Source organism: Pseudomonas gingeri, from assembly GCF_013385425.1.
In the GTDB taxonomy this organism is placed as follows: domain Bacteria; phylum Pseudomonadota; class Gammaproteobacteria; order Pseudomonadales; family Pseudomonadaceae; genus Aquipseudomonas; species Aquipseudomonas gingeri_D.
This window is the reverse complement of record NZ_JACAQA010000032.1, coordinates 63,867-118,899: the sequence shown is the minus strand read 5'-3', so window position 1 is coordinate 118,899 and position 55,033 is coordinate 63,867. Positions and strand designations below refer to the sequence as shown.

The 55,033-nt window shown below is 62.3% G+C and carries 55 protein-coding genes (1 of these 55 running past the window's edge); 31 read left to right on the top strand and 24 right to left on the bottom strand.

The window, feature by feature from the left end:
• From hflC to HX830_RS28240, 4 genes are all read left to right on the top strand, one after another.
• Positions 1-393, top strand: the end of a protein-coding gene (gene hflC, locus HX830_RS28255; protein ID WP_103497181.1) for a protease modulator HflC. Its footprint begins 489 nt before the window's first position; only the last 393 of its 882 coding nucleotides appear in the window; its start codon lies off the left edge, out of view; the stop codon is at positions 391-393.
• A gap of 71 nt (positions 394-464) precedes the next feature.
• A complete protein-coding gene (locus HX830_RS28250; protein WP_218171416.1) occupies positions 465-1,703 on the top strand; it encodes an NRAMP family divalent metal transporter in 1,239 nt (412 codons plus the stop codon).
• 25 nt (positions 1,704-1,728) lie between these two features.
• Positions 1,729-2,997, top strand: a complete 1,269-nt coding sequence (locus tag HX830_RS28245; RefSeq protein WP_152736570.1) for a TerC family protein — start codon at positions 1,729-1,731, stop codon at positions 2,995-2,997.
• A gap of 67 nt (positions 2,998-3,064) precedes the next feature.
• Positions 3,065-3,937, top strand: a complete 873-nt coding sequence (locus HX830_RS28240; protein ID WP_152736869.1) for a DUF3800 domain-containing protein — start codon at positions 3,065-3,067, stop codon at positions 3,935-3,937.
• A 111-nt stretch (positions 3,938-4,048) separates the two neighbouring features.
• Here HX830_RS28240 and HX830_RS28235 read toward each other — a convergent pair whose 3' ends face one another.
• The gene (locus tag HX830_RS28235; protein ID WP_177103971.1) at positions 4,049-4,936 is read right to left on the bottom strand and encodes a LysR family transcriptional regulator; all 888 of its coding nucleotides are present in this window, start codon (positions 4,934-4,936) and stop codon (positions 4,049-4,051) included.
• Between the two features lie 137 nt (positions 4,937-5,073).
• Between HX830_RS28235 and HX830_RS28230 the strand changes: the two genes are divergently transcribed.
• Both HX830_RS28230 and HX830_RS28225 read left to right on the top strand, forming a co-directional pair.
• Positions 5,074-6,723: a GMC family oxidoreductase gene (locus HX830_RS28230; RefSeq protein ID WP_177103969.1), complete on the top strand. Its 1,650-nt coding sequence runs from the start codon at positions 5,074-5,076 to the stop codon at positions 6,721-6,723.
• Between the two features lie 101 nt (positions 6,724-6,824).
• On the top strand, positions 6,825-8,447 hold the full coding sequence (locus HX830_RS28225) for an MFS transporter (RefSeq protein WP_152736567.1): 1,623 nt from the start codon (positions 6,825-6,827) through the stop codon (positions 8,445-8,447).
• A 334-nt stretch (positions 8,448-8,781) separates the two neighbouring features.
• Here the strand turns inward: HX830_RS28225 and HX830_RS28220 are convergent, their stop codons facing one another.
• The 4 genes from HX830_RS28220 to glyQ are packed head-to-tail and all read right to left on the bottom strand — an operon-like array spanning position 8,782 to position 13,181.
• A complete protein-coding gene (locus HX830_RS28220; protein WP_177103967.1) occupies positions 8,782-9,576 on the bottom strand; it encodes a lysophospholipid acyltransferase family protein in 795 nt (264 codons plus the stop codon).
• Between the two features lie 57 nt (positions 9,577-9,633).
• Positions 9,634-10,167: a D-glycero-beta-D-manno-heptose 1,7-bisphosphate 7-phosphatase gene (gene gmhB / locus HX830_RS28215; protein ID WP_177103965.1), complete on the bottom strand. Its 534-nt coding sequence runs from the start codon at positions 10,165-10,167 to the stop codon at positions 9,634-9,636.
• 9 nt (positions 10,168-10,176) lie between these two features.
• The gene (gene glyS / locus HX830_RS28210) at positions 10,177-12,231 is read right to left on the bottom strand and encodes a glycine--tRNA ligase subunit beta (RefSeq protein ID WP_177103964.1); all 2,055 of its coding nucleotides are present in this window, start codon (positions 12,229-12,231) and stop codon (positions 10,177-10,179) included.
• Entirely contained in the window at positions 12,228-13,181 is a 954-nt protein-coding gene (glyQ, locus tag HX830_RS28205; protein ID WP_053253611.1) for a glycine--tRNA ligase subunit alpha, read from the bottom strand. Before glyQ ends, glyS begins: the two co-directional genes overlap by 4 nt.
• Positions 13,182-13,262: 81 nt before the next feature.
• Here glyQ and HX830_RS28200 point away from each other — a divergent pair, with 81 nt between their 5' ends.
• The 3 genes from HX830_RS28200 (at position 13,263) to HX830_RS28190 (ending at position 15,072) form a co-directional block, all read left to right on the top strand.
• On the top strand, positions 13,263-13,826 hold the full coding sequence (locus HX830_RS28200) for a DNA-3-methyladenine glycosylase I (protein WP_177103962.1): 564 nt from the start codon (positions 13,263-13,265) through the stop codon (positions 13,824-13,826).
• Between the two features lie 38 nt (positions 13,827-13,864).
• Positions 13,865-14,752 carry a lysophospholipid acyltransferase gene (locus HX830_RS28195; RefSeq protein WP_177103960.1) on the top strand — a complete coding sequence of 296 codons (888 nt, stop codon included), beginning with the start codon at positions 13,865-13,867 and terminating at the stop codon, positions 14,750-14,752.
• Positions 14,753-14,826: 74 nt separating this feature from the next.
• Positions 14,827-15,072 (top strand): PilZ domain-containing protein, encoded by a 246-nt coding sequence (locus tag HX830_RS28190; RefSeq protein ID WP_100939945.1) that lies wholly within the window; start codon positions 14,827-14,829, stop codon positions 15,070-15,072.
• Here the strand turns inward: HX830_RS28190 and HX830_RS28185 are convergent.
• From HX830_RS28185 to def, 5 genes are all read right to left on the bottom strand, one after another.
• Positions 15,059-15,382: a tetratricopeptide repeat protein gene (locus tag HX830_RS28185; RefSeq protein WP_103497192.1), complete on the bottom strand. Its 324-nt coding sequence runs from the start codon at positions 15,380-15,382 to the stop codon at positions 15,059-15,061. The two genes, HX830_RS28190 and HX830_RS28185, sit on opposite strands and share 14 nt — an antisense overlap.
• An 18-nt stretch (positions 15,383-15,400) precedes the next feature.
• Positions 15,401-16,774, bottom strand: a complete 1,374-nt coding sequence (gene trkA, locus HX830_RS28180; RefSeq protein ID WP_103497193.1) for a Trk system potassium transporter TrkA — start codon at positions 16,772-16,774, stop codon at positions 15,401-15,403.
• Between the two features lie 22 nt (positions 16,775-16,796).
• The gene (gene rsmB / locus HX830_RS28175) at positions 16,797-18,107 is read right to left on the bottom strand and encodes a 16S rRNA (cytosine(967)-C(5))-methyltransferase RsmB (protein WP_177103958.1); all 1,311 of its coding nucleotides are present in this window, start codon (positions 18,105-18,107) and stop codon (positions 16,797-16,799) included.
• Positions 18,104-19,048 carry a methionyl-tRNA formyltransferase gene (gene fmt / locus HX830_RS28170; protein WP_177103957.1) on the bottom strand — a complete coding sequence of 315 codons (945 nt, stop codon included), beginning with the start codon at positions 19,046-19,048 and terminating at the stop codon, positions 18,104-18,106. Before fmt ends, rsmB begins: the two co-directional genes overlap by 4 nt.
• Positions 19,049-19,190: 142 nt before the next feature.
• The gene (gene def, locus HX830_RS28165; protein WP_103497196.1) at positions 19,191-19,697 is read right to left on the bottom strand and encodes a peptide deformylase; all 507 of its coding nucleotides are present in this window, start codon (positions 19,695-19,697) and stop codon (positions 19,191-19,193) included.
• Positions 19,698-19,849: 152 nt separating this feature from the next.
• On the opposite strand from def, the gene HX830_RS28160 reads away from it, so the two are divergent.
• The 3 genes from HX830_RS28160 (at position 19,850) to HX830_RS28150 (ending at position 22,691) form a co-directional block, all read left to right on the top strand.
• Positions 19,850-20,872, top strand: coding sequence for a LysM peptidoglycan-binding domain-containing protein (locus tag HX830_RS28160; RefSeq protein WP_103497197.1), 1,023 nt, complete (start codon positions 19,850-19,852; stop codon positions 20,870-20,872).
• Between the two features lie 113 nt (positions 20,873-20,985).
• The gene (gene dprA, locus HX830_RS28155) at positions 20,986-22,086 is read left to right on the top strand and encodes a DNA-processing protein DprA (protein ID WP_177103955.1); all 1,101 of its coding nucleotides are present in this window, start codon (positions 20,986-20,988) and stop codon (positions 22,084-22,086) included.
• 47 nt (positions 22,087-22,133) lie between these two features.
• On the top strand, positions 22,134-22,691 hold the full coding sequence (locus HX830_RS28150) for an L-threonylcarbamoyladenylate synthase (protein WP_103497199.1): 558 nt from the start codon (positions 22,134-22,136) through the stop codon (positions 22,689-22,691).
• Between the two features lie 173 nt (positions 22,692-22,864).
• Here HX830_RS28150 and HX830_RS28145 read toward each other — a convergent pair whose 3' ends face one another.
• Positions 22,865-23,842: a quinone oxidoreductase family protein gene (locus tag HX830_RS28145; RefSeq protein ID WP_177103948.1), complete on the bottom strand. Its 978-nt coding sequence runs from the start codon at positions 23,840-23,842 to the stop codon at positions 22,865-22,867.
• Between the two features lie 179 nt (positions 23,843-24,021).
• Here HX830_RS28145 and hemF point away from each other — a divergent pair, with 179 nt between their 5' ends.
• A complete protein-coding gene (gene hemF / locus HX830_RS28140) occupies positions 24,022-24,942 on the top strand; it encodes an oxygen-dependent coproporphyrinogen oxidase (protein ID WP_103497201.1) in 921 nt (306 codons plus the stop codon).
• On the top strand, positions 24,942-25,763 hold the full coding sequence (aroE, locus tag HX830_RS28135; RefSeq protein ID WP_177103946.1) for a shikimate dehydrogenase: 822 nt from the start codon (positions 24,942-24,944) through the stop codon (positions 25,761-25,763). Before hemF ends, aroE begins: the two co-directional genes overlap by 1 nt.
• Positions 25,764-25,961: 198 nt before the next feature.
• Here the strand turns inward: aroE and HX830_RS28130 are convergent, their stop codons facing one another.
• The 3 genes from HX830_RS28130 to betC form a co-directional block, all read right to left on the bottom strand.
• The gene (locus tag HX830_RS28130) at positions 25,962-27,530 is read right to left on the bottom strand and encodes a SulP family inorganic anion transporter (protein ID WP_103496227.1); all 1,569 of its coding nucleotides are present in this window, start codon (positions 27,528-27,530) and stop codon (positions 25,962-25,964) included.
• 301 nt (positions 27,531-27,831) lie between these two features.
• Positions 27,832-28,752 (bottom strand): choline ABC transporter substrate-binding protein, encoded by a 921-nt coding sequence (gene choX / locus HX830_RS28125; protein WP_103496228.1) that lies wholly within the window; start codon positions 28,750-28,752, stop codon positions 27,832-27,834.
• Positions 28,753-28,771: 19 nt separating this feature from the next.
• Positions 28,772-30,286, bottom strand: a complete 1,515-nt coding sequence (gene betC, locus HX830_RS28120; RefSeq protein WP_177103944.1) for a choline-sulfatase — start codon at positions 30,284-30,286, stop codon at positions 28,772-28,774.
• Between the two features lie 114 nt (positions 30,287-30,400).
• Here betC and HX830_RS28115 point away from each other — a divergent pair, with 114 nt between their 5' ends.
• Positions 30,401-31,351, top strand: a complete 951-nt coding sequence (locus tag HX830_RS28115; RefSeq protein WP_103496230.1) for a choline sulfate utilization transcriptional regulator — start codon at positions 30,401-30,403, stop codon at positions 31,349-31,351.
• Positions 31,352-31,386: 35 nt separating this feature from the next.
• Positions 31,387-31,713 carry a DOPA 4,5-dioxygenase family protein gene (locus HX830_RS28110; RefSeq protein ID WP_152736554.1) on the top strand — a complete coding sequence of 109 codons (327 nt, stop codon included), beginning with the start codon at positions 31,387-31,389 and terminating at the stop codon, positions 31,711-31,713.
• Between the two features lie 4 nt (positions 31,714-31,717).
• On the opposite strand, the gene HX830_RS28105 is transcribed toward HX830_RS28110, so the two are convergent.
• The 4 genes from HX830_RS28105 to trpB all read right to left on the bottom strand — a co-directional run bounded on the left by HX830_RS28105 (position 31,718) and on the right by trpB (position 34,790).
• Complete coding sequence (locus tag HX830_RS28105) at positions 31,718-32,146, bottom strand: anti-virulence regulator CigR family protein (protein WP_177103942.1); 429 nt, start codon at positions 32,144-32,146, stop codon at positions 31,718-31,720.
• 143 nt (positions 32,147-32,289) lie between these two features.
• A complete protein-coding gene (locus HX830_RS28100; protein WP_177103939.1) occupies positions 32,290-32,571 on the bottom strand; it encodes a hypothetical protein in 282 nt (93 codons plus the stop codon).
• A 192-nt stretch (positions 32,572-32,763) separates the two neighbouring features.
• Positions 32,764-33,570 carry a tryptophan synthase subunit alpha gene (gene trpA / locus HX830_RS28095; protein WP_152736551.1) on the bottom strand — a complete coding sequence of 269 codons (807 nt, stop codon included), beginning with the start codon at positions 33,568-33,570 and terminating at the stop codon, positions 32,764-32,766.
• Entirely contained in the window at positions 33,570-34,790 is a 1,221-nt protein-coding gene (trpB, locus tag HX830_RS28090) for a tryptophan synthase subunit beta (protein ID WP_100939965.1), read from the bottom strand. The genes trpA and trpB overlap by 1 nt, the downstream gene beginning before the upstream one ends.
• A gap of 112 nt (positions 34,791-34,902) precedes the next feature.
• On the opposite strand from trpB, the gene HX830_RS28085 reads away from it, so the two are divergent.
• Positions 34,903-35,796, top strand: a complete 894-nt coding sequence (locus tag HX830_RS28085; RefSeq protein WP_152736550.1) for a LysR family transcriptional regulator — start codon at positions 34,903-34,905, stop codon at positions 35,794-35,796.
• Here the strand turns inward: HX830_RS28085 and HX830_RS28080 are convergent.
• Positions 35,793-36,119 (bottom strand): DUF883 family protein, encoded by a 327-nt coding sequence (locus HX830_RS28080; RefSeq protein WP_103496236.1) that lies wholly within the window; start codon positions 36,117-36,119, stop codon positions 35,793-35,795. The genes HX830_RS28085 and HX830_RS28080 overlap by 4 nt on opposite strands.
• 162 nt (positions 36,120-36,281) lie before the next feature.
• Here HX830_RS28080 and HX830_RS28075 point away from each other — a divergent pair, with 162 nt between their 5' ends.
• Together HX830_RS28075 and HX830_RS28070 are read left to right on the top strand one after the other, a co-directional pair.
• Positions 36,282-36,497, top strand: coding sequence for a dodecin (locus tag HX830_RS28075; RefSeq protein WP_100939968.1), 216 nt, complete (start codon positions 36,282-36,284; stop codon positions 36,495-36,497).
• 134 nt (positions 36,498-36,631) lie between these two features.
• The gene (locus HX830_RS28070) at positions 36,632-36,862 is read left to right on the top strand and encodes a DUF1161 domain-containing protein (RefSeq protein ID WP_177103937.1); all 231 of its coding nucleotides are present in this window, start codon (positions 36,632-36,634) and stop codon (positions 36,860-36,862) included.
• A gap of 54 nt (positions 36,863-36,916) precedes the next feature.
• Here the strand turns inward: HX830_RS28070 and HX830_RS28065 are convergent, their stop codons facing one another.
• Complete coding sequence (locus HX830_RS28065; RefSeq protein ID WP_103496238.1) at positions 36,917-37,918, bottom strand: LLM class flavin-dependent oxidoreductase; 1,002 nt, start codon at positions 37,916-37,918, stop codon at positions 36,917-36,919.
• A 220-nt stretch (positions 37,919-38,138) separates the two neighbouring features.
• Between HX830_RS28065 and HX830_RS28060 the strand changes: the two genes are divergently transcribed.
• Both HX830_RS28060 and HX830_RS28055 read left to right on the top strand, forming a co-directional pair.
• Positions 38,139-38,570: an OsmC family protein gene (locus tag HX830_RS28060; RefSeq protein ID WP_103496239.1), complete on the top strand. Its 432-nt coding sequence runs from the start codon at positions 38,139-38,141 to the stop codon at positions 38,568-38,570.
• Between the two features lie 128 nt (positions 38,571-38,698).
• Positions 38,699-38,932, top strand: coding sequence for a DUF1161 domain-containing protein (locus HX830_RS28055; protein ID WP_103496240.1), 234 nt, complete (start codon positions 38,699-38,701; stop codon positions 38,930-38,932).
• 2 nt (positions 38,933-38,934) lie between these two features.
• On the opposite strand, the gene HX830_RS28050 is transcribed toward HX830_RS28055, so the two are convergent.
• Positions 38,935-39,351 carry a PA0061/PA0062 family lipoprotein gene (locus tag HX830_RS28050; protein WP_103496241.1) on the bottom strand — a complete coding sequence of 139 codons (417 nt, stop codon included), beginning with the start codon at positions 39,349-39,351 and terminating at the stop codon, positions 38,935-38,937.
• Between the two features lie 176 nt (positions 39,352-39,527).
• On the opposite strand from HX830_RS28050, the gene HX830_RS28045 reads away from it, so the two are divergent.
• The gene (locus HX830_RS28045; protein WP_177103935.1) at positions 39,528-40,577 is read left to right on the top strand and encodes an aminopeptidase; all 1,050 of its coding nucleotides are present in this window, start codon (positions 39,528-39,530) and stop codon (positions 40,575-40,577) included.
• 124 nt (positions 40,578-40,701) lie between these two features.
• On the opposite strand, the gene HX830_RS28040 is transcribed toward HX830_RS28045, so the two are convergent.
• Both HX830_RS28040 and HX830_RS28035 read right to left on the bottom strand, forming a co-directional pair.
• A complete protein-coding gene (locus HX830_RS28040) occupies positions 40,702-41,346 on the bottom strand; it encodes an HAD family hydrolase (RefSeq protein WP_103496243.1) in 645 nt (214 codons plus the stop codon).
• Positions 41,347-41,373: 27 nt separating this feature from the next.
• Entirely contained in the window at positions 41,374-41,922 is a 549-nt protein-coding gene (locus tag HX830_RS28035) for a gamma carbonic anhydrase family protein (protein ID WP_177103933.1), read from the bottom strand.
• Positions 41,923-42,011: 89 nt separating this feature from the next.
• Between HX830_RS28035 and prlC the strand changes: the two genes are divergently transcribed.
• From prlC to HX830_RS28020, 3 genes are all read left to right on the top strand, one after another.
• The gene (prlC, locus tag HX830_RS28030) at positions 42,012-44,063 is read left to right on the top strand and encodes an oligopeptidase A (protein ID WP_371317551.1); all 2,052 of its coding nucleotides are present in this window, start codon (positions 42,012-42,014) and stop codon (positions 44,061-44,063) included.
• A complete protein-coding gene (locus tag HX830_RS28025) occupies positions 44,060-44,347 on the top strand; it encodes a YheV family putative zinc ribbon protein (RefSeq protein WP_152736545.1) in 288 nt (95 codons plus the stop codon). Before prlC ends, HX830_RS28025 begins: the two co-directional genes overlap by 4 nt.
• 137 nt (positions 44,348-44,484) lie before the next feature.
• A complete protein-coding gene (locus HX830_RS28020) occupies positions 44,485-46,509 on the top strand; it encodes a M3 family metallopeptidase (protein WP_177103929.1) in 2,025 nt (674 codons plus the stop codon).
• Here the strand turns inward: HX830_RS28020 and HX830_RS28015 are convergent.
• Complete coding sequence (locus HX830_RS28015) at positions 46,487-47,131, bottom strand: phosphatase domain-containing protein (protein WP_177103927.1); 645 nt, start codon at positions 47,129-47,131, stop codon at positions 46,487-46,489. The genes HX830_RS28020 and HX830_RS28015 overlap by 23 nt on opposite strands.
• Positions 47,132-47,432: 301 nt before the next feature.
• On the opposite strand from HX830_RS28015, the gene HX830_RS28010 reads away from it, so the two are divergent.
• The 6 genes from HX830_RS28010 to HX830_RS27985 all read left to right on the top strand — a co-directional run bounded on the left by HX830_RS28010 (position 47,433) and on the right by HX830_RS27985 (position 55,001).
• Positions 47,433-48,173, top strand: coding sequence for a gluconate 2-dehydrogenase subunit 3 family protein (locus HX830_RS28010; RefSeq protein WP_152736542.1), 741 nt, complete (start codon positions 47,433-47,435; stop codon positions 48,171-48,173).
• Positions 48,174-48,175: 2 nt separating this feature from the next.
• Positions 48,176-49,960 carry a GMC family oxidoreductase gene (locus tag HX830_RS28005; protein WP_177103925.1) on the top strand — a complete coding sequence of 595 codons (1,785 nt, stop codon included), beginning with the start codon at positions 48,176-48,178 and terminating at the stop codon, positions 49,958-49,960.
• Positions 49,961-49,972: 12 nt separating this feature from the next.
• A complete protein-coding gene (locus HX830_RS28000; protein WP_177103923.1) occupies positions 49,973-51,247 on the top strand; it encodes a cytochrome c in 1,275 nt (424 codons plus the stop codon).
• 79 nt (positions 51,248-51,326) lie between these two features.
• Positions 51,327-52,385 carry a PA0069 family radical SAM protein gene (locus HX830_RS27995; RefSeq protein WP_152736539.1) on the top strand — a complete coding sequence of 353 codons (1,059 nt, stop codon included), beginning with the start codon at positions 51,327-51,329 and terminating at the stop codon, positions 52,383-52,385.
• Between the two features lie 253 nt (positions 52,386-52,638).
• Positions 52,639-53,370, top strand: a complete 732-nt coding sequence (locus HX830_RS27990; protein WP_177103921.1) for a carbonic anhydrase — start codon at positions 52,639-52,641, stop codon at positions 53,368-53,370.
• A 95-nt stretch (positions 53,371-53,465) separates the two neighbouring features.
• Positions 53,466-55,001: a SulP family inorganic anion transporter gene (locus tag HX830_RS27985; protein ID WP_177103919.1), complete on the top strand. Its 1,536-nt coding sequence runs from the start codon at positions 53,466-53,468 to the stop codon at positions 54,999-55,001.
• Positions 55,002-55,033 lie beyond the last annotated feature (32 nt).

The following is a 55,033-nucleotide window of genomic DNA, read 5'->3' as shown; positions in this document are numbered from 1 at the left end:
GAAGTGCGTTTTCATCGCGCCGACCTGCCGTTCGAAACCAGCCAGGCGATCTATGACCGGATGAAGTCCGAGCGTCAGCGCGAGGCCAAGGAGCTTCGCGCCCAGGGCTTCGAGTGGGCGCAACAGATCCAGGCCAATGCCGAGCGGGAACGGGCGGTGCTGATCTCCGAGGCGCAACGGCAAAGCCGCATCACCCATGGTGAAGCCGATGCCCTGGCGAACCAGATCTCGTCCCAGGCGTTCAACAAGGACCCCGAGTTCTACAAGCTCTACCGCAGCCTGCAGACCTATCGGCAGTCCTTGTCCGAGTCCGCGCCGACGCTGGTGCTGTCACCGGATACGGCGTTCCTCAAGGATTTCAAAAGTGGCCCGCAGGTGAATAGCCGACCCTGACGCCCGCCGAGGGTCGATGAACGGAATTTTCGCCATCTACGGACGCACGCCATGAGCCGGGAACAGACATGATGCCAAGCATTTCAATCCGCTCGAGCCGGCTGCGCCTGATGGCCGCCGCCGTCGGTCCGGGGCTGGTGGTGATGCTGGCGGACACCGAGGCCGGCAGCGTGATCACCGCCGCGCAGAGCGGTGCGCAATGGGGCTATCGGCTGCTGTTGCTGCAGTTCCTCATTATTCCGTTGCTGTATACCGCCCAGGAACTCTCGATCCGCCTGGGGCTGGGAACGGGCAAGGGCTTCGGTGAACTGGTGCGCCTGCGGTTTGGTCGTGGCATTGCGTTGTTGTCCCTGGCAACGCTGGTGCTCAGTTGTTTCGGTGCCCTGGTCACCGAATTGAGCGGACTGGCCGGGGTCGGCGAGCTGTTCGGCGTACCGCTATGGGAAACCATCGGCGCGTTGGTGGTGCTGATTTTCGCGATGGTCTGTACCGGCTCCTACCAGGGTGTCGAACGTATTGCGATTTGCCTGGGCCTGTTCGGCGTGGCCTTTATCGCCGTGGCCTGGAACGCTCACCCTGACCCTCGGCAAATCGCGGCGCAGTGGTACCAGATGCCATTTCACGACAGTTCCTACCTTTACCTGGTGGCCGCCAACCTGGGTACCAGCGTCATGCCGTGGACGGTGTTCTACCAACAGTCGGCGCTGATCGACAAAGGCCTGGGCGCCCGGCACCTGAAAGCGGCGCGCATCGAAACCTTTCTCGGCGCGACCCTCTGCCAGATTCTCACGGCTGCCGTGGTGATTGCCGCGGCGGCGTGTTTCAACCGCTCCGACGCGTCCTTCACCTTGACCAGCGTGCCGCAACTGGCCGATGCCTTTACCGCTTCCCTGGGCCAGACTGTCGGGCGCGGGGTTTTTGCAATGGGGCTGGCCGGGGGCGCGCTGGTGGCCACCATCGTGGTTTGCCTGACCGTGGCCTGGGGCGTCGGCGAGGCCACTGGCCGACGGCATTCCCTGGAGCAGCGTCCCGCCGACGCCCCCTGGTTCTACGCGGCATTCGGTGCCATGTTGCTGGGGGCCGGGGTGCTGGTGGGTTCCGGGGTCAATCTGGTCGAACTGTCGATCTTCACCGGGGTGGTCAACGCATTGTTGCTGCCGGCGGTACTCGGCCTGCTCTATTGGCTGGCCCGTACGCAGTTGGCCGGCGCGTTCAGGTTACAGGGCTGGTATGCGCGGGTGGTGGGCCTGGTATTCGGATTTGCCTCCCTGGCAGGTCTGTTCTGTGGTGTAGGAGGTTTGTTGAATTGATGACGATGGTTGCGGGAGCGGCAAGATGATCGGCTTGGATACCGGTATGCAGGGGATCAACCTGACGTTGCAGGTGTTCCTGCTCGACCTGCTGCTGAGCGGCGATAATGCCGTGGTCATCGCCCTGGCCTGCCGCCACCTGCCGGCCCGGCAGATGCGCCAGGCGCTGTTCGCCGGGATGGGCGTGGCGGTCGGGTTGCGGATCCTGTTCACCTCGGTGATCAGCCTGTTGCTCAAGGTGCCTTGCCTGAAACTGGCAGGCATGGTCGCGCTGGTAGTCATTGCCATCAAGTTGTTGGTGGGGGAAGAAGACGCCGAACACTTGCCGCAGCGTTCGGGGTCGACGCTCTGGTCGGTGGTCGGGCTTATCGTCTTTGCCGACCTGACCATGAGCCTGGACAATGTGGTGGCCCTGGCCGCCGTCGCCCAGGACAACATCGGGATTCTGGTGCTGGGGTTGCTGCTGAGCATCCCGATGTTGATGTACGGCAGTTTGTTTGTGACCGGGTTGTTCAAGCGTTATCCCTGGTTGATCCCGGCGGGCGGTGCCTTGTTGGGCTGGGTCGCCGGGGATATCGGCATGTCCGACCCGCTGATCGCCGATTGGGTGGCGACCCAGGCACCGGGCCTGGTGTTGGCGATGCCGCTGGCCTGTGCGATTTTTGTGTTGGTGGAGAGCCGGATCATCCAGCGCAACCTGCGTTTGCTGCCCAGGCCCGAGCCGGTTTTGCGCCATGCCCGCATGGATGAGCCTGTGCTCGCCGAACCGATGGTGGCCAGCGTGGTTCGGGTGGTTGAAGCGCAGGAGGATATTTCCGGGGGGCGTGAGCCCCTGTCCGCCGAGTTGCTCCCTCCCGAGACGGTCCTGCCTGTGGATAACTCGCCTGTCGAGCCTGTGCCGGACGAACTGAGCCGCAAGCGCCGATGGTACTGGGTCGGGGCGTTGGCGGCGGTTCCGTTGCTGGGGTATATCGGTTATTCGGTGATCTATGTCGGCATCATCAAGAGCGGCTACATGCCGACGCCCAGGCTGTTGAGCAGCTACGAGTGTCCTGGTTTGAACGGGCCGTTCGTCTTCTTCTACCAGCATGGCAAGGACACCGTGCGTATCCACAGCAGCGCCGGTTCGCTTGATGGCGCCCTGATCAAGGGCCGGCTGGAGTGGATCAATTCAACCCGGGCCTCGTCGATGCTCGGCTTTACGCCGCCCCAGGAAATTACCAATGACGATGCCACCTCCATTCGTATCAATGGGGGGAGCTTTTCGCAAATGGTTTGTTTCAAAAAAGACTAGGTGATCGAGGTGGGCAGGAACTGAGAGTGTGTTCCACTTGAAGAAAAATCAGGGGAGCGATCACTCGATGTCAAATACTACCTTGCCCTCCAAAAAACTCCCTCTCTTTGAACGAGAAAGTAAGTCAGAGTTTGGTCTTGGGAAATTACCTACAGTGTCTGGGAAATATAGTGACTTTATCGTTTACGTTGACGAAAGCGGTGATCATGGAATGCAGAGGCTAGACGCAAATTATCCAATGTTGGTACTGGCTTTTTGCATATTTCATAAGCGATACTACTGCGAGACGGTAATTCCTGCCTTGCAAAAATTCAAATTCAACCACATGGGGCATGATTTAATTGGGCTTCATGAGTTGGAAATACGAAAAGAAAAAGGCGCTTTTTCCAGTTTGTTTGTCTCGCGACAACATAAAAACGAATTCCTCGACGAACTGACCAGCATCATTGATACGAGTAACTTCATATTGATCAGTTGCGTGGTTGATAAGATGAGGTTGCGCGAAAAGCAGGGTACTAGCCAGAACCCCTACCATCTGGCGCTGGGCTTCTGTCTGGAGACCCTTTACGAGCTTTTAGAGGAAAAGCGACAGACTGGCGTTTTAACGCACGTCATTTTTGAGCGTAGAGGGAAAAAGGAAGATAACGAATTAGAGTTGGAGTTTCGCCGTATGTGCGACGCCGCCAATAAGTTGAATATACAACTTCCCTTTGAAATAATTTTTGCAACCAAACAAGTTAATTCCACCGGCTTGCAATTGGCTGATCTTGTTGCCAGGCCGATTGGAATGAGCGTATTACGCGCAGGGCAAGAGAACCGAGCGTTCGATGTGCTCAAGCGAAAGTTCTACTGCAGTGGTGGCCGGGAGAACGCGGGAGCAGGGTTTGAAAATTGGGGGCTGAAGATTTTTCCTACTCTAGAAAGCGAAAAGCCCCGATGAAACTCACCGAGGCTACGACGCCGACCAGGATCCCCCAGTCCACTTGGCGCAAAGTCTAGGTTGGCAGCTCCTGACTGTCAATGATGCACAGTAGTTGGCCGAATACGCTTCTTATTGCGATAGCAACACACCCTGCTCACTCGCACACAATGCCAGCAGAAAATCCCACACCACCCGCAAGCGCACGGACTTGTGCAATTCCCGTCGGGTGCTGATCCAGTAGCTGCGCTGGATGGTCTCCTCCGGGAGCACGCGCACCAGCTGCGGGTCGCCCTTGGCCATATAGTTGGGTAATACCGCAATGCCCAGCCCGGCCCGCGCCGCCTGTTGCTGGGCTATGACGCTGGTGCTGCGAAAAATCACATTCGGTGTGCGGCAGAAGTTGTTGAGGAACAGCAGCTCCTCGCTGAACAGCAGGTCGTCGACATAGCCGATCCAGTTGTGCTGCGACAGATCATCCCGGTGCTGCAAGGTCGGCGCCCGGGCGAGGTAGTCCGGGCTGGCATACAGCGCCAGGCGATAGTCGGTCAGTTTGCGAGTGATCAACAGGTCGGCATTCGGTCGGTCAAGGTGGATGCTGATTTCCGCCTCGCGGTTGAGGATGCTGACGAAACGCGGCACTGCCACCAGTTCCACTTCCAGTCCCGGATAACGTTCGTACAGGCTGCCCATGCGCGGGGTGAGAAACATGATGCCGATCCCTTCGGTCACTCCCAGGCGAATCTTGCCCAGGGGCGCGATGGCCTGGGTGATTTCCTCCTGGGCCAGCAAGGCAACGTTTTCCATGGCCTCGGCATGCTTGAGCAAGGCCTGGCCCGAGGGCGTCAGTTCGTAGCCCTGGGCATGCTGGACAAACAGCGCGGTGCCCAGGCTCTGCTCGATGGTCTCGATATGCCGGGCCACGGTGCTGTGGGTGGTGTTCAGGCGCTTGGCCGCGGTCAGCAGACGTCCGCTGCGCTGCAGCTCGAGAAAAAAACGCAGGTCGTTCCAGTCGAACATGGGGCTTCCTTGTGAATCACGGGGTTCACGGCCTTGCTTGAAAACGCACAGTACTTGCGCAAAAACGAAGGTTTTCATCTCGAAACTAATCAATAACATGAAGGGAGACAAGAACAATAAAAAAGGCGAGGTTGCCTATGTCATCCGCCCACCTGCCCTATGACTACGTGATAGTCGGTGCCGGGCCCGCTGGCTGTGTGCTGGCCAATCGGCTGTCCGCCGACCCGCAGAAAAATGTCCTGCTGCTCGAAGCCGGCGGCCAGGATAACTACCCCTGGATTCATGTGCCGGTGGGGTATCTCTACTGCATCGGCAATCCCCGTACCGACTGGTGCTTCAAGACCGAAGCGCAACCCGGCCTGCAAGGTCGCAGCCTCGGCTACCCGCGCGGCAAGGTGCTGGGCGGCAGCTCGTCGATCAATGGCATGATCTATATGCGTGGCCAGGCCGGCGACTATGATCGCTGGGCCGCGCAAGGTAATCCGGGCTGGGCCTGGAACGATGTCCTGCCGTTGTTCAAGCGCAGCGAAAACCATTTTGGCGGTGCCAGCGAATTCCACAGCGACCAGGGCGAGTGGCGGGTCGAACAGCAGCGCTATTCCTGGCCTATCCTCGATGCCTTCCGCGATGCCGCCGCAGAAAACGGTATTGCCAGCGTCAGCGATTTCAACGCGGGCGATAATCAGGGCTGTGGATACTTTCAGGTCAACCAGCGTTCCGGTGTGCGCTGGAATTCGTCGAAAGCTTTTTTGCGGCCAATCCTCAAGCGTCCCAACCTGACGATCCTGACCGGTGTCCAGGTTGACCGGGTGAACCTGGAAAACGGCCGCGCCTGTGCCGTCGTCGCGCGCTGGCAGGGTGAGGAACATGTGTTCAATGTTCGGCGCGAGATTGTCCTGTGCGCCGGTTCGGTCGGTTCTCCCGGCATTCTCCAGCGTTCGGGCATCGGCCCGCGACCCTTGCTGGAAAACCTCGGCATCGCGGTGCGTCACGAACTGCCGGGTGTCGGCGGCAATCTGCAGGACCATCTGCAATTGCGCCTGATCTACAAACTCAGCAATGCCCGCACCCTCAACCAGGTCGCCAATAGCCTGTGGGGCAAAGTCGGCATGGGCCTGCGTTATCTCTACGACCGCAGTGGTCCGTTGGCCATGGCTCCCAGCCAGTTGGGGGCGTTCGTGAAGTCCTCGCCGGAGCGGGCCTCGGCCAATTTGCAGTACCACGTGCAGCCCTTGTCGCTGGAGCGCTTCGGCGAACCGCTGCATCGGTTCCCGGCCTTCACCGCTTCGGTATGCAACCTGCGCCCCTTGAGCCGGGGGCGGATCGATATTCGTTCGGTTGATCCCGATGTGGCGCCCTTGATCGATCCGAATTACCTGAGCGATCCCGAGGATCTGAAAGTCGCGGCCGAGGCGATCCGGCTGACCCGGCGCATTGTCGACTCCCCTGCCCTGCGACGCTTCAAACCCGAGGAATACCTGCCCGGGGCGGCGCTGCAAACCGAAGAACAGTTGCATGAGGCGGCCGCGCGGATCGGTACGACGATCTTTCACCCGGTGGGCACCTGCCGGATGGGCAATGGCGCGCTGGATGTGGTGGATGCCCGGCTGCGGGTGCACGGCGTGCCGGGGTTGCGGGTTGCCGATGCGTCGATCATGCCGAACATCGTCTCCGGCAATACCTGTTCGCCGACGGTGATGATTGCCGAGAAGGCGGCGCAGATGATTCTGGCGGATGTCTCGGCCATTTCTGATATTCAAGCAGCGCAGATCCCGGCGGGCACCTAGCATCCATACAGCAAAAAGCGGATTCCGGTGGCGGTCAGCCGGAATCCACAGTGGAACAACAACAATAATCACTGTGGCCCCCAGGGCCGAGGACATGGCAAATGTCGGACTACATCGAGCAACAGCCCGTGCGCGTTATTGCGAACACCGGCCGGGAAGAACGAAAGATCATTTTTGCGTCATCCCTCGGGACGGTTTTCGAGTGGTATGACTTTTTTCTCTATGGCGCCCTGGCGGCCGTGATCAGCAAGCAGTTCTTTGCAGGGGTCAACGACACCACGGCGTTTATCTTCGCCCTCATGGCCTTTGCCGCGGGCTTCCTGGTCCGGCCTTTCGGCGCCCTGGTATTCGGGCGCCTGGGGGATATGATCGGGCGCAAATACACCTTCCTCATGACCATCATCCTGATGGGCCTTTCCACCTTTGCCGTCGGCCTGTTGCCGACCTACACCAGCATCGGCATCGCCGCGCCGATCATCCTGGTCCTGCTGCGCATGCTCCAGGGCCTGGCGCTCGGCGGTGAATACGGCGGCGCCGCGACTTACGTGGCCGAGCACGCGCCGACCGGCAAACGCGGTTCGTATACCGGCTGGATTCAATCCACCGCGACCCTGGGCCTGCTGCTGTCCCTGCTGGTGGTACTCGCCAGCCGTTATATCAGTGGCGATCAGTTCGAAGTCTGGGGCTGGCGCCTGCCGTTCCTGCTGTCGATCTTCCTGCTGGCGATTTCCACCTGGATCCGCCTGAGCATGCACGAGTCGCCGGCCTTCGTGAAAATGAAGGCCCAGGGCAAGGTCAGCCGCTCGCCGATCCGTGAATCCTTCGGCTCCTGGCAGAATCTGAAGATCGTCCTGACCGCCCTCTTCAGCATCAACGCCGGGCAGGCGGTGACCTTCTACACCGCGCAGTTCTACGTGCTGTTCTTCATGACCCAGATGCTCAAGATGGACCCGACCCAGGCCAATACCCTGCTGATCATCAGCGTGGTGATCGGTGCGCCGTTCTTTGTGCTGTTCGGCTGGCTGTCGGACAAGATCGGTCGCAAGCCGATCCTGATGTTCGGCCTGTTGCTGGCGACCGTGTGTTATTTCCCGCTGTTCAAAGCCTTGAGCCATTACGCCAATCCGCAGATCGACGCGGCCAGCCGCCAGGCACCGATCGTGGTGCTGGCCGATCCGGCGAGCTGCACCTTCCAGTTCGACCCGGTGGGCAAGGCGCGTTTCGACAGCCCGTGCGACAAGGTCAAGACCTTCCTGGTCAAGCAGGGCTTGCCCTACAGCTCGCAAGCCGCGGCACCGGGGACGAATGTGACGGTCTCGGTGGGAGAACAGAAGATCAGCGGGTACGACGAAGCGGCGATGCGTTCGGCAATCACCACGGCGGGTTATCCGGCCAAGGCCGATAGCGCGTCAGTGAATGAGCCGATGGTGGTGCTGCTGATCGTCTTGCTGATTCTGATTGCCACCATGACCTATGGCCCGCTGGCGGCGGTGATGGTCGAGCTGTTCCCGACGCGCATCCGCTACACCTCCATGTCGCTGCCCTACCATATCGGCAACGGCTGGTTCGGCGGGTTCCTGCCCACGGTGTCCTTTGCGCTGGTGGTCTACACCGGGGATATCTTCTATGGGCTGTGGTACCCGGTGCTGGTCACCGGAGTCAGCCTGGTGGTGGGGTTGTTCTGCCTGAAGGAAACCAAGGGCGTGGATCTGGACAAGGTCTGAGGTTGCCGACGACTTTGCAGACACCACGAAACCTGTAGGCGCAGGGCTTGCCCGCGAAGCTTTTAGCGTCCTTGCGGGCCCCTTCGCTGGCAAGCCAGGCTCCTACAGGGTTGTGGCGATCTCAAAGGCCTCTTCGTCGCTAATCGAGCGTCGAGCGGTGGACCCTATTTCAGTTTGAAAAACCGGCATCAAAGCCGGTTTTTTTATCGCCCGAAAAAACTTATGCACGATTTACAACAGAAAGTCATACAGAGAAATAAGCAATAAAATCATATGCTTACATCGTATTTCTGAAAGAAATCAAAATCTTGTGCACAAGTTATCCACAGTCCCATCAAATGGCGACAGGCGTCTCTACCGCCGGCGCCGGCGGCAATGAGCCCATGTCCCGCTGGGTCTGCTCGTTCCAGGCCTGGACCCGGTCATTGAGCTCGGCAATCGCCCGTGGCCCGCTGCCCTCGGCCATCATCGGCTTGCCGATCACCACCGTGATGGTGCCGGGTTTCTTCAGCCAGCCGGTCTTCGGCCAGAACTTGCCGGCGTTGTGGGCAATCGGCAGCACCGGCAGATCGGCGTTTACCGCCAGTGCCGTACCGCCCCGGGAGAACTTGCCGACCGTTCCGAACGGCACACGGGTGCCTTCCGGGAAGATCAGCACCCAGACATTGTCCTTGAGCAACTCGTCGCCCTTTTTCGCCACATGCTTGAGCGCTGCCTTCGGGTTGTCCCGGTCAATGGCGATCGGCCGCAGCATGGCCATGGCCCAGCCGAAGAACGGCACATACAGCAACTCACGCTTGAGCACCTGGCTCAATGGCGAGAAATAGGCCGAGAGGAAGAAGGTTTCCCAGGTGCTCTGGTGATTCGACAGAATCACGCAAGGGCGCTCGGGCACATTCTCCGCGCCCTGGATATCGACCGTGATGCCGAGGAAGACCTTGGTCAGCCACAGGGCACAACGGCACCAGTACACATTGATAAAGCGATAACGTGCCTTGAACGGCAGGAACGGCGCGATAAAAAAGCTCAGGGAGCACCACAACAGCGAACTGGTGCCCAGCAGCAGGTAAAAGAAAAAGGTTCTGATGGCCTGCAGGATCGACATAGCGGCATTTACCGTTGCGGGCATTGCCCGCCTATAAAAAGCGCTTCCCGAACAGTCCTTGGTCAGGAGGTCAGAAGAGCTTCAGTTGTGGATAAGTTCTGCGGCAACCGCCGCCAGATCGTCAAAAACCAGGGTGCCCACCGGCAGGGTTTTACCCAGTGTCTTTTCGCCTTTACCGGTTTTTACCAAAACAGGCTGACAGTCGACGGCCCGCGCCGCCTCCAAGTCACCGAGGGTGTCGCCGACAAACCATAGACTAGCCAACGACACCCCGTAATGCTCGGCGATGGTACGCAACATGCCGGGCTTGGGTTTGCGACAGGCGCAACCCTCATCCGGCCCGTGCGGGCAATACACCACCAGCCCCAGCGTACCGCCCTGTTGCGCCACCAGCGAACGCAGGCGCTCGTGCATGGCTTCCAGGGTGGCGATGTCGTAGTAGCCGCGAGCAATGCCGGACTGGTTGGTGGCCACCGCCACCGTCCAACCGGCCCTGCTCAACTGCGCGATGGCTTCGATCGCGCCGGGGAGCGGAATCCATTCCTCCACCGACTTGATGTAGGCGTCGGAGTCCTGGTTGATCACCCCGTCCCGATCGAGAATCAGCAGCTTCAAGACGCGCCCTCAGCCCAGCAGCGAAATATCGGCGACACCCAGGAACAGGCCTCGCAGACGCGCCAGCAGCGCATAACGGTTGGCGCGGACCTTGGCGTCCTCGGCATTGACCATCACCGCTTCGAAGAACGCATCCACCGGCTCGCGCAGGGCGGCCAGGCGTGCCAGGGATTCGTTGTACTGACGCGCCGCGGCCATCGGCTGGACCGCCTGGTCCGCCTGTTGGATCGCCGCGTACAGCGAGAACTCGTTGGCGTTGTCGAAGTACTTGGCTTCCACGGTGCTCGGGATGCTGCCTTCGGCCTTGCTCAGCAGGTTCGATACACGCTTGTTCACCGCTGCCAGGGCAGCCGCTTCCGGCAACTGGCGGAATTTCTGCACAGCTTGGACGCGTTGGTCGAAGTCCAGCGCCGAACCCGGCTTGAGGGCACGGACCGACAGGTAGGTCGCCACGTCCACGCCTTCGTCTTCATAACGGGCACGCAGACGGTCGAAGATGAACTCCAGCACTTGGTCGGCCAGGCCGGCGGCCTTGACCCGGGCACCGAAGGCCTTGACCGCGAATTCCACGGTCTCGATCAGGTCGAGGTCCAGCTTCTTGTCGATCAGGATGCGCAGCACGCCGAGGGCGGCGCGACGCAGGGCATACGGGTCCTTGCTACCGGTGGGCAGCATGCCGATGCCGAAGATCCCGACCAGGGTGTCGAGCTTGTCGGCAATCGCCACTGCCGCACCGGTCAGGGTGCCCGGCAGTTCGGCGCCGGCACCGCGGGGCATGTACTGTTCGTTCAGGGCCAGGGCCACGTCTTGCGGCTCGCCGTCATTGAGGGCGTAGTAGTAACCGGCGACACCTTGCATCTCCGGGAACTCGCCGACCATCTCGGTGGCCAGGTCGCATTTCGACAGCAGGCCGGCACGGGCCGCGCGCTGGGCGTCGCCGCCGATACGTGGGGCGATGAAAGCGGCCAGCTTGGAGACACGTTCGGCCTTGTCGTAGACGCTGCCCAGTTTTTCCTGGAACACCACGTTCTGCAGACGCAGGTTGAACTGCTCGAGCTTCTGCTTCTTGTCCTGCTTGAAGAAGAACTCGGCGTCGGTCAGGCGCGGGCGAACGACTTTCTCGTTACCGGCGATGATCTGTTGCGGGTCCTTGCTCTCGATGTTGGCGACGGTGATGAAACGCGGCAGCAGCTTGCCGTCGACGTCCAGCAGGCAGAAGTACTTCTGGTTGTCCTGCATGGTGGTGATCAGGGCTTCTTGCGGCACGTCGAGGAAACGTTCCTCGAAGGAGCACACCAGCGGCACCGGCCATTCGACCAGGGCGCTGACTTCGTCGAGCAGGTCCGCCGGCATGATCGCCGTGCCTTCCTGCTGGGTCGCCAGCTCGGTGGTGCGTTGGCTGATCAGCTCGCGACGTTCTGTAGCGTCAGCCAGCACATAGGCGGCGCGCAGGTCGCTCAGGTAGTTGGCCGGCGAGGTGATGCGCACGCTTTGCGGGTGATGGAAGCGGTGACCACGGGAGTCGCGACCGGCTTTCTGGGCGAGGATGGTGCAGTCGATGACCTGGTCACCGAGCAGCATCACCAGCCATTGGGTCGGACGCACGAACTCTTCCTTGCGCGCGGCCCAGCGCATGCGCTTGGGAATCGGCAGGTCATTCAGCGAATCCTCGACGATGGTCGGCAGCAGGCTGGCGGTCGGCTTGCCCTGGATGCTCTGGGTGTAGCGCAGCTTCGGCCCGCTCTGGTCGATTTCGCTCAGTTCCACGCCGCATTTCTTGGCAAAACCCAGGGCGGCCTGGGTCGGGTTGCCTTCGGCGTCGAAGGCGGCCTGGCGTGGCGGCCCGTCGAGGTTGATGCTGCGGTCCGGCTGCTGGGTTTGCAGCTGGGTCAGCAGTACGGCCAGGCGGCGTGGCGCGGCATAGACCTGCTTGCTTTCGAAGCTCAGGCCGGCGCTTTGCAGGCCCTTTTCGATACCGGCGAGAAAGGCCTCGGCCAGGGTATTGAGGGCCTTGGGTGGCAGCTCTTCCGTGCCCAGTTCAACCAGAAAATCTTGAGCACTCATTGTGCTGCCTCCAACTTAGCCAACACTTCGTCACGCAAATCCGGGGTCGCCATCGGGAAGCCCAGTTTGGCCCGGGCCATCAGGTAGGCCTGTGCCACGGAACGGGCCAGGGTACGGACCCGCAGGATGTACTGCTGACGCGCGGTGACCGAGATCGCCCGGCGTGCATCCAGCAGATTGAAGGTGTGCGAGGCCTTGAGGACCATTTCATAGCTTGGCAACGGCAGCGGCTGGTCCAGCTCGATCAGGCGCTTGGCTTCGCTTTCATAGAAATCGAACAGTTCGAACAGCTTCTCGACGTTGGCGTGTTCGAAGTTGTAGGTCGACTGCTCCACTTCGTTCTGGTGGAACACATCGCCATAGGTCACCTTGCCGAACGGACCGTCGGCCCAGACCAGGTCATAGACCGAATCGACGCCCTGCAGGTACATCGCCAGGCGTTCCAGACCATAGGTGATCTCGCCGGTGACCGGGTAGCACTCGATGCCGCCGGCCTGCTGGAAGTAGGTGAACTGGGTGACTTCCATGCCGTTGAGCCAGACTTCCCAGCCCAGGCCCCAGGCGCCGAGGGTCGGCGATTCCCAGTTGTCCTCGACGAAACGGATGTCGTGCACCAGCGGGTCGAGGCCGACATGCTTGAGCGAGCCCAGGTACAGCTCCTGGAAGTTGTCCGGGTTCGGCTTGAGGACCACCTGGAACTGGTAGTAGTGCTGCAAGCGGTTCGGGTTTTCGCCGTAGCGGCCGTCAGTCGGGCGGCGGCTGGGCTGTACGTAGGCGGCGTTCCAGGTTTCCGGGCCGATGGCGCGCAGGAACGTGGCGGTATGAAAGGTGCCGGCGCCTACTTCCATATCGTAGGGCTGAAGTACCACACAACCTTGCTCGGCCCAGTATTGCTGGAGGGCGAGGATCAAGTCTTGGAAGGTACGCACGGCTGGCGTAGGCTGGCTCACGAAATTCACCTGTTACTTGGGCTGCGATTCAAAAGGCGGGAGTATACCCGATTCGGCCACGCGCACGCCCCCTGGAGCCTTATGCCACGCTGCTTTTGGTGCAACGACGATCCTTTGTACATGGCCTATCACGATCAGGAGTGGGGCGTGCCGCTGCACGATGGGCAGCGTCTGTTCGAGTTGCTTTTGCTCGAAGGGTTCCAGGCCGGTTTGTCGTGGATCACCATCCTGAAGAAACGCGAGCACTATCGGAAGGTGCTGTTCGGTTTCGATGTGCACAAAGTCGCGGCCATGGGCGACGCCGATATCGAGCAACTGATGCTCGATCCCGGAATTATCCGTAATCGCTTGAAACTCAATGCCGCGCGGCGCAATGCGCAGGTCTGGCTGACGCTGGAGGACCCGGTGGCGCTGCTCTGGTCCTTTGTCGGCGGGGTGCAGAAGATCAATCATTTCCAGGTGCGCGGCGAGGTCCCGGCCGCCACGCCCGAGGCCGAGGCCATGAGCAAGGCGCTGAAGAAACTCGGCTTCAAATTTGTCGGCCCGACCATCTGCTACGCCTTCATGCAGGCCTCGGGCATGGTCATGGACCACACCACCGATTGTGATCGCTACGCCACATTGGCCGCACCACGGTTACAATAGTCGGCTGATAACAAGCTCGATCACGACAGGAGTGGCCTGTGGACAAGTTTAAAGGCGCCATGCTGGTGGGGGCGTTGCGGTTGTTTGCCCTGCTGCCCTGGTGCGCTGTGCAACGGGTGGGTGCGGCCATCGGCTGGCTGATGTGGAAGCTGCCCAATCGTTCCCGCGACGTGGTGCGGATCAACCTGGCGAAATGTTTTCCGGAGCTCGACCCGGTGGCCCGCGAGCAGTTGGTCGGTCGCAGCCTGATGGGCATCGGCAAGTCCTTTACCGAAAGCGCCTGTGCCTGGATCTGGCCGGCCCATCGCTCGATGGAGCGGGTCCGTGAAGTCGAAGGCCTGGACATCCTCAAGGAGGCCCTGGCCTCGGGCAAGGGCGTGGTCGGCATCACCAGCCACCTGGGCAACTGGGAAGTGCTCAATCACTTCTATTGCAGCCAGTGCAAGCCGATCATTTTCTACCGTCCGCCCAAGCTCAAGGCGGTGGACGAACTGTTGCGCAAGCAGCGGGTGCAGTTGGGCAACCGGGTGGCCGCCTCCACCAAGGAAGGCATCCTCAGCGTGATCAAGGAAGTGCGCAAAGGTGGTGCGGTGGGCATTCCCGCTGACCCGGAACCGGCCGAATCCGCCGGGGTATTCGTGCCTTTCCTTGGCACCACGGCGCTGACCAGCAAGTTCGTGCCCAATATGCTTGCCGGCGGCAAGGCGGTGGGGGTGTTCCTCCACGCGCTGCGCTTGCCTGACGGTTCGGGTTTCAAGGTGATCCTCGAAGCTGCGCCCGAAGCCATGTACAGCACCGATACAGAGACCTCCGTGGCCGCCATGAGCCAGGTGGTGGCGCGTTATGTGCGGGCTTATCCGGACCAGTACATGTGGAGCATGAAGCGCTTTCGCCGACGTCCGGCGGGTGAGAAGCGCTGGTATTGAAACAGGATTGGCATGATCTGTGGATAAGTCAGCGACGGGGATTTATCCACAGATGTATTTTCAGGACGCAGTAGATGTCCAATAACAAGAATTCTCTACGCATCAAGATCCAACACCCCAGCATCGGCGAGTGCCTGGGGCACACGCGCAATCTATCCAGTAAAGGTGTGTATGTGACGCACCCGAGCTTGTCGCGCCTGACCACCGGCGCGGTGGTCTATGGCCAGGTGCAGGGTCTGCCCGCAGTGGCGCCGCGGATTCGGATGGAAGTGGTCCGGGTCGACGCCGACGGCATCGGCCTGCGCTTTATTGATCTTTGAGCGCGGCTTTTTCGAGCTTTTTCAGAAACACCGTCATTTCCTTTTCCGCCTGCTTGTCGCCATGGGCGCGGGCAGCTTCCAGTCCCTGTTCCCACGCTTCTCTGGCGGCGGCATTGTCGCCCGCGGCCTGATGCGCCTTGCCCAGCAGTTTCCAGGCGGCGGAGTATTTCGGGTCGAAACCGACGCAGCGTTGCAGGTGTTCGGCGGCCTTGGTGTTTTCCCCGAGGTCCAGGTAACCCTTGCCGAGGCCGAAGCGCAGCAGCGAGTTATCCACACCCTTGGCGAGCATTTTTTCCAGTGATTCGAGCATGGTGATCCTCGGTATGGGTCAGAAAAAGCTCAGGCCGACATGAAACAGCTTTTCCACATCGCGGATCTGTTTTTTATCCACAAGGAACAGGATGACATGGTCGCCCGCCTGGATCACCGTGGCATCGTGGGCGATCAGCACCTCTTCGTCGCGAATGATCGCGCCAATGGTCGCCCCCGGCGGCAAGGCGATATCGGCGATGGCCCGGCCCACCACCTTGCTCGACTTCGCATCGCCATGGGCAATCGCCTCGATGGCTTCCGCCGCCCCGCGCCTGAGTGAGTGCACGCTGACGATATCGCCCCGGCGCACATGGGCCAGTAACGTGCCGATGGTCGCCAGTTGCGGGCTGATGGCGATATCGATCTCGCCGCCCTGGACCAGGTCGACATAGGCCGGGTTGTTGATCAGGGTCATGACCTTCTTCGCCCCCAGACGCTTGGCCAGCAGCGACGACATGATGTTGGCTTCATCGTCGTTGGTCAGGGCCAGGAACACATCGGTGTCGGCAATGTTCTCTTCCAGCAGCAGGTCGCGGTCCGAGGCGCTGCCTTGCAGCACCACGGTGCTGTCCAGGCTGTCCGAGAGGTGGCGGCAACGGGCCGGGTTTTTCTCGATGATCTTGACCTGGTAACGGCTTTCGATGGCTTCGGCCAGCCGTTCGCCGATCTGCCCGCCGCCAGCGATAACAATGCGCTTGTAGCGCTCGTCGAGACGGCGCATTTCGCCCATCACGGCGCGGATATGGGCCTTGGCGGCGATGAAAAACACTTCGTCGTCGGCTTCGATCACCGTGTCGCCACGGGGCATGATCGGCCGGTCGCGGCGGAAGATCGCCGCCACCCGGGTGTCGACGTTGGGCATGCGTTCGCGCAACTGGCGAAGTTGTTGCCCCACCAGCGGCCCGCCGTAGTAGGCCTTGACCGCAACCAACTGGGCCTTGCCTTCGGCGAAGTCGATCACCTGCAAGGCCCCCGGGTGTTCGATCAGGCGCTTGATGTAGTGGGTGACCACCTGCTCCGGGCTGATCAGCACATCCACCGGAATCGCGTCGTTGTCGAACAGCCCGGCGCGGGTCAGGTAGGCCGCCTCGCGGACCCGGGCGATCTTGGTCGGGGTGTGGAACAGGGTGTGGGCGACCTGGCAGGCGACCATATTGGTTTCGTCGCTGTTGGTCACCGCCACCAGCATGTCGGCGTCATCCGCGCCGGCCTGGCGCAGGATGGTCGGAAACGAGGCGCGGCCCTGCACGGTGCGGATGTCCAGGCGGTCGCCGAGGTCGCGCAGGCGCTCGCCGTCGGTGTCGACCACGGTGATGTCGTTGGCTTCGCTGGCCAGGTGTTCGGCCAGGGTGCCGCCGACCTGGCCGGCACCGAGGATGATGATTTTCATCGGGTCGCTCCGTTGTCCCGGCTCAGCCGCGCGCGGCGGCGATCTTGATCAGCTTGGCGTAGTAGAAACCGTCGTGTCCGCCTTGCTGGGCCAGCAACTGGCGACCGTGGGGCTGCTTGAGGCCGAAGTCCCCGGCGATATCCAGTTCACGGGCACCGGAGGTGCGGGCGAGAAACGCCTCGATCACTTCGGTGTTCTCGGTCGGCAGGGTCGAGCAGGTGGCGTAGAGCAGGATGCCGCCGACTTCCAGGGTCGTCCACATCGCGTCCAGCAGCTCGCCTTGCAAGGCGGCCAGGGCGGCGATGTCGTCGGGTTGGCGGGTCAGCTTGATGTCCGGATGGCGGCGGATCACGCCGGTGGCCGAGCACGGGGCATCCAGCAGGATGCGCTGGAACGGCTTGCCGTCCCACCAGGTGGCGACATCACGGCCGTCGGCGGCGATCAGTTCGGCGTCCAGGCCGAGGCGCGCGAGGTTCTCGCGTACCCGCACCAGGCGCTTGGCCTCCAGGTCCACGGCGAGCACGCCGGCCAGTTGTGGCTGGACTTCGAGGATATGGCAGGTCTTGCCGCCGGGGGCGCAGCAGGCGTCGAGCACCCGTTGGCCGGGGGCCAGGTCCAGCAGGTCGGCGGCCAGTTGCGCGGCTTCGTCCTGGACGCTGATCCAGCCTTCATTGAAGCCGGGCAGGTTGCGTACGTCACAGGCCTCTTCCAGCACGATGCCGTCCGGGCTGTAGACGCACGCGTGGGCGATGACCCCGGCGTCGCCCAGCAGCTTGAGGTAGGCATCGCGCGAGTGATGGCGGCGATTGACCCGCAGGATCATCGGCGGATGGGCGTTGTTCGCCGCGCAGATGGCTTCCCAGTGTTCGGGCCAGAAGGCCTTGAGGGATTTTTGCAGCCAGCGCGGGTGGGCGGTACGGACCACCGGGTCATGTTCCAGCTCGGCGAGCAGCGCCTCGCCTTCCCGCTGGGCGCGGCGCAGCACGGCATTGATCAAGGCCTTGGCCCAGGGCTTTTTCAGCTTTTCGGCGCAACCGACGGTTTCGCCGATGGCGGCGTGGGCCGGAACGCGGGTGTAGAGCAGTTGATAGAGGCCGACCAGCAGCAGGGCTTCGACGTCGGCGTCGGCGGCCTTGAAGGGTTTTTGCAGCAGCTTGGCCGCCAGCGCCGAGAGGCGTGGCTGCCAGCGCGCGGTGCCGAACGCCAGGTCCTGGGTCAGGCCGCGATCACGGGCCTCGACCTTGTCCAGTTGCAGCGGCAACGAGCTGTTGAGCGAGGCCTTGCCGTTGAGGACGGCGGTGAGTGCCTTGGCGGCGGCCAGACGCGGGTTCATTGGCCGAGCACCGTACCGAGGGCGAACTTCTCGCGGCGGCTGTTGAACAGGTCGCTGAAGTTCAGCGCCTTGCCGCCGGGCAGTTGCAGGCGGGTCAGGCACAGGGCACCGGTGCCGGTGGCGACGATCAGGCCGTCCTTGCTGGCGGCGAGGATTTCACCCGGCGCGCCCTGGCCTTCGGCGACGCTGGCGGCGAGGACTTTCAGGGCTTCGCCACTGAGGGTGCTGTGGCTGATCGGCCAGGGGTTGAAGGCGCGGATCAGTCGCTCCAGCTCCACCGCCGGACGATTCCAGTCGATGCGCGCCTCGTCCTTGTTCAGCTTGTGGGCGTAGGTGGCAAGGCTGTCGTCCTGGACTTCACCTTCGAGGGTCCCGGCGGCGAGACCGGCGATGGCCTGGAGCACGGCGGGCGGGCCGAGTTCGGCCAGGCGGTCGTGCAAGGTGCCGCCGGTGTCTTCGGCGCTGATCGGGGTGACGCTCTTGAGCAGCATCGGCCCGGTGTCGAGCCCGGCTTCCATGCGCATCACGGTTACGCCGCTTTCGCTATCGCCGGCTTCCACGGCGCGCTGGATCGGCGCGGCACCGCGCCAGCGCGGCAACAGCGAGGCGTGGCTGTTGATGCAGCCCAGGCGCGGGATATCCAGCACCACCTGCGGCAGGATCAGGCCGTAGGCGACCACCACCAGCAGGTCCGGCTTGAGCGCTGCCAGTTCGGCCTGGGCTTCGGCATTGCGCAGGGTCGGCGGTTGCAGGACGACAATGCCGTGCTCCAGGGCGAGTTGCTTGACCGGGCTTGGCATCAGCTTTTGCCCACGGCCCGCCGGACGATCCGGCTGGGTGTAGACCGCAACGATCTCGTAAGGGCTGTCGAGCAGGGCCTTGAGGTGTTCGGCGGCGAATTCGGGGGTGCCGGCGAAGACGATGCGCAGTGGCTCAGACATAAAAAGGACTCGCTTGGATACTGTAGGAGCGAGCTTGCTCGCGAGGGTGGCCGGGGCAGCGCGGGGTATCAGGTACCCCGCGTTATCGTTGACGTCCATCGCGAGCGAGCTCGCTCCTACAGGAGATACAGGAAGGGGCGGATCAGGCGTTCTGGCGATGGAGCTTTTCCAGTTTCTTCTTGATCCGGTCGCGCTTGAGCGTAGACAGGTAATCGACGAACAGCTTGCCGTTCAGGTGATCGCACTCATGCTGGATGCACACCGCCAGCAGGCCCTCGGCTTCCAGCTCGAACGGCTTGCCGTCGCGGTCCAGGGCCTTGACCCGCAGTTGGGTCGGGCGATCGACGTTCTCATAGAAACCCGGCACCGACAGGCAGCCTTCCTGGTACTGGTCGACGTCGGTGGTCAGGGTTTCGAACTCGGGGTTGATGAACACCCGGGGTTCGCTACGATCTTCACTCAGGTCCATGACCACGATGCGCTGGTGCACATTGACCTGGGTCGCCGCCAGGCCGATGCCCGGGGCTTCATACATTGTTTCAAACATGTCATCGATCAGCTGCCGCACCTGGTCGTCCACCACGGCCACGGGTTTGGCGATGGTGCGCAGGCGCGGGTCTGGAAATTCGAGGATGTTTAAAATGGCCATAGGCGTATTTGCTGCACTTGTGAGGTAAAGTCAGAGACGGTTGCCGAAATGTCCCGGTGGGATCGGCTACCGTTGTAAAACGTTCTCCTTGGGAGCGAGCCGCGGGGGCTCTGGCGTTTCACGCGAAGGCACATAATAAAGGGATTCACTGCATGAGGAAAACACTACTCGCCCTGTTGCTGGCTGTTACCGGCGTCGTGCAGGCGCAAGTGCAACTCAAGGACGGTTATCCACAGCGCTATACGGTGGTGCGCGGTGACACACTTTGGGACATTTCCGGCAAGTTTCTCAGTGAGCCGTGGAAGTGGCCGGAAATCTGGCACGCGAATCCCCAGGTGGCGAATCCGGACCTGATCTACCCCGGCGATACGCTGACGCTGCAATTCGTCGACGGTCAGCCACGATTGGTCGTGGATCGCGGTGTGTCGCGGGGGACCGTGAAACTGTCGCCGCAGGTGCGCCGCTCGCCGGTGGCCGAGGCGATTCCGAGCATTCCGCTGGAAAAGATCAATGCGTTCCTGTTGAGCAACCGCATTGTCGACAGCCCCAATGACTTCCAGAAAGCCCCGTATATCCTGGCCGGCAACAATGAGCGGGTGCTCAGCGGCATGGGCGACCGGATCTACGCCCGTGGCGTGTTCGACCCGGCGCACTCGGTGTATGGCCTGTTCCGCCAGGGCAAGGTCTATACCGACGCGCAGACCAAGGAGTTCCTGGGGATCAACGCCGACGACGTCGGCACCGGCGAGCTGGTGGCGACCGAAGGCGATATCGGCACCCTGAACCTGCGCCGCACCACCCAGGAAGTTCGCCTGGGGGACCGCCTGTTCGTCAGCGAAGAGCGCCCGGTCAATTCGACGTTCATGCCCAGCGCGCCGCAAGCGCAGATCCGCGGCACGATCATAGATGTGCCACGGGGTGTTACACAGATCGGCGTCATGGACGTGGTCACGATCGATAAAGGTCGACGCGATGGCCTGGTCGAAGGCAACGTTCTAGCGGTGATGAAGACCGGCGAGACCGTGCACGACCAGGTCACCGGGCAGCGGGTGAAGGTCCCCGACGAGCGTTCGGGCCTGCTGATGGTGTTCCGCACCTACGAAAAGCTCAGCTATGGTTTAGTACTCACTGCCACGCGGTCCCTGACAGTCATGGACAAGGTGCGCAACCCGTAGCGCCGGACGATAACGCAGGGCCGATTCCGTTAGCAGGCTAAACAGGTTACCCACAGAGTTATCCACAGCTTGTTCCAGCTGTTCCAGGACCGCCACAGATCAAGGATGATCCGATGTCGTTGTCCAACTGTACCTCCCTGTCCCCGGCGGAGCTGGAAGCCCGCCTGCGTCTGCATCGTCTGCCGGAACTCGGTCCGCGGCGCTTTCGAACCCTGATTCAAGCCTTCGGTTCGGCCTCGGCGGCCCTCGGTGCACCCGCCGCTGCCTGGCGTGCGCTGGGCTTGCCGGCGGCCTGTGCCGAGGCGCGCCGCAGTCCTGAAGTGCGGGACGCTGCCAGCGCTGGATTGCGCTGGCTAGAGCGCCCGGCTTGTCATCTGGTGATGTGGGACCAGGCCGATTACCCCGCCCTTCTCGCCGAACTGGACGACGCCCCGCCGCTGCTGTTCGTGGCCGGCGATCCTGTCATTCTGGAACAACCGCAGTTGGCGTTGGTTGGCAGTCGGCGTGCTTCCAAGCCGGGCATGGATACGGCGGCGGCCTTTTCCCGGAGCCTGGCCGGTGCCGGTTTTGTCATCACCAGCGGGCTGGCGCTGGGGATCGACGGGGCGGCCCATCAGGCGGCCCTGGACGTCGGCGGGCGAACGATCGGCGTACTCGGCACCGGTCTGGAAAATCTTTATCCACAGCGTCATCGGCGGTTGGCGGAAGCGATGATTGCCCATGGCAGCGCCGTGGTTTCCGAGTTGCCACTGGAGGCGCCGCCCCATCCGAGCAACTTCCCCCGGCGCAATCGGATTATCAGCGGCTTGTCCCTGGGGGTGCTGGTGGTGGAGGCCAGTGTCGCCAGCGGCTCGCTGATCACCGCCCGGCTGGCGGCGGAACAGGGGCGCGAGGTGTATGCGATTCCCGGCTCGATCCATCACCCCGGTGCCAAGGGCTGTCATCAGTTGATCCGCGACGGTGCGGTACTGGTGGAAACCGTCGAACATATCCTCGAACCCCTGCGCGGTTGGCAACGAGTGACCGCCAGCGCGATTCCCGCCGTGCCCGAGCATCCGCTGCTAGGCTTGCTGCATGCCGCACCGCAAAGCAGTGAGGCCCTGGCCAACGCCTGTGGCTGGGCATTACCGCGAGTCTTGGCGGCGCTGACCGAACTGGAGCTTGAAGGCCGGGTTGCCAATGAAAACGGACGCTGGTTAGCTCGCGCGAGGTAGGTTTACCTGAGTAAACTGCGAGCAGCTTTGAATCCGGAGAACGAGTAATGGTCAAGAGTTGGCGTGTGCAAGAAGCCGCACGAGAAATTCGCGCAGGAGCGGTGATTGCCTATCCAACCGAGGCGGTCTGGGGTTTGGGTTGCGATCCCTGGAACGAAGAGGCGGTGGACCGCTTGCTGGCGATCAAGAATCGTTCGGTGGACAAGGGTTTGATCCTGATCGCCGACAATATCCGCCAGTTCGATTTTCTCTTCGAGGATTTCCCGGAAGACTGGATCGACCGCATGGCCAGTACCTGGCCGGGGCCCAATACCTGGCTGGTGCCGCATCAGGACTTGCTGCCGGAGTGGGTCACCGGTGTGCATGACACCGTGGCCCTGCGGGTCAGCGATCATCCGTTGGTACGGGATCTGTGTTCGTTGGTGGGGCCGCTGATTTCCACTTCGGCCAATCCCCAGGGTCGGCCGGCGGCGCGCACGCGGATTCGCGTGGAGCAGTATTTCCGGGGGCAGATCGACCTGGTGCTGGGCGGTAACCTGGGCGGGCGCAAGAACCCGAGCCTGATCCGCGACCTGGCGACCGGCAAGGTGGTGCGTCCGGCGTAAGTTCGGCCCGACAAGCACAGCTCCCACAAGGGGACCGCGTTATCGTTCATCGCCAGCAAGCTGGCTCCTACAGGGACGGTGTCGATCACAAAAAGGTGCCACGACACAAATACTGTAGGAGCTGAGCTAGCTTGCTGGCGAACCGCTGCGTCAGCAGCGGCCATCCACCCCGATCAAGGCAAAAGCACCGTCGACCCGGTAGTCCGCCGTGCCGCCAGTTCGGTGTGGGCCTTGGCCGCTTCCGCCAGGCTGTACCGCGCGCCGATCTCGATCTTCAGCTTGCCGCTGGTGATCATCCCGAACAGATCCTTCGCCATGATCTGCAGGTTTTCCGCGTTGTTGGCGTAGGTCGCCAGTGTCGGCCGGGTCACATACAGCGAGCCCTTGGCCGCCAGAATCCCCAGATTGACCCCATCCACCGCGCCCGAGGCATTGCCGAAGCTGACCATCAGCCCACGGGGCGCCAGGCTGTCCAGCGAAGTCAGCCAGGTGTCCTTGCCCACGCCGTCATACACCACCGGCACTTTCTTGCCATCGGTCAGTTCCAGCACCCGCTTGGCCACATCTTCATGGCTGTAGTCGATGGTTTCCCAGGCGCCGAGGGACTTGGCCAACGCCGCCTTTTCCGGCGAACTGACGGTACCGATCAGCTTCACGCCCAGGGCCTTGGCCCACTGGCAGGCAAGCAAGCCGACACCGCCGGCCGCCGCATGGAACAGCACGGTTTCACCGCCCTTCAACTCATAGGTCTGGCGCAACAGGTACTGCACCGTCAGGCCCTTGAGCATCACCGCGGCGGCCTGTTCGAAGCTGATGCTGTCCGGCAGATGGACCAGGTTGGCTTCCGGCAGCACATGCACTTCGCTGTAGGCGCCCAGTGGACCGCTGCCATAGGCCACGCGATCACCGACCTTGAACTGGCTGACCTCGCTGCCGACCGCCTCGACCACGCCCGCCCCCTCCGCCCCCAGGCCCGACGGCATGGCTGGTGGTGCATACAGCCCGCTACGCAGATAGGTGTCGATAAAGTTCAGGCCGATGGCGTGGTTGCGTACCCGCACCTGCTGCGGGCCCGGCTCGGCGGGGGTGTAGTCGACATACTCAAGGACTTCCGGGCCGCCATGGGCGCGAAACAGGATACGTTTGGCCATCTTTCTCTCCTTGGACATTTCACAAAGGGGCGCCGTGCAGCGCGATGCAAGGGCCCTATCGGACTCCTTCGCTTGACCTTCGTCAACTGCGATGAGTACAAACGCGGTGCTATGCTACGCGCCTCTTTGCTACCGGCCGTCCGATGTGCCGAGTAGCTTTGCCCGATCAAGGTGAAGCCATGACTACCCGCACCGAGGCCGTGAAAGCCTATCTGCTCGACCTGCAAGACCGTATCTGTGCCGCCCTGGAGGCCGAAGACGGTGGCGCGCGTTTCGTCGAAGACGCCTGGACCCGCCCCGCCGGTGGTGGCGGTCGGACCCGGGTGATCGGCAACGGCCAGGTCATCGAGAAAGGCGGCGTGAACTTCTCCCACGTTTTCGGCAACGGCCTGCCGCCGTCGGCCAGTGCCCATCGGCCGGAACTGGCCGGGCGTGGCTTCGAGGCCCTGGGCGTGTCCCTGGTGATTCACCCGCATAACCCCCACGTGCCGACGTCCCACGCCAATGTGCGGTTTTTCATCGCCGAAAAAGAAGGTGAAGAGCCGGTCTGGTGGTTCGGAGGTGGTTTCGACCTGACGCCCTACTACGGCAATGAAGAAGACTGCGTGCACTGGCACCGGGTGGCCGAGCGCGCCTGTGCGCCGTTTGGCGCCGATGTCTACCCACGTTACAAGGCCTGGTGCGACAGCTATTTCCACATCAAGCACCGCAACGAGCCGCGCGGTATCGGCGGCCTGTTCTTCGATGACCTGAACGAGTGGGACTTCGACACCAGCTTTGCCTTCATGCGGGCGATCGGCGACGCCTATATCGAGGCTTACCTGCCGATTGTGCAGCGGCGCAAGGCCCAGGCCTGGACCGAACAGCAGCGCGAGTTCCAGGAGTTCCGTCGTGGTCGTTACGTGGAGTTCAACCTGGTGTACGACCGCGGTACGTTGTTCGGCCTGCAATCGGGTGGTCGCACCGAATCGATCCTGATGTCGTTGCCGCCGCAAGTGCGCTGGGGCTACGACTGGAAGGCCGAGCCGGGCAGTGAAGAGGCGCGGTTGACCGAATACTTCCTGCAGGACCGCGACTGGCTGGCGGAGGGTGCTGTCTGATGGATCGTTATGTCGTCTTCGGCAACCCCATCGGCCACAGCAAGTCGCCGTTGATTCACCGTCTGTTCGCCGAGCAGACCGCCCAGCAGTTGGTCTACAGCAGCCTGCTGGCGCCCCTTGACGATTTTTCCGGCTGTGCCCGAGCGTTTTTCCAGGCAGGACGCGGGGCCAATGTGACGGTGCCGTTCAAGGAAGAGGCCTATCGCCTGGCCAACAGCCTGACGGCCCGGGCGCAGCGGGCCGGGGCGGTGAATACCCTGAGCAAGCTGGCTGATGGCAGTTTGTTGGGCGATAACACCGACGGCGCCGGGCTGGTGCGCGATCTGACGGTGAATGCCGGATTCAGCCTGAAGGGCAAGCGTATCCTGCTGCTGGGTGCCGGTGGTGCGGTACGTGGGGCGCTGGAACCGTTGCTGGCGGAGCAGCCGGCTTCGGTGATCATCGCCAATCGGACCGTCGAGAAGGCCGAGTTGCTGGCCGAGCTGTTCGCCGACCTGGGGCCGGTGTCCGCCAGTGGGTTTGACTGGCTGCGGGAGCCGGTGGACCTGATCATCAACGCCACTTCAGCGAGCCTGTCGGGGGATGTGCCGCCGATTGCGCCGAGCCTGATCGAGCCGGGCAAGACCTTCTGCTACGACATGATGTACAGCAAGGAGCCGACGGCGTTCTGTCGCTGGGCGAGCGAGCATGGCGCGGCGGTGTCGATGGATGGCCTGGGCATGTTGGCGGAGCAGGCGGCGGAAGCTTTCCTGCTGTGGCGCGGCGTGCGCCCTGATACCGCGCCGGTGCTGGCGGAATTGCGGCGGTTGCTGGCTTTGTAGGAGGCCCTTGAGTCTTGTGTCGTTTGTCAGGGCCTCTTCGCGGGCAAGCCCTGCTCCTACAGGTTGATGGCGTGCGCAGAATTTCTGAACAACGACGTACTGTAGGAGCAGGGCTTGCCCGCGAAGAGGCCCGAAAGTCTTGCACCGCCCCTGAGGACGCCATCGCGGCGATGGCTCCTACAAGATCGTGTCGTGTGCTCAATCCTCAAACAGGATCGGGCACTTATCCACACCCTCCAGCTTGACCAACTCCTCCACCACCGGCGCCCGCGCCCGTCTCAGGGTCAGGCTACGGCCTTCGCGTATCAACCGCCGGGCTTCCTGATGCAGCATCTCAACCCCCGAGTAGTCGATAAAGTTGATCTGCTGCGCCTCGATCACCACCTTCACCCCGTGCAACCGTTGCAACTGCACTTGCAGGTAATGGCTGGCACCGAAAAAGATCGACCCCCCCACCCGCAACACATCCTCGTCGCCATCGCGCCAATGCTGCACCCGTGGCTGCGAGGTGCGCTTGAGGTAGAAAAACAGCGAGGCCAGCACCCCGGCGTAAATCGCCGTCTGCAACTCCAGCAGCAAGGTCGCCACGCAGGTCAGGGCCATCACCGCGAACTCGGCGTGACTGACCCGGAACAGTGCCCGAATCCCCCGCCGGTCCACCAATCCCCAACTGATCAGCAGGATACTGCCGGCCATCGCCGGGATCGGGATATGCGCAATCAGCGCCGAGCCGGTCACGGCGAACAGCGCCACCCAGAGCGCGGAAAACACCCCGGCCAGCGGTGAGCAGGCCCCGGCCTCATAACTCAGCGCGGCGCGGGTGAACGAGCCAGCGGACAGGTAGCCGGAAAACAGGCTGCCGATCATGTTCGACAGGCCCTGGGCGCGGACCTCCTGATTGGCATCGAGCAATTGCTGCGAACGGGCGGACAACGAGCGGGCAATCGACAGGCTGGTCACCAGCCCGAGCATGCCCACCGCGACGGCACTGGGCAGCAGGCGCAGGATGGTCTCCAGGTCCAGCGGCAAGGCGCTGAACGGCGGCAACCGGCCGATAAAACCCTTGACCAGTTGCACATGCCCGAACAGGCCCGGGCACAGCCAGACCAGCGTGCTGGCCAGGACCAGGGTGATCAGCAGGGTCGGCCAGCGTGGCAGCAGGGATTTGAGGGTAAAGCCGAGGATCAGGGTGCCCAGCCCCAGCAGCAGCGAGGGTTTGTCCAGTTCGCCGAGGTGCTGGCTCAGTTGCAGCAGGCTGTTCAGGGCGGTGGCCTGGTTGGGGATATCGAGCCCCAGCAGGTTCGGCAGTTGCCCGAGGGCGATGACCACGGCGGCGCCCAGGGTGAAACCCAGCACCACCGAATGCGAGACGAAGTTCACCAGGGCGCCGAAGCGCAGCATGCCCAGCAGCCACTGGAAGATCCCGGCGATGCAGGTCAGCAACAGGATCAGTGTCACGTAGTCCTGGCTGCCGGGTACCGCGAGGGGGCTGACACTGGCGAACAGGACAATCGAAATGGCGGCCGTGGGCCCGCAGATCAGGTGCCAGGACGAGCCCCAGAGACAGGCGATCAGTACCGGGACGATGGCCGCGTAGAGGCCGTATTCGGGTGGCAGGCCGGCGATCAGCGCATAGGCGACCGATTGCGGCAGGGCCAGGATGGCGCCGCTCAGGCCGACGATCAGGTCACGGCTGACGCTGGCGCGGGTTTGCCGGGGCAACCAGCTGAGAAATGGCAGGAGTTTGTGGCGGTTGGTCCAGCCCATGGGTCTCTCGGTCGGATGAGGCGGTGTCAGGGTGAGGGGTATATCTGAGATTTTCGCGGTGAAACACCGACCTGCAGGAGCCGGCTTGCTGGCGATGGACCAGACAGTCGATGCAAGGCTTACGGGCCTCTTCGCTGGCAAGCCAGGCTCCTACAGATTTTGTGCCGTGCACAATGCCTGTGCTCGCCGCCTAACTGTAGGAGCAGAGCTTGCTCGCGAAGAGGCCCTTGAACGTTGCACAGCCCTCAAGGCCGCCATCGCCAGCAAGCCGGCTCCTACACGTCGGATTGTGTGTTGGCCGTTAGAGCTTGGCCTTCACCGCCGACAACCCATCCTGGCCATCCACGGTCTTGACCCCGTCCAGCCACTTGTCCAGCACCGCCGGATTGGCCTTGATCCAGGCCTTGGCCGCGTCGGCATTGGTCAGCTTCTTGTTTACCACTTCGGCCATGATGCTGTTTTCCATGTCCTGGGTGAAGCTCAGGTTGCTCAGCAATTTGCCGACGTTCGGGCAGGCCTGTGCATAACCCTTGCGGGTCACGGTATAGACGCTACCGGTATCACCGAAGTATTTCTCGCCACCCTTGAGATAGTGCATCTTCATCTGCACGTTCATCGGGTGCGGGGTCCAGCCGAGGAACACCACGAACTTCTGCTTCTTCACCGAACGGGCCACTTCAGCCAGCATCGCCTGCTCGCTGGACTCCACCAGTTTCCACTGGCCGAGGTCGAACTCGTTCTTCTTGATGATCTCCCCCAGCGAGATATTGGCCGGCGCGCCGGAGCCGATGCCATAGAGCTTCTTGTCGAACTTGTCGGCGAACTTGTTCAGGTCGGCAAAGTTATGCACACCCGCGTCCCAGACATAATCCGGGACCGCCAGGGTGAATTCGGTGCCGTCGAGGTTCTTCGCCAGTTGCGTGACATCGCCGTTGGCCACGAACTTGTCGTAGAAACCCTGCTGCGCCGGCATCCAGTTGCCGAGGAACGCATCCACCTGGCCGTCCTTGAGACCGCCATAGGTGATCGGCACCGCCAGGGTGTCGACCTTGGCCTTGTAGCCCAGGCCATCCAGCAGCAGGCTGGTGATGGCGTTGGTCGCGGCAATATCGCTCCAGCCCGGATCGGCCATTTTCACCGTGTCGCAGCTCTGCTCGGCATAGGCACTCAGGCTGCTCATGGCCAGGAGGCCTACCGTCAGTGCTGTGGATAACTTCTTCATCGCCTTCCCCTTACGTTCGTTATTGATTTTGGCAGGGTTGTGGATAACGCGCTTTGCGTTCCAGATCGTCGAGGTCGATATGGTTGCGCATGTATTGCTGACTGGCGTCCACCAGTGGCTGGTGATCCCAGCTCTTCAGCTTTCCTTGGGTCAGCGCGCTGGCGACGAAACGCCGCCGGCGCTGACTGGCGAGCACCTGTTGGTGGATCGCCGGGATGTTCCATTTCGCCCGGGCTTCGGCCAGGAAGTCGTTGAAGAGTGCTTGGTGCGGCGCTGACTGGCTGAGTTCTTCCTCCTCGCGTGGGTCATGGTGGATATCGAAGAGCAGACAGGGGTCGTCTTCGCTGTAGATGAATTTGTAGGCGCCGCGACGAATCATCATCAGCGGGCTGATGGTGCCTTCGGCCATGTATTCGCCGAACACTTCGTCGTGGCCGCCCTCGCCTTTCAGGTGTGGGACCAGAGAGCGCCCGTCCAGCGGCAGCTCGGCCTGCAGCGTGCCGCCGGCCAGTTCCACCAGGGTCGGCAGCAGGTCGGCGGTGGAGACCGCGGCGCTGACGCGTCCGGCGGCGAACTGACCCGGGGCGCTGATCAGCAGCGGCACCCGCGCGGACATTTCGAACCAGTGCATTTTGTACCAGAGGCCGCGCTCGCCGAGCATGTCGCCGTGGTCGCCGGAGAACACGATCACCGTGTCCTCGGCCAGCCCGGTTTCCTCCAGGGTTTGCAGGAGTTTGCCGACGTTGCTGTCGATATAGCTGCATGCGCCGAAGTAGGCACGACGGGCATCGCGGATCTTATCCACAGGCAGCGGCTTGTCCCACAGGTCGTAGACCTTGAGCAAACGCTGGGAGTGCGGATCGAGGCTGTCCTGGGCCGGGGTCTGCGGCAACGGGATATCTTCGTCGCGATACAGGTCCCAGAAGGCCTTGGGAATGGTGTAGGGATCGTGGGGGTGGGTCATGGACACGGTCAGGCAGAACGGCTGGTTGCCGTCTTCGCGCACATGGTCGAACAGGTATTGCTGCGCCTTGAAGACCACCTCTTCATCGAAGTCCAGCTGGTTGGTGCGCACGCAGGGACCGGCCTGCAGCACCGAGGACATGTTGTGGTACCAGGTCGGCCGCACGTCGGGCTCGTCCCAGTTCACCGCCCAGCCATAGTCCGCCGGGTAGATATCGCTGGTCAGGCGCTCTTCGTAGCCATGCAACTGGTCCGGCCCGCAGAAGTGCATCTTGCCCGACAGCGCGGTGCGATAGCCCAGGCGCCGCAGATAGTGGGCATAGGTCGGTACGTCGGCGGGGAAATCGGCGGCGTTGTCGTAGGCACCGATCTTGCTCGGCAACTGGCCACTGACCAGGGTAAAACGTGAAGGCGCGCAGAGCGGGCTGTTGCAGTAGGCGGCATCGAAGACCACGCCTTCGGCGGCCAGGCGGCTCAGGTTCGGAAGCTTGATGGGCGATGCACCGTAGAGCGGCAACAGGGGCGCGGCCATTTGATCGGCCATGATGAAGAGAATGTTCTTGCGCTTCATGTAATCGCGGCATTCCATAGTGAATTGTTATGCGATAGTGCTGCGATCCAGCATGTGGCTCACTGAATCTGTGGTAAAGCCCCTGCAAAACAATGACTAGGATAAGTACAGCTTATGTATGAAGCGCTGGGTGACCTGTCCCTCGATCTGCTCCGGGCCTTTGAAGCGGCGGCCCGTCATCACAGCTTTACCGCCGCGGCGGTGGAGCTGGGCACGACTCAGCCGGCCATCAGCCAGCAGATCAAGCGCCTGGAAGACCAGTTGACCACCCGCCTGTTCGACCGCATCTACCGGGGCATCGAGTTGACCGAAGCCGGTTCGATTCTGTTCGAGCAGGTGCAGGCCGGTTTGCAGAGCATCGACAGTGGCTTGAGCGCGGTCACCGCCCAGCGTCAGCACGAGGTGCTGCAGGTCGCTACCGACTTTGCTTTTGCCGCCTATTGGTTGATGCCGCGCCTGCACCGTTTTCATGCGGCCAATCCGCAGGTCGATGTCAGCCTGGTGACCAGTGAGCGTAGCCACAACATGTTGCGCACTGATATCGATGTGGCGGTGTTGTTCGGCAAGGGCCGTTTCAAGCAGGGCGAGAGTCATTGGCTGTTCAGCGAGGAAGTGTTTCCGGTGTGCAGCCCGCAATTGCTCAAGGGCCGCGAGCTGCCGCTGCCCACCGAGGCCCTGCTGGAGTTTCCCCTGCTGCACCTCAAGGGCGAAAACAGCAGCCACTGGTTCGACTGGAGCGGGGTTTTTCGCGAACTGGGACTGACCACGGCACCGGCGCCGGGGCAATTGCGCTTCGACAACTACACCTTGCTGATCCAGGCGGCGATCGGCGGCCAGGGCGTGGCCATCGGCTGGCGTCACCTGGTGGATAATCTGTTGGAGCAGGGATTGTTATGCCGGCCGATCAGCCAGACGGCGATTTCCACTTTTGGCTATTACGTGGTCTTGCCCCAGCGTAAACGGCGTGGCGCGCTGATCCAGCGTTTCTTCGACTGGTTGATGGCCGAGCAGGCCGACAGTGCGCAATCGCTGGTGGGGCTGGGCTTGCCCTCGATTGCGGTGTAGCGTTAGGCCATTAACCGACGCTGAACGGGAGCGGCATGCAACGTATCAAGGGTTATCACGCCCACATCTATTTCGATGCTTCGACCCTGGAGCAGGCCCGTGAGCTATGTGAGCTGGCGGCGACGACCTTTCCACTGCAGATGGGACGGGTGCACGAGCGCCCGGTGGGACCTCATCCGGACTGGAGCTGCCAACTGGCGTTCGAAGCGCAATATATCGGCGTGGTCTTGCCGTGGCTGGCGTTGCACCGCAAGGGCCTGGTGGTGTTCATCCATCCCCTGACCGGCGATGACCTGGCCGACCATCGCGATCATGGGATCTGGATGGGGGCGGTCAGGCCATTGGATCTGTCGCTGTTCTAGGCGGTCAGTTCAGCACGCCGTCGAGAATCTCGTAGACAACCCCGGTGCCGATGGTAATCAGGACCACGTCATTGCCTATGCGCCGCCACTCGTAACCCTCATACCTCGGCAGGCGGCTCAGTGCCCGGTCGTCCAGGCGCTCGCCTTCGTAGCCCCGTGGCAGCGGCCGGCCACGTTCCAGACGGTAGCCCGGTGGCGGTGGCGCGCCACGGCCGAAGTGTTCACGGTCATCATGAATGATCTGCCGGACCGGGCCGAAGTCCTGGGGCGGACGGTGCATATTGCGCTCGTCATGGCCTCTGTCCGGACCCCGTTGGTCATAGCCACCGTGATCATGGTCTTCGCCGTGCCATTGATCCTCGGCATGCAGCAGCGGACTGGCGCTCAGTACCAGCAGACCAAGACCGGCCATCAGGCGTTTGGGCATTTTCATCGGGGGCATTCCTCACCACACGGGCAATACATCGAATAGGGGTGAAGATTTGGCTTCAAACCCCCGGGTCATACTTTATTAGTCCGCATGGTGGCGTTTAGATTCCTTTGTATCAGGAACTTTACCTTTGGCCGGCGCCGACGTTATCGCCAGCGATCATGCCGTTCGCTCATGCCGTGTCGCAGGGTTTCGAGGCGTTCGCGCAAGGAGGTATCGTTCGCCGGCTCGCCGACGGTTCTTGCGGGATCGGAGGCCAGGCTCGTGGCGCTGGGCGCCAGGGCTTCGAACGCGAACAGGCTGGACAGGTCTTGTCGCGGTGGCGGCGTTTGGCGTGGAAGCGAAGTGACCGACCCGAGCCGCTTTGGGCGCGGGATTTCAGTGACGGACAGGTGATCGAGGAAGGTACAGGCGACAGCGAGGGTCATAGGGGGCATCCATGTTCATAGGTAACGATCCAGCGCTCCTGCGCGGCCGTCTCTTGCCGGTATTTCCCGGAAAGAGCATGTAATGATTACGCCTTTGACAGAGCAGTTCTGTCAATAAACGCTCAGGTTGGTGCCCATGAAAAAGGGACCCAGGGCGGTGGCCCTGGATCCCTCTGTGCCGTGCCGCGTGGTTCAGCGCGCGGTACGTACGCCTTCGGCGAGGGCCGCGCAGAGGCTCAGCACGCCATCGATGGCCTGCTCATCGCTGCTGGCGTTGGCGATGTGATCGATCAGCGCCGAGCCGACCACCACGCCATCCGCCAACCGGGCGATGGCCGCGGCCTGCTCCGGGGTGCGGATACCGAAACCGATGCTGATCGGCAGGTCGGTGTGACGACGCAGGCGGGCCACCGCTTCTTCGACGTGTTCCAGGGTCGCCGAGCCGGCACCGGTCACACCGGCCACCGACACGTAGTAGACGAAGCCGGAGCTGCCGTTGAGCACGGTGGGCAGGCGGACGTCGTCGGTGGTCGGCGTGGTCAGGCGGATAAAGTCCAGGCCGGCGGCCTGGGCCGGGTCGCACAGCTCGCCGTTATGTTCCGGTGGCAGGTCGACCACGATCAGGCCGTCGACACCGGCTGCCTTGGCGTCGGCGATAAAACGCGGCACGCCGTAGTGGTGGATCGGGTTGAAGTAACCCATCAGCACCAACGGGGTGTCGTTGTTCTCGGCGCGGAATTCGCGAACCATCTGCAGGGTTTTTGCCAGGTTCTGCTTGGCGGTCAGGGCACGGATGTTCGCCAGCTGGATCGCCGGGCCGTCGGCCATCGGATCGGTGAAGGGCATGCCCAGCTCGATCACATCGGCACCGGCCTTGGGCAGGCCCTTGAGGATCGCCAGGGAGGTGTCATAACCCGGATCGCCGGCGGTGATAAAGGTCACCAGGGCGGCGCGGTTCTGTTCTTTCAGCTCGGCAAAGCGGGTTTGCAGGCGGCTCATCAGTGTTTCTCCTGCTGGGACTGTTGCATGTGGTGCATGACGGTTTGCATGTCCTTGTCACCGCGACCGGACAGGTTGACCACCATCAGGTGATCCTTGGGCAGGGTCGGCGCCCGCTTGAACACTTCGGCCAGGGCATGGGCGCTTTCCAGGGCCGGGATAATGCCTTCGAGACGGCAGCACTGGTGGAACGCGGCCAGGGCTTCGTGATCGGTGATCGAGGTGTACTGGACGCGACCGATATCGTGCAACCAGGCGTGTTCCGGGCCGATGCCGGGGTAGTCGAGGCCGGCGGAAATCGAGTGGGCGTCGATGATCTGGCCGTCGTCGTCCTGCAGCAGGAAGGTCCGGTTGCCGTGCAGCACGCCCGGGACGCCGCCGTTCAGGCTGGCGGCGTGCTTGCCGGTTTCGATACCGTGGCCGGCCGCTTCGACGCCGATGATTTCGACGCTGGTGTCATCGAGGAACGGGTGGAACAGGCCCATGGCGTTGGAGCCGCCACCGATGCACGCCACCAGGCTGTCGGGCAGGCGCCCTTCCTGGGCTTGCAACTGGTCGCGGGTTTCCTTGCCGATCACCGCCTGGAAGTCGCGGACCATGGCCGGATACGGGTGCGGGCCGGCGACGGTGCCGATCAGGTAGAAGGTGCTGTCGACGTTGGTCACCCAGTCGCGCAGGGCTTCGTTCATCGCGTCCTTCAGGGTGCCGGTGCCGGCGACCACCGGGATCACTTCGGCGCCCAGCAGCTTCATGCGGAACACGTTGGCCTGCTGGCGCTCGATATCGGTGGTGCCCATGTAGATCACGCAGTCCAGGCCGAAACGCGCGGCGACGGTGGCGGTGGCCACGCCGTGCATGCCGGCGCCGGTCTCGGCGATGATGCGTTTCTTGCCCATGCGCCGCGCCAGCAGGATCTGGCCGATGCAGTTGTTGATCTTGTGGGCGCCGGTGTGGTTCAGCTCTTCGCGCTTGAGGTAGATCTTCGCGCCGCCGCAGTGTTCGGTCAGGCGTTCGGCGAAGTACAGCGGGCTCGGACGACCGACGTAGTCGCGCTGGAAGTAGGCCAGTTCCTCGATGAACGCAGGATCGATCTTGGCGGCTTCGTATTCGCGGTTCAGGTCGAGGATCAACGGCATCAGGGTTTCGGCCACGTAGCGGCCGCCGAATGCGCCGAACAGGCCGTTGGCGTCGGGGCCGTTGCGCAGGTTGGACTGGGTCATGGGAGGCTCCAGGTGGGCGATTGAATGTTCGATGGGGTTCACTCTAACCATGACAGGCGCGGATGAAAACCGATAAGATCGCCGTAACCTGTCAGGAAAACTCACAGATACCATGAGCCGTGACCTTCCCCCGCTCAATGCCTTGCGCGCCTTCGAGGCCACCGCCCGCTTGAACAGCGTCAGTCAGGCCGCCGAACAGCTGCATGTGACCCATGGAGCGGTCAGCCGGCAGTTGAAAGTGCTTGAGGAACATCTGGGCCTGAGCCTGTTCGCCAAGGAAGGCCGCGGCCTGAAACTCACAGATGCGGGCGTTCGCCTGCGCGACGCCAGTTTCGAGGCGTTCGAACGGCTGCGGGCGGTCTGCGCCGAGTTGACCCAGAACACGGCGGATGCGCCCTTTGTGCTGGGCTGTTCCGGGAGCCTGCTGGCGCGCTGGTTTATTCCGCGACTGGGGCGGCTGAATGCCGATTTGCCCGACCTGCGCCTGCACCTGTCGGCGGGTGAAGGCGATCTCGATCCGCGCAAGCCGGGGCTCGATGCCCTGTTGCTGTTCGCCGAGCCGCCGTGGCCGGCGGATATGCAGGTTATAGAACTGGCGAGCGAGCGCATCGGCCCGGTCATGAGTCCGCATTTTGCCCGTTACGAGTCATTGCTACGGGCCCCGGCCCGTGGCCTGGTGGGTGAAGCGCTGTTGCACACCACCTCACGACCCCAGGCCTGGCCCAGCTGGGCGCGGCAGAACGGTATCGATGCGGCGCAGTTGAAGTACGGACAGGGTTTCGAGCATCTGTACTACCTGCTCGAAGCGGCGGTGGCCGGTTTGGGGGTGGCGATCGCGCCGCAGCCGCTGGTAGCGGACGATTTGCGTGGCGGTCGGCTGGTGGCGCCCTGGGGCTTCAATGAAACCCCGGGGCGGCTGGCCTTGTGGCTACCCCGGCGCGCCACGGACGGACGCGCCCAGCAGTTGGCCCAATGGCTCAAGACCGAGTTGGAACACAGGGCTTAATCGCCGCGTTTGCACAACAGGTAAGCGGCCAAAAGCCCCAGCGCACCCACCGCGACACCGGCGGTTGTCCACGGATGTTCCTGGGCATAATCACGGGTCGCAATCCCGGTTTCGCGGGTTCTGACCTTGACCTCTTCATAGGCATCGCTGAGCAGGTGACGTGAATGCTTGAGTGCGTTCTCGGCATTGCTCTTGAGGGCCTTGAGGGTTTTGCGCGACTCGTCCGAGGCGTCGTCCTTGAGGCTTTCGAGGGACTTGAGCAGGCTCTCGATTTCGGCTTCCATGCTTTGCAATGAGGCTTTGCGTAGTGCGTTGCTGGCCATATCGGCGTTCTCCCGCAGTTGAGTGGCGTGTGCAGATTGGGACTCCAGCGCGCGGTGAAAGTGCAGAAAATCTGCAGCGGATCACGAAATCACTCGACAGCGAGCTGTGGGAAAAATCACTGCTAGGCTCTCTGGACAGCCCCCGGGACTTAGGAGAACAGCATGAGCGACCACCACACCTACAAGAAAATCGAACTGGTAGGTTCTTCCCCCACCAGTATCGAAGACGCCATCAACAATGCCCTGGCCGAAGCCGGTAAAAGCATCAAGCATCTGGAATGGTTCGAGGTGCTTGATACCCGTGGGCATATCAAGGACAACAAGGCTGCGCACTTCCAGGTCACCCTGAAAGTCGGCTTCAGAATCGCCAATAGCTGAACAAATACTGGCCTTTTGAACTTATAGACTGGCCGACTGCCATATTGATTGCTATACAGAGGGGGCTAAATAGCCCGAGGTGCGTCGCCCAAAAGCCGACGCACTTTTTTTGATCTGACCAGGGAATATGATCGATGAAGAAGCTTGTGCTGGCGGTAGCGTTGTTGAGTCTGGCGGGAACCGCCCTTGCGGCGGGCAAGCCATGCGACGTGGTGGAGAAGGACATCAAGGACAAGCTTGAAGCCAAGGGCGTTCATGGTTATTCGCTGCAGATCGTCGATGCAGGCAGCAATACGGGTTCCGATGGCAAGACCGTTGGCCGCTGCGAGGCGGGTAAGAAGGAAATCGTCTACAAGCGCAAATAAGCGTGAGTGGGGATCAAAGCCGGCGCCAGGCGCCGGCTTTTCTGTTTCTGGCCGTCAGCCCTTCATGACCTGCGCCAGCAACTCGTAGGAATGCAGTCGATCGGCATGTTCATACAGGTCGCAGGTGAAGATCAGCTCATCGGCCTGGGTCTGCTCGATCAGGACTTCCAGCTTGGCGCGGATCTTCTCGGGGCTGCCGACCATCGCCAGGCCGAGGAAACTCGCCACCGCTTCTCTTTCGTGGGGCAGCCACAGGCCATCCATGGTCTGCACCGGCGGCCGTTGCACCAGGCTCTGGCCACGCATCAGCGCAAGGATGCGCTGGTACACCGAGGTCGCCAGGTAGTCGGCCTTTTCATCGGTATCCGCGGCCACCAGCGGTACGCCGAGCATCACGTAGGGTTTGTCGAGCACCGCCGAAGGCTTGAAGTGATTGCGGTAGACGCGAATCGCCTCATGCATGTAGCGCGGTGCGAAATGTGAGGCGAAGGCGTAGGGCAAACCCCGCTCCCCAGCCAGCTGTGCACTGAACAGGCTCGAACCCAGCAGCCAGACCGGCACCTGGGTACCGGTGCCCGGCATGGCGATGACCCGTTGTTCCGGTGTGCGCGGGCCGAGGTAGCCCATCAGCTCAGTGACATCTTCGGGGAAGTCGTCGGCGCTGCCCGAACGCTCGCGGCGCAGGGCCCGGGCGGTCATCTGGTCGGAACCCGGGGCGCGGCCCAGGCCCAGGTCGATACGGCCGGGATAGAGACTTTCCAGGGTGCCGAACTGTTCGGCGATCACCAGGGGCGCATGGTTGGGCAGCATCACGCCGCCGGAACCGACGCGAATGGTCGAGGTGCCGCCCGCCAGGTAACCCAGCAGCACGGACGTCGCCGAACTGGCGATTCCGTCCATGTTGTGGTGCTCGGCGACCCAGAAGCGGTGGTAGCCGAACTTTTCCACATGACGGGCCAGATCCAGCGAATTGCGCAGGGATTGGCCCGGGCTGCCGTCCTGGCGCACGGGCACCAGGTCGAGGGTGGAAAACTTGACGTCGGACAGTCGCTTCATGAGCCTGCTACTCCTGTGAGGGTACGCAGGCTTCGTCTGCTGTCGAAAAACCTGCCGGTCTCCAGGGAATGTGGGCATATACCCGAGTTTCAAGGGGAGAGCTGTTTTTAACCGGCATTTTTTTCAGATGAGTCTTACGGGGTGAACTTTAATCCAGCGTCTATCCTCAGAACCTTGACCCCGGCGTGAACCCTTCGCGCCGGCTTTTGAGGAGGCAGCTATGAGTATCACGAAGAAAGCATCGGCTCATTGGGCAGGCGACCTGAAAACCGGTATTGGTTCCATTTCCACGGAAACCGGGGTGTTGCGTGAAGCGCCTTACGGTTTCAAGGCACGTTTCGAAGGCGGCAAGGGCACCAACCCGGAAGAACTGATCGGTGCCGCCCACGCGGGGTGTTTCTCCATGGCCTTTTCGATGATTCTCGGCGAGGCCGGGCTCAAGGCCGACAGTATCGACACCCAGGCCGAAGTGACCCTGGACCAGGTTGACGGTGGTTTTGCGATCACCGCGGTGCACCTGATTCTCAAGGCGAAAATCCCCGGCGCCAGCCAGCAGCAGTTCGATGAGCTGAGCAAAAAGGCCAAGGAAGGTTGTCCGGTGTCCAAGGTGTTGAACGCGAAGATCAGCCTCACCGGGACCTTGGTGCACTGATTGCGCACCGGCAAGACCCAGGGATGTGAGGCGGCTCAGAACTTGGCTGGCGCAAGTGTGGTCGAATGAACTGTGGCAGTTTGCGCGTACGCCCTGGCGACGCGCTGCCGTAGTCAAGGAGTTCGACCATGAAACGTATTGCCCTGGGGATTTTCTGTTGCGTGCTGGCCACCTCGGCCCTGGCCGCGACCAAGCCGTGTGAAGAGCTCAAGTCCGAGATCGAAACCAAGATCCAGGCGGCCGGCGTCAGTTCCTACACCCTGGAGATCGTTGCCAGGGATGAAGTCCACGACCAGAACATGGTCGTGGGCAGTTGTGAAGGCGGCAGCAAGAAAATCATCTACCAGAAGAACGACCGCTGAAGCTACGGAATGCAGAACACATTGTTCTGCTCCGCCACGACTTCACCCTTGTCGTTGTACAGCCGCGCGCTGGCGTTGAAGCCCAGGGCTATACCCTCCAGGCGGTAACGCCGGCCGGCTTCGAAGTGATCGTAGTGCACGCTCAGGTAGCACAGCCGGTTCGGCGGGTCGGTGTTCATCGCCATGCCGCCGATATAGACCTCGTAATCGAAACGAGCCAGGAGGTCATGGCTGCCCGGCGTGACCTGGAAAAAGCGTCCGTCGCGCAGACGCTGCTTGTCCAGGCTTTCGGCCATGATCACCGTACCGGTGTGGGTGTCCAGGTCGACCCAGGCCATTTGCGGATTCACCGCCGGTAACGGACTGATACAGCCGCCCAGGCTGGCCAGGGCGAAGAGTACGGGGAGATGTTTGCGCATGATGTTTCCACTCTGTTCAGGAGATCAGCATACCTGCGTTCAGGGGTATCGGGACGCCCGGGCGTGAAGCTTGTGGTGGGGCCTCCCTGCGGTGAACACCTCAACCTCGATAATCTTCATGGAAAAGCCTTCAGCCCGCGCGCTAGTCTTGTGTCTGCTCCCTGCAGGTGATTCCCATGATGTTCAGGCCCGTGGTACGCGGTTCGATAGGCGCCTTGCTGCTGTTGCTCGGTGGTTGCAGCAGTCTCAATTATTATAGCCAGCTGGCCGGTGGCCAGTTGAGCCTGTTGCACGCCCGGGAGCCGGTGGCCGAGGTGATTGCCGATCCGGCCCGGGACCCGAAACTGCGCGAACACCTGGCCCAGTCCCAGCAGGCGCGGGCCTTTGCCAGCGAGCATCTGCACCTGCCGGACAACCGCAGTTACCGCTTGTATGCGGATATCAAACGCCCTTATGTGGTCTGGAATGTCTTTGCCACGCCGGAATTTTCCCTGACCCCGCAGCAGCATTGTTTCCCGATTGCCGGTTGCGTGGCCTATCGCGGCTATTACAACCAGGGCGCGGCGCGGGGTGAGGCGGCGCTGCAGAAGCAGCAGGGCATGGACGTGTATATCGGCGGGGTCGAGGCCTACTCGACGCTGGGCTGGTTCGACGATCCGATTATCAGTTCGATGCTGACCTGGGGCGACGAGCGCCTGGCGACGCTGATCTTTCATGAACTGGCGCACCAGCGTTTTTATGTGAAGGACGACACCGAGTTCAATGAGTCCTATGCCAACTTCGTCGAGCAGGAAGGCACGCGGCAATGGCGGGCGGCGCGAGGCTTGCCGCCGGCCAAGGTCAACGATGTGGCGCAGAAGGATCAGTTTATCGAGCTGGTGCTGAAGACCCGGGCGCGCTTGCAGCAGTTGTATGCGCAGGCCTTGCCGGTCGAGCAGATGCGTGAGCGCAAGGCGCAGGAGTTCCAGCGCTTGCGGGACGAGTACCACCAGATGCAGGCGAGTCAGTGGGCGGGTGACAAGCGTTATGACGCCTGGATCAACGGGCCGCTGAATAACGCCAAGCTGCTGCCCTTCGGGCTGTATGACCAGTGGGTGCCGGCGTTTGCGGCGTTGTTCAAGCAAGTCAGTGGCGATTGGCCGGCGTTTTTCAATGCAGTGGAAAAACTGGGGGGCTTGCCGGTTGACGAACGCAAGGCGGCGTTGCGCCAATTGATGCCAGGCTGACTGACGCCTTCGCGGGCAAGCTCCGCTCCCACAGGTTTTGTGTCGTGTGCAAAATAGGCGTACGACGCAGAACCTATTGTGGGAGCGGAGCTTGCCCGCGAAGGGGGCGACTCGGTCCAGCGCCTTACACAAACGCCCGATGCAACTGCGCCAGCGTCTGGAAATGATAAGCCGGCTGCTGCGCACTCAACTCCTCGAAACTGCCGAACCCATACCCCACCGCCGCCGCATCCAGACCATTGCGTTGCGCGCCGATCAGGTCGTGCTTGCGGTCGCCGATCATCAGCGTATCGCTCGGTTCCAGCCCTTCTTCGGCGATCAGGTGGGCAATCAGCTCGACCTTGTCGGTCCGCGTGCCATCCAGCTCGCTGCCGTAGATCATCTTGAAGTGCCGGGCAAAATCGAAATGCCGGGCAATCTCCCGGGCAAACACCCAGGGCTTGGACGTGGCGATATACAAGGTGCGCCCCTGCCCGCCCAGCAGCTCCAGCAACGGCATGACCCCTTCGAACACCCGGTTTTCATACAGCCCGGTCACCTTGAAGCGCTCCCGGTAGAAGTTCACCGCCTCCCAGGCCTTGGCCTCGTCAAACCCGTAGAACTGCATGAACGCCTGCAACAACGGCGGGCCGATAAAGTGTTCGAGCTTGCCGAGGTCCGGCTCGTCGATCCCCAGTTTGCCCAGCGCGTACTGGATCGAACGGGTGATGCCCTCGCGCGGGTCGGTCAGGGTGCCGTCGAGGTCGAAGAGAATCGTCTGGTAATGCATGGAATGTCCTGGCTGTACAAAAAATAATCAAACGGCCTGGTGATAACCTTCGGCCATGTGCAGGTCCTTGAGCTTCACGTAGTTCGCCGCGCTGTAGGTGAAAAACGCCCGTTCCTTGTCCGTCAGCGCGCGCGCCTGCTTGACCGGGCTGCCGACATAGAGAAAGCCGCTTTCCAGGACCTTGCCCGGCGGCACCAGGCTGCCGGCGCCGACGATCACCTCGTCCTCGATCACCGCGCCGTCCATGACGATGCTGCCCATGCCGATCAGAATCCGGCTGCCCACCGTGCAGCCATGCAGCATGACCTTGTGGGCGATGGTCACGTCGTCGCCGATCAGCAGCGGGAAACCCTCGGGGTTGAAAGGCCCGGCGTGGGTGATATGCAACACGCAGCCGTCCTGCACGCTGGTGCGTTGGCCGATGCGGATGCGGTGCATGTCGCCGCGGATCACGGTCAACGGCCAGATGGAGCTGTCGGCGCCGATTTCGACGTCGCCGATCACCACCGCCGAACGGTCGACAAAGGCCCGTTCACCGAGTGCCGGCGTGAGGTTCTGATAGGTACGAAGGGTCACGATAGGCGCTCTCTCTTTGGTTGATAGCTGCGGTCGACGTCGATTGTAATTAAGATGGGCCCATGTTTCTTCCAGCCAAGGTGCCAACCGTGAGCGTGAACAACCCTCTTCTGCAGTCCTACGACCTGCCGCCGTTCTCGGCGATCCGCGCGGAACACGTGCTGCCGGCCATCGAACAGATCCTGGCGGACAACCGCGCGGCCATCGCCGAAATCCTCGCCACCCAGGGCCAACAGCCTACCTGGGCCGGGCTGGTCCTGGCGATGGATGAACTCAACGATCGCCTGGGCGCCGCCTGGAGTCCGGTCAGCCACCTGAATGCCGTGTGCAACAGCGCCGAATTGCGTGAAGCCTACGAGGCCTGCCTGCCGGCCTTGAGCGCCTACTCCACGGAGCTGGGCCAGAACCGCGAACTGTTCCAGGCCTTCGAAGCCCTGGCGAACAACCCGCAGGCCGCCAGCTTCGACGTCGGCCAGAAAACCATTCTCGAACACTCCCTGCGCGACTTCCGCCTGTCGGGTATCGACCTGCCACCCGAGCAGCAAAAGCGCTATGCCGAGGTGCAGAGCAAGCTGTCCGAACTGGGCAGCCGCTTCTCCAACCAGTTGCTCGACGCGACCCAGGCCTGGACCCGGCACGTTACCGACGAGGCCGGTCTTGCCGGCCTGAGCGATTCCTCCAAGGCGCAAATGGCCGCCGCGGCCCAGGCCAAGGGCCTGGACGGCTGGTTGATCACCCTGGAATTCCCGAGCTACTACGCGGTGATGACCTACGCCCAGGACCGCGCCCTGCGCGAAGAGGTGTACGCCGCCTACTGCACCCGTGCCTCGGACCAGGGACCGAATGCCGGCCAGTACGACAACGGTCCGGTGATGGAAGAAATCCTCGACCTGCGCCAGGAACTGGCGCAATTGTTGGGTTTCGCCAGCTTCTCGGAATTGAGCCTGGCGACCAAGATGGCCGACTCCAGCGACCAGGTGCTGACCTTCCTGCGCGACCTGGCCAAGCGCAGCAAGCCGTTTGCCGCCCAGGACCTGCAACAACTCAAGGCCTACGCCGCCGAACAAGGTTGTGCCGAGCTGCAAAGCTGGGACAGCGGTTACTACGGCGAGAAGCTGCGTGAGCAACGCTACAGCGTTTCCCAGGAAGCCCTGCGCGCCTACTTCCCGATCGACAAGGTGCTCGGCGGGCTGTTCGCCATTGTCCAGCGCCTGTACGGCATCGAGATTGCCGAGCAGAGCGGTTTCGACACCTGGCACCCGGATGTCCGCCTGTTCGAAATCAAGGAAAACGGCCAGCACGTCGGGCGTTTCTTCTTTGACCTCTATGCCCGCGCCAACAAGCGTGGCGGGGCCTGGATGGACGGTGCCCGTGATCGTCGGCGTACGGTTGATGGCGTCCTGCAAAGCCCGGTGGCCAACCTGGTGTGCAACTTCGCCCCGGCCGACAGCGGCAAGCCGGCCCTGCTGACCCATGACGAAGTCACCACCCTGTTCCACGAGTTCGGCCATGGCCTGCATCACCTGCTGACCCGTATCGACCATGCCGGGGTGTCCGGTATCAATGGCGTGGCCTGGGATGCCGTGGAGCTGCCGAGCCAGTTCATGGAAAACTGGTGCTGGGAGCCCGAAGGCCTGGCGTTGATCTCCGGTCACTACGAAAGCGGCGAACCGCTGCCCCAGGACCTGCTGGAAAAAATGCTCGCGGCGAAGAACTTCCAGTCCGGGCTGATGATGGTGCGCCAGCTGGAATTCTCGCTGTTCGACTTCGAACTGCATGCCACCCATGGCGATGGCCGCAGCGTGGCACAGGTCCTCGAAGGCGTGCGCGACGAGGTCTCGGTGATGCGTCCGCCGGCCTACAACCGCTTTCCCAACAGCTTTGCGCACATTTTCGCCGGCGGTTACGCGGCGGGCTACTACAGCTACAAATGGGCGGAAGTGCTGTCGGCCGACGCCTTCTCCAAGTTCGAGGAAGAGGGTGTGCTGAACGAACAGACCGGTCGTGCCTTCCGTGAAGCGATCCTGGCCCGCGGTGGCTCCCAGGCGCCGATGGTGCTGTTCGTCGACTTCCGTGGCCGCGAGCCGTCGATTGACGCACTCTTGCGTCACAGCGGCCTCGGCGAGGATGCCGCGGCATGAGCGAGGCTACCGTGATCAAGACCAAGAAGCGCTTTATCGCCGGGGCGGTCTGCCCGGCGTGCAGCGAGCAGGACAAGCTGATGATGTGGAGCGAAGACGACGTTCCGCACCGTGAGTGCGTGGCTTGCGGCTATGCCGACACCCTGAATGAACAGGGTTTGTCGGTGCCCAAGGAGCTGGGCACGCGGGTCAATACCGCACCGGCCAAGGCGCCGCAGGACAACAAGGTCCAGACCGTGCAGTTTTTCCCCAATCCCAAGTTGAAAAAGCCCGACGACAAGTAATCCCACCGTTCCGCTCTCCCGGGCCGTCCAAGGCCCGGGGATGTCTTATCCCTGTACCACTCGCGCAAGCGCCTGCTACCCCAGACTGTGGCCTTGAGCGGACCCGCTGGCGGTCCGTGCCTGTCCAGGAGTGAACCGTGGGGACCTTCAACCCTTTGCTGCACGCGCAGCCGCCTGATCTGCCGGCCTATTCATCGGTGCGTGTCGAGCACCTGCTGCCGGCGCTCGAGGCGCTGATCAAACACCACTGGAGCGCGATCGACGAGATTATCGCGAACCAGAGCGAAAACCCGACCTGGGACGACTTCTTCGTACCGGTCGACGCCTTGCGGGGGCGCCTGGCGGGGCTTATGGGCGTCATTACCGCCTTGAGTACCGCCCGTCCCTACCCCGTGTGGGGAGAGGCGTTCCACAGTTGCCGCCGGCGTTATCTCGCTTACCGCCTTGAAGTCAGCCAGCATCCCGGGCTCTTTCAACTCTACGAACGCCTGGCGGGCAGCGCGAACGCGCGCCTGTTCGACGCCACGCGTGTCGCCGCGCTCCAGCGGGTCGTGCTGGATTGCCGGCTGGCGGGGGCGCATTTGTCCGAGGAACAGAAGACCCGGCTACGGGCGCTGGACGCGCGAATCCGGCAACTGGAATTGCGCTTCCTCAACAATGTGCGCATCGCCAGTGAAGACGGCAGCCTGTACTTCAGCGACGACAGTACCCTGGAGGGCGTTTCGGACGAGGACAAGGTCCATATGGAGCTGTACCACGAGTCGAACTTTGCCGGTTGGTGGTTGAACATCGACGATCCGCAGGCGGTCAGCTCGATCTTTCGGGATGCGCGAGGGCGCGAGCTGCGCCAGCAGGTCTATGAGGCCGTTGTGAGCCGTGCCAGCGATGCCGAAACGGACCATGACAATACGCCCGTGCTCGACGAGTTGCTGCAATTGCGCTTCATGAAGGCTGAGCTGCTGGGCTTCGCCAACAGCGCGGCACTGCAACTGCAAAGCCTTTCGTTGAGTTCTGCCGAGCAGGTCGAGGGATTCTTGCGCCGACTGGTGGCCGCGGAAAAACCAGGCTGGATCCGCGAAGTGGAGGTACTGGAGGCGTTTGCCGCCGAGCAGGGCCTGACGGAGCTGAAACCCTGGGACCGGCCCTTTTATAGCCAACAGCTGCGCCTGCACAAGGGCGCGATCAGCGAGGATGAAAGTCGCGCCTACTTCGAACTCGAGCAGGTTCTGAAAAGCCTGCTGGCACTCCCCGCTCGCCTGTTCGGCGTTGAATTCATCGCCCGCGACGAACTGGATACCTGGCACCCCGACGTCCGCCCGTTCGAGGTTCGCGAGTATGGGCAGGCGATAGGCTACCTGTTCCTTGATCTGTTCGCCCGCGAGGAGAAGACCACCAGGAGCGGCGCGATGTATGCGCTGCGCCATCGGCTGCTATCGGTCGAGGGCCGCAGCCTGACCCTGCCGGTCGTGGTGCTGTACTGTTATCTTCCGCGGCCCGCGGCTGACAAGCCCCTGCTGCTCAAGCACGGACAGATGCGGGTACTGTTCCACGAGTTCGGGCACTGCCTGCATCAGTTGCTGGACCGCTCTCCTTGCTGGAGCTTGTCCGGTACCGATTCGGCCAGGGATGCTGGCGAGTTCTTCTCGGCGTTGCTGGAGTGCTGGTGTCATTCGCCTGCCTATCTCGTCGAGATCAGTCGGCACCACCAGACCGGCGCCGCGCTTTCTGCCGATCAGGCCGACCGGTTGATGATTTCACTCACCACCGGCAACGGCTTGAAGTCGGCCAGTACCCTGATTCTTGCCGCGCTCGCGTTGGAGCTGCACCAGAACCCCGCCCGGGAGCAAAGCGTCCTGGAGCGCAGCGCACGGGTGCGCGATGAGGTCTTGTCGCTGCCGGCACCGAGCGATGTGCGTCAGGTCTACAGTTTCAGTCACCTGGTCACCGGCACGGACGCCGCCTACTTCATCTATCCCTGGGGGCAGATGCTGGCGAGGGTGGTGTTCAGCCGTTTCGAAGAGCAGGGACTCTTCGATCCCGTGGAAGGCAGGCGCCTGCGCGAGCTGGTCTTCGCGCCGGGCGGTTCCCGGCCCATCCTGAAATCCATTGAGGCGTTTCTGGGACGAACCCTCGATGAACTCACTGCACCTGTGCCGACTTGAGCCAGCTCTGCACCGCGCAGGTAGCGTAGGGACTGGTGCTGCACGCGCCGCTGGCCAGGGCCTCGCGTAGCTTGTCGACCGGCGCCTGCATCATGTAACGGATGCTGTCCTTGAAGTGCGGGGTGTCGCCAAACCCGCCCATCATCATTTCGCTCAGGGCTTCCTCCTTGCTCCAGCCCTGCACCACCACGCGGTACATCGCCGCCATCAGGCCGGTGCGTTCCGTGCCCTTCCGGTCGTGGATCAGTACCGAACCCCGGCCCTCGGCGTCCTTGATCGCGCGCAAGACGGTCAACACGTCGGCGTCATCGACATGGCCGATCCGGTAGGGCAGTTGCACCTGCTTGATGTTCGGGGCTGACAGCCAGCTGGAGTCGGCCTCCGGCTGGAAGTTGATGACCGTGGTGATGTTCAGCCTGGCCAGGATCGGCACGGCATTGCTGTCGGGCAAGGTGCTGCGATAGAGCGTCGGGGTCATCTGGTTGAGGTTGTACTGGTTGCCCACCGGCGTGGCCCATTGCGGCGGGCGTTGGCTGCTGTTGTCGCCGGCCTGGGCGGCGAGCAGCACCAGACCGCTGATCAGCATCAGGCCAAGGAGGGAAAACCAGCGAACGATCGACATAGATGGACGGCGCCCGGAAAAGAGAACTCGATATTGCCCTATAGCATTGTTTTTTACGGATCAAAAGCCCGTGAGTCGAGCGTCAAAGATTTGTGAGAGGGGTGGAATGGGGGCGGAAAAGGTCGAGATTTTTAGCTGAATCGATTCATCCTGATGCTTAGGCTGCTATCATTTGTAACTAAAGGTTGCCAGTGTGTTCTCAATTCGAGGTGTCTCGATAGAGACCGCTACCCGAAAAAGACAGGTTGCTCAATTGAAGTGACCGAATAATCCGTGCGTGCAAGATGAGAGAGGTAACGCCATGTCTGATCAAGATCGAGATAACCCGCGGCGTGAGTTCCTGCGCAAAACCCTGACCTTGATCCCGGTGGTCACCGTGGCGAGCAGCGCGTTGGGCAGCAGTGTCCTGCAAGCCGCCTCGCAAGTGACGCCAGCGGCCGCCGACAAGGCTCCGGTCAACAGCGGGCATTACGAGCCGAGCTTCTTCACCGCCGAGGAATGGGCTTTTCTCAATGCCGCCGTGGCCCGATTGATTCCGGCCGATGCCCAGGGGCCGGGTGCCCTGGAAGCTGGTGTGCCGGAATTTATCGACCGGCAAATGAACACCCCTTACGCCAGTGGCGCCTTGTGGTTTATGCAGGGGCCCTTCGCCGCCGATGCGCCGCCGGAGATGGGTTGGCAAAGCAAACTGGTGCCCCGCGAGATCTATCGGCTGGGCATCGCTGCTACGGAGGCCTGGTGCAAGAAGCTGCACGGTTCAACCTTTGCCGCGCAAGACAGCGCTACCCAGGATGCCTTGCTCAAGCGACTGGAGGTCGGAGACGCCGATTTCGACAGTGTCCCGCCGAAGATTTTCTTCAGCTTCCTGCTGCAAAACACCAAGGAAGGTTTCTTCAGCGACCCGATCCATGGCGGCAACAAAGGTCTGGTCGGCTGGACCATGATCGGCTTTCCCGGCGCCCGCGCCGATTTTATGGATTGGGTTGAACGCAACGAGCAATACCCCTTCCCGGCTGTATCCATTCGCGGCGAGAGGGCATGAGCATGGCGATTCAAATGAAGAAGGTCGACGCGGTAATCGTCGGTTTCGGCTGGACCGGGGCGATCATGGCCAAGGAGCTGACCGAAGCCGGGCTCAATGTCGTGGCCCTGGAACGCGGTCCCATGCAGGACACCTACCCAGACGGCAATTACCCACAGGTGATCGACGAACTCACCTACAGCGTGCGCAAGAAACTCTTCCAGGATATCTCCAAGGAAACCGTCACCATTCGCCATAGCGTCAATGACGTCGCCCTGCCGAACCGCCAGCTCGGCGCGTTCCTGCCGGGCAATGGCGTGGGTGGTGCGGGGCTGCACTGGTCTGGCGTGCACTTTCGGGTCGATCCCATCGAGCTGCGCATCCGCAGTCACTACGAAGAGCGCTACGGCAAACACTTCATTCCCAAGGACATGACCATCCAGGACTTCGGCGTCAGCTACGAAGAGCTGGAACCGTTCTTCGACCATGCCGAAAAGGTCTTTGGCACCTCGGGGCAGGCCTGGACCGTCAAGGGCCAGTTGGTCGGCCAGGGCAAGGGCGGCAACCCCTACGCGCCGGATCGCTCCAATCCCTTTCCGCTGGAGTCGCAGAAGAACACCTACTCCGCGCAGCTGTTCCAGAAAGCCGCCAGCGAGGTCGGCTACAAGCCCTACAATCTGCCATCGGCAAATACTTCAGGGCCCTACACCAACCCTTACGGGGCGCAGATGGGCCCGTGCAATTTCTGCGGCTTCTGCAGCGGTTATGTCTGCTACATGTATTCCAAGGCCTCGCCGAACGTGAACATCCTGCCGGCGTTGCGCCAGGTGCCGAACTTCGAACTGCGGCCCAATTCCCACGTGCTGCGGGTCAATCTCGACAGCACCAAGCGCAAGGCCACCGGCGTGACCTATATCGACGCCCAGGGCCGCGAGGTGGAGCAAGAGGCCGACCTGGTGATTCTCGGCGCCTTCCAGTTCCATAACGTGCGGCTGATGCTGCTGTCCGGCATCGGCAAGCCCTACGACCCGATCACCGGCGAAGGCGTGGTGGGCAAGAACTTCGCTTACCAGAACATGGCCACCGTGAAGGCCTTCTTCGACAAGGACGTGCACACCAACAACTTTATCGGTGCCGGCGGCAACGGTGTGGCGATCGACGATTTCAACGCCGATAACTTCGACCACGGCCCCCATGGCTTTGTCGGCGGGTCGCCGATGTGGGTCAACCAGGCCGGCAGCCGGCCGATTGCCGGGACTTCGAACCCGCCGGGCACACCAGCCTGGGGCAGTGCCTGGAAACGTGCCACGGCCGATTACTACACCCACCAGGTGTCGATGGATGCCCACGGTGCGCACCAGTCCTATCGGGGCAACTACCTGGATCTCGACCCGGTTTACCGTGATGCCTACGGCTTGCCGCTGTTGCGGATGACCTTCGACTGGCAGGAAAACGACATCAAGATGAACCGCTTCATGGTCGACAAACTGAGCAAGGTCGCCGAGGCGATGAACCCCAAGTCCATTGCCCTGCTGGGCAAGCAGGTCGGTGAGCACTTCAACACGTCGTCCTACCAGACCACCCACCTCAACGGTGGCGCGATCATGGGCACCGACCCGAAGACCAGCGCCCTGAACCGCTACCTGCAATGCTGGGATGTGCACAACGTCTTTGTCCCTGGCGCTTCGGCTTTCCCCCAGGGCCTGGGCTACAACCCCACCGGCCTGGTGGCGGCGCTGACCTACTGGTCGGCCCGGGCGATCCGCGAGCAGTACCTGAAAAATCCCGGCCCGTTGGTCCAGGCATAAGGAGCGATGAACATGAAAGCACTGGTTATCGCCACCCTGGCGCTGTTGGGCAATGGCGCGGTCAGCGCCGCCGAGGCCGATCCGTCGGCCCTGATCAAGCAGGGCGAATACCTGGCGCGGGCCGGGGATTGCGTGGCCTGTCACACGGCCAAGGGCGGCCAGCCGTTCGCCGGCGGGCTGCCGATGCAGACGCCCATCGGCACGATCTATTCGACCAATATCACCCCGGATAAAAGTGGGATCGGCGCCTACAGCTTCGAGGATTTCGACCAGGCGGTCCGCCATGGTGTCGCCAAGAACGGCAGTACGCTTTACCCGGCGATGCCCTATCCGTCCTACGCCCGGGTCAGCGACAGCGATATGCAGGCGCTGTACGCCTACTTCATGAAGGGCGTGGCGCCGGTGGCCCAGGACAACAAGGCCGTCGATATCCCCTGGCCGCTGAGCATGCGCTGGCCGTTGGCGGGTTGGCGCTGGATGTTTGCGCCCAAGGTCGCCGAATACCAGGCCGGCAGCGGCGCGGACCCGGTGGTGAGCCGTGGCGCCTATCTGGTCGAAGGCCTCGGCCATTGCGGTGCCTGCCATACGCCACGGGCCCTGACCATGCAGGAAAAGGCCTTGAGCGCGAATGACGGCAGTGCCTTCCTGGCAGGCAGCGCGCCGCTGGAGGGCTGGATCGCGAAAAGCCTGCGCGGCGACCACAAGGATGGCCTCGGCAGTTGGAACGAAGCGCAGCTGGTGCAGTTCCTCAAGACCGGTCGCAGCGATCGCAGCGCGGTATTCGGCGGCATGAGCGATGTGGTGGTGCACAGCATGCAATACATGAGCGATGACGACCTGACGGCGATTGCCCGCTACCTCAAGAGCTTGCCGCCGGTGGATCCGCAGGACGCGCCTCACGCCTATGAGCCGCAGGTCGCACAAGCCCTGTGGAAAGGTGATGACAGCAAGCCGGGGGCGTCGGTCTATATCGACAACTGCGCGGCCTGCCACCGTACCGACGGTCACGGCTATACCCGGGTGTTCCCGGCGTTGGCCGGTAACCCGGTGGTGCAATCGGCGGACCCGACGTCGTTGATCCATATCGTGCTCAAGGGCGGCACCTTGCCGGCGACCCACACCGCACCTTCGAACTTCACCATGCCGGCGTTTGCCTGGCGATTGTCGGACCAGGAAGTGGCGGACGTGGTCGGTTTCATTCGCGGCAGTTGGGGTAACCAGGGCGGCGCGGTGAAGGCCAGTGATGTGGCGGCGTTGCGCAAGGAGGATATGCCGGCCAAACCGTAGGCTGGCGCCTGCCAGACGGTGCTAGGCAGATTCGCCTGACTCCATTACTGTATATAAATACAGTAATGGAGCCTTTCCAATGTTCACCCCGCTCCCACCCCGTGGCCGTGGCACCGCGACCAACCCGCACAACCGCTTCGCGCCCCATCGTTCGGTGGCCGAGGACGACGGCTGGTACCAGGAGGTTCCGCTGACCCAGGGCACCGAGGTGCGCATCGAGACGGCGAAGTCCATCATCACCCGCAACACCTCGCCGGACCTGCCCTTCGACCGCTCCATCAATCCCTATCGCGGCTGCGAGCACGGTTGCATCTACTGCTACGCACGCCCCAGCCATGCCTACTGGGATATGTCCCCAGGCCTGGATTTCGAAACCAGGCTGATCGCCAAGACCAACGCCGCCGCCGTGCTGGAGCAGCAATTGTCCAAGCCGGGCTATCGCGTCGCACCGATCAACCTGGGTTCCAATACCGATCCCTACCAGCCGATCGAACGCGAGCACCAGCTGACCCGGCGGATCCTCGAGGTGTTGCTGCGTTATCGGCATCCGGTGACCATCGTCACCAAGGGCTCGCTGATCCTGCGCGACCTCGACCTGCTCACGGAACTGGCACGGCAGCGCCTGGTGGCGGTGATGATCAGCCTGACCAGCCTCGACGACGAACTCAAGCGCATCCTCGAGCCCCGTGCGGCGGCGCCCAAGGCGCGCTTGCGGGCGATCCGGGTCATGGGTGAAGCAGGTATCCCGGTGGGCGTTTTATGTTCGCCGATGATTCCGATGATCAACGACAGCGAGCTGGAAAGCCTGCTCACCGAGGCCCGCGACGCCGGTGCCCAGAGCGCCGCCTACATGATGCTGCGCCTACCCCTGGAGGTAGCGCCGCTGTTCGAGGAGTGGCTCGCCGCCCACTATCCGCAACGGGCAGCCCATGTCTTGAGCCTGATTCGCCAGACCCGTGGCGGCGAGCTCTACGACAGCCGATTCGGTGCTCGGATGCGCGGCGAAGGGCCGTTTGCCGACTTGCTGGCGCAACGTTTTGCCAAGGCCATCAAGCGTCTGGGCCTCAACCGCCGCGAAGGTTACAACCTCGATTGCACGGCGTTTTGTCCTCCCGGAGGGCAAATGTCGTTACTCTGAGCCATGATCCGGACAAAGGTGTCTGCTGGCGTTTGGCCTGCGCCTATACTCTCGGGTAAGCGCGTAAGAAGCTTCTGGAACGTCCGTCCTAGAGCCTCTGATTCAGCTTGAGTTAAGTTTTCGCGACTAGGGTGAAGCTGCCTGTTGTGTACAGGTGCGTTCAAGGAATCGGGCGTATTGATCCGATGGGTGCTGGCGCGAGCGAGCCAAATCAGGAAAATCCCCTTCAATCCGTCAGAAAAGAGGATGAATCATGAGTGACAAGGATAAACAGCCGTCAGCTGCGTCGGCCTCTGGGCTCCCCGGGGCCGAAACCGCCGATGCGGCGCTGCAGCATATCGTCGATGGCTTCCTGCATTTTCATCATGAAATCTTTCCGCAGCAGGAGGAGCTGTTCAAGAAGCTCGCCACGGCCCAGAGCCCCCGGGCGATGTTCATCACGTGCGCGGATTCGCGGATCGTGCCTGAACTCATTACCCATAGCTCGCCCGGCGACCTGTTCGTGACCCGCAATGTCGGCAACGTGGTGCCGCCCTACGGGCAGATGAACGGCGGTGTCTCGACCGCCATCGAGTACGCGGTGCTGGCCCTCGGCGTGCAGCACATCATCGTCTGCGGGCATTCGGACTGCGGCGCCATGCGTGCGGTGCTCAACCCCGACAGCCTGGAAAAGATGCCCACGGTCAAGGCTTGGCTGCGCCATGCCGAAGTGGCGAAGACCATGGTCCATGAAAACTGCAACTGTGCCAACGAAAGTGAAAGCATGCAGGTGCTGACCGAAGAAAATGTTATCGCCCAGTTGCAGCACTTGCGCACGCACCCTTCGGTAGCCTCGCGCATGGCCAACGGTCACCTGTTTATCCATGGTTGGATCTACAACATCGAAACCAGCGAAATCAAAGCGTATGACGCCGATCGGGCCTGCTTCCTGCCCCTCGATGGCACTCATCCGATCCCGAGTGCGACGCCCAAAGCCCGCTTCTAGCGCCTGAAGCCTCCTCCATCCATTGGGTTCAGCCACGACCGACGTTCGAGCGGTCGGGCTTGGCCATGCCTGAAGAAATCCTCGGGAGATTGATCATGCGTGCTGCACAACTGAAAGCGGTTTTGCCACGGGAGCTATTGGCTTCCGTGGTGGTATTCCTGGTGGCCCTGCCGCTGTGCATGGGGATCGCCATCGCGTCCGGCATGCCACCGGCCAAAGGGCTGATTACCGGCATCATCGGTGGATTGGTGGTGGGCTGGCTGGCGGGTTCACCGTTGCAGGTCAGCGGTCCGGCCGCGGGCCTGGCGGTGCTGGTGTTCGAACTGGTGCGCGAGCACGGCATGGCCATGCTCGGGCCGATCCTGTTGCTGGCCGGCGTGTTGCAATTACTGGCTGGCCGCCTGCGCCTGGGCTGCTGGTTCCGGGTGACCGCCCCGGCGGTGGTCTACGGCATGCTTGCCGGGATCGGCGTGTTGATCGTGCTGTCCCAGGTCCATGTGATGCTCGACGGCTCTCCCCTACCCTCGGGGCTGGACAACCTGCTGGGCTTCCCCGCCGCTGTGGGCCAGGCGTTTTCCGGCGAAGGCAGCGGCTGGCAGGCCGGTGCGCTGGGCCTGGGAACCATCCTGGTGATGTGGCTTTGGGACAAGCGCAAACCCCATGTCCTGCGCTTTGTCCCGGGTGCGTTGCTTGGCGTGGGCCTGGCGACCCTGGCGAGCCTGCTGCTGGCGCTGACGGTCAAGCGCGTGGAAGTCCCCGCCAACCTGGCCGAGGCCATCGACTGGCTGCGGCCCGCCGACCTGCTCAACCTGGCCGATCCCAACCTGCTGATCGCGGCTTTTGCCGTGGCCTTTATCGCCAGCGCCGAAACCCTGCTCTCAGCCGCCGCCGTGGACCGCATGCACGACGGCCAGCGTTCGGACTTCGACCGCGAACTGTCGGCGCAGGGGGTGGGCAACATGCTCTGCGGCTTGCTCGGGGCGCTGCCCATGACCGGGGTGATCGTGCGCAGTTCGGCGAATGTCCAGGCCGGTGCCCGGACCCGCCTGTCGACGATGTTCCATGGCTTGTGGCTGCTGGCCTTTGTGCTGCTGTTGTCCAGCGTGCTGCAAAGCATTCCGGTGGCGAGCCTGGCGGGTGTGCTGGTGTATACGGGCATCAAGCTGGTGGACCTCAAGGTCTTTCGCGGCCTGGGGCGCTACGGGCGCATGCCGATGCTGACCTATGGTGCCACGGCCCTGGCGATTGTCTGCACTGATCTGTTGACAGGTGTGTTGATCGGTTTCGGCCTGACCCTGGCGAAGCTGGCCTGGAAAGCCTCGCGCCTGAAAATCAGCCTGGTGGACTTGCCTGTCGAGGGTGAGATGGAGCTGCGCCTGCTGGGAGCGGCGACCTTTCTCAAGGTGCCTGCGCTGACCCGGGTGCTGTCGACGGTTCCCACGGGCACGGTGGTGCACGTGCCGCTGGGCAACCTGAGCTATATCGACCACTCTTGCCTGGAGTTGCTGGAGGAGTGGGACCGCGCCAACCGGGCCAAGGGTTCGCGATTGGTGATCGAGGCCCATGGCTTGAAACGGCGCCTGGAAGGGCGGCTGCGGACCACCAGTGGTATCGGTTCCGCCGCAGCCTGACGATGGTAAAACGCCACAAAACCTGTAGGAGC

Excerpts from the sequence above, each read along its gene's own strand:
- HX830_RS28250 (WP_218171416.1), top strand. The coding sequence starts at position 465 with ATGCCAAGCATTTCAATCCGCTCGAGCCGGCTGCGCCTGATGGCCGCC.
- HX830_RS28245 (WP_152736570.1), top strand. The coding sequence starts at position 1,729 with ATGATCGGCTTGGATACCGGTATGCAGGGGATCAACCTGACGTTGCAG.
- HX830_RS28240 (WP_152736869.1), top strand. The coding sequence starts at position 3,065 with ATGTCAAATACTACCTTGCCCTCCAAAAAACTCCCTCTCTTTGAACGA.
- HX830_RS28235 (WP_177103971.1), bottom strand. The coding sequence starts at position 4,936 with ATGTTCGACTGGAACGACCTGCGTTTTTTTCTCGAGCTGCAGCGCAGC.
- HX830_RS28230 (WP_177103969.1), top strand. The coding sequence starts at position 5,074 with ATGTCATCCGCCCACCTGCCCTATGACTACGTGATAGTCGGTGCCGGG.
- HX830_RS28225 (WP_152736567.1), top strand. The coding sequence starts at position 6,825 with ATGTCGGACTACATCGAGCAACAGCCCGTGCGCGTTATTGCGAACACC.
- HX830_RS28220 (WP_177103967.1), bottom strand. The coding sequence starts at position 9,576 with ATGCCCGCAACGGTAAATGCCGCTATGTCGATCCTGCAGGCCATCAGA.
- glyS (WP_177103964.1), bottom strand. The coding sequence starts at position 12,231 with ATGAGTGCTCAAGATTTTCTGGTTGAACTGGGCACGGAAGAGCTGCCA.
- HX830_RS28200 (WP_177103962.1), top strand. The coding sequence starts at position 13,263 with ATGCCACGCTGCTTTTGGTGCAACGACGATCCTTTGTACATGGCCTAT.
- HX830_RS28190 (WP_100939945.1), top strand. The coding sequence starts at position 14,827 with ATGTCCAATAACAAGAATTCTCTACGCATCAAGATCCAACACCCCAGC.
- HX830_RS28185 (WP_103497192.1), bottom strand. The coding sequence starts at position 15,382 with ATGCTCGAATCACTGGAAAAAATGCTCGCCAAGGGTGTGGATAACTCG.
- trkA (WP_103497193.1), bottom strand. The coding sequence starts at position 16,774 with ATGAAAATCATCATCCTCGGTGCCGGCCAGGTCGGCGGCACCCTGGCC.
- rsmB (WP_177103958.1), bottom strand. The coding sequence starts at position 18,107 with ATGAACCCGCGTCTGGCCGCCGCCAAGGCACTCACCGCCGTCCTCAAC.
- fmt (WP_177103957.1), bottom strand. The coding sequence starts at position 19,048 with ATGTCTGAGCCACTGCGCATCGTCTTCGCCGGCACCCCCGAATTCGCC.
- def (WP_103497196.1), bottom strand. The coding sequence starts at position 19,697 with ATGGCCATTTTAAACATCCTCGAATTTCCAGACCCGCGCCTGCGCACC.
- HX830_RS28160 (WP_103497197.1), top strand. The coding sequence starts at position 19,850 with ATGAGGAAAACACTACTCGCCCTGTTGCTGGCTGTTACCGGCGTCGTG.
- dprA (WP_177103955.1), top strand. The coding sequence starts at position 20,986 with ATGTCGTTGTCCAACTGTACCTCCCTGTCCCCGGCGGAGCTGGAAGCC.
- HX830_RS28150 (WP_103497199.1), top strand. The coding sequence starts at position 22,134 with ATGGTCAAGAGTTGGCGTGTGCAAGAAGCCGCACGAGAAATTCGCGCA.
- HX830_RS28145 (WP_177103948.1), bottom strand. The coding sequence starts at position 23,842 with ATGGCCAAACGTATCCTGTTTCGCGCCCATGGCGGCCCGGAAGTCCTT.
- hemF (WP_103497201.1), top strand. The coding sequence starts at position 24,022 with ATGACTACCCGCACCGAGGCCGTGAAAGCCTATCTGCTCGACCTGCAA.
- aroE (WP_177103946.1), top strand. The coding sequence starts at position 24,942 with ATGGATCGTTATGTCGTCTTCGGCAACCCCATCGGCCACAGCAAGTCG.
- HX830_RS28130 (WP_103496227.1), bottom strand. The coding sequence starts at position 27,530 with ATGGGCTGGACCAACCGCCACAAACTCCTGCCATTTCTCAGCTGGTTG.
- choX (WP_103496228.1), bottom strand. The coding sequence starts at position 28,752 with ATGAAGAAGTTATCCACAGCACTGACGGTAGGCCTCCTGGCCATGAGC.
- betC (WP_177103944.1), bottom strand. The coding sequence starts at position 30,286 with ATGAAGCGCAAGAACATTCTCTTCATCATGGCCGATCAAATGGCCGCG.
- HX830_RS28115 (WP_103496230.1), top strand. The coding sequence starts at position 30,401 with ATGTATGAAGCGCTGGGTGACCTGTCCCTCGATCTGCTCCGGGCCTTT.
- HX830_RS28110 (WP_152736554.1), top strand. The coding sequence starts at position 31,387 with ATGCAACGTATCAAGGGTTATCACGCCCACATCTATTTCGATGCTTCG.
- HX830_RS28105 (WP_177103942.1), bottom strand. The coding sequence starts at position 32,146 with ATGAAAATGCCCAAACGCCTGATGGCCGGTCTTGGTCTGCTGGTACTG.
- HX830_RS28100 (WP_177103939.1), bottom strand. The coding sequence starts at position 32,571 with ATGACCCTCGCTGTCGCCTGTACCTTCCTCGATCACCTGTCCGTCACT.
- trpA (WP_152736551.1), bottom strand. The coding sequence starts at position 33,570 with ATGAGCCGCCTGCAAACCCGCTTTGCCGAGCTGAAAGAACAGAACCGC.
- trpB (WP_100939965.1), bottom strand. The coding sequence starts at position 34,790 with ATGACCCAGTCCAACCTGCGCAACGGCCCCGACGCCAACGGCCTGTTC.
- HX830_RS28085 (WP_152736550.1), top strand. The coding sequence starts at position 34,903 with ATGAGCCGTGACCTTCCCCCGCTCAATGCCTTGCGCGCCTTCGAGGCC.
- HX830_RS28080 (WP_103496236.1), bottom strand. The coding sequence starts at position 36,119 with ATGGCCAGCAACGCACTACGCAAAGCCTCATTGCAAAGCATGGAAGCC.
- HX830_RS28075 (WP_100939968.1), top strand. The coding sequence starts at position 36,282 with ATGAGCGACCACCACACCTACAAGAAAATCGAACTGGTAGGTTCTTCC.
- HX830_RS28070 (WP_177103937.1), top strand. The coding sequence starts at position 36,632 with ATGAAGAAGCTTGTGCTGGCGGTAGCGTTGTTGAGTCTGGCGGGAACC.
- HX830_RS28065 (WP_103496238.1), bottom strand. The coding sequence starts at position 37,918 with ATGAAGCGACTGTCCGACGTCAAGTTTTCCACCCTCGACCTGGTGCCC.
- HX830_RS28060 (WP_103496239.1), top strand. The coding sequence starts at position 38,139 with ATGAGTATCACGAAGAAAGCATCGGCTCATTGGGCAGGCGACCTGAAA.
- HX830_RS28055 (WP_103496240.1), top strand. The coding sequence starts at position 38,699 with ATGAAACGTATTGCCCTGGGGATTTTCTGTTGCGTGCTGGCCACCTCG.
- HX830_RS28050 (WP_103496241.1), bottom strand. The coding sequence starts at position 39,351 with ATGCGCAAACATCTCCCCGTACTCTTCGCCCTGGCCAGCCTGGGCGGC.
- HX830_RS28045 (WP_177103935.1), top strand. The coding sequence starts at position 39,528 with ATGATGTTCAGGCCCGTGGTACGCGGTTCGATAGGCGCCTTGCTGCTG.
- HX830_RS28040 (WP_103496243.1), bottom strand. The coding sequence starts at position 41,346 with ATGCATTACCAGACGATTCTCTTCGACCTCGACGGCACCCTGACCGAC.
- HX830_RS28025 (WP_152736545.1), top strand. The coding sequence starts at position 44,060 with ATGAGCGAGGCTACCGTGATCAAGACCAAGAAGCGCTTTATCGCCGGG.
- HX830_RS28015 (WP_177103927.1), bottom strand. The coding sequence starts at position 47,131 with ATGTCGATCGTTCGCTGGTTTTCCCTCCTTGGCCTGATGCTGATCAGC.
- HX830_RS28010 (WP_152736542.1), top strand. The coding sequence starts at position 47,433 with ATGTCTGATCAAGATCGAGATAACCCGCGGCGTGAGTTCCTGCGCAAA.
- HX830_RS28005 (WP_177103925.1), top strand. The coding sequence starts at position 48,176 with ATGGCGATTCAAATGAAGAAGGTCGACGCGGTAATCGTCGGTTTCGGC.
- HX830_RS28000 (WP_177103923.1), top strand. The coding sequence starts at position 49,973 with ATGAAAGCACTGGTTATCGCCACCCTGGCGCTGTTGGGCAATGGCGCG.
- HX830_RS27995 (WP_152736539.1), top strand. The coding sequence starts at position 51,327 with ATGTTCACCCCGCTCCCACCCCGTGGCCGTGGCACCGCGACCAACCCG.
- HX830_RS27990 (WP_177103921.1), top strand. The coding sequence starts at position 52,639 with ATGAGTGACAAGGATAAACAGCCGTCAGCTGCGTCGGCCTCTGGGCTC.
- HX830_RS27985 (WP_177103919.1), top strand. The coding sequence starts at position 53,466 with ATGCGTGCTGCACAACTGAAAGCGGTTTTGCCACGGGAGCTATTGGCT.